Source organism: Anaerobacillus sp. (assembly GCF_046314235.1).
Lineage (GTDB): Bacteria > Bacillota > Bacilli > Bacillales > Anaerobacillaceae > Anaerobacillus.
Genome location: NZ_JBKBWN010000002.1, coordinates 1 through 57,671 on the forward strand (window position 1 = coordinate 1; position 57,671 = coordinate 57,671).

A 57,671-nucleotide genomic window follows, 5' to 3' on the forward strand; every position below is an offset into this window, starting at 1 on the left:
CGTCGTTCGTTTTACCTAGTTATAACATGAGTAATGCGATCCGTATTGTTCGTTTTATTTTAATTTTGCTTGCAGGGTTCCTTGGAATTTATGGAATTATGATTGGGGTGGCCTTTTTTGTAATCCACATTTCGAGCTTAACAAGTTTGAAAGCTCCATACTTAATTCCTGTATCACCTTTTTACTTTAAGGATTGGAAGGATATCTTTATTCGCGCTCCGTATTGGGGTTTGAAAGAAAGGCCAGTACAAACAAAAACTACAAACAAGGTCCATCAAAAAATGAAGCATTAAAGGATTGGATTAACTATGAATGAAAAAATACACTATACCCAGTTAGCTGTTATTGTCTATTTAATTCAATCTGGCATTGTCTTGTTTGCCTTGCCACGATTGGTAGCAGAAGCATTTGGCACAAATGGTTGGATTGGGCTTATTGGTTTATCAGCCATCGTTCTCGTCAACATTTATTTCATTATTCTTTTCTATAAAAGAGGGAATGGCAAATCGATTTTTATGATTTTAGAAGCTAGCTTGCCGAAGCTGATTTTATATCCATTATACGTGTATATGATTGTAACTTTTGGGTTACTAGGAATATTGGTCGCCAAAAATTATACATTGCTGATTCAGTTAACGATGTTTCCCGATATTAATCCGAACCTATTATTGGGCTACTTTGCCATCGTCGCTCTCTACTTCGTTAGTAAAGGGATATACAATATGGCGAAAACTTCCCTTGTCATTTTTTATCTGACGATTTGGACATTATTGCTACTATTACTTGTTGTTGATGAGTTTAGTTTCATCCGGATCACCCCATTTTTACTTCAAGATGCACTCGACCCAGTAACCACTAGCTTAGAGATCTATTCAGCTTTTTTAGGGTTTGAACTAGTGTTGTTTTTAATTCCCTATGTAAAACCAGATGGCAATTTCGGGAAAGCGATAGTCGGTGGACATTTATTTACGACGTTTGTTTATACGGCAGTTTGTTTTATGGGTATGGGTTTTTTTAGTCTCGATCAAATGCGTCAGGTTTTGTATCCTACTTATGAAATCTTAAAATATATGGAAACCCCTGTGATCGAAAGGATCGAGAATTTTGTTTTTGGTGTTTTTCTTCTGAAAATAATGGTCACGGTTGTTTTTTATCATTGGGCTGCACTTGAAGTCAGTAAGCAAATATTTAAGAAAACGAAGGAGAAAAAACTACTTATTTTACTGTTTGCTAGTACGTTTTTAGTCTCACTAATTCCAACAATTCAAAGGGAAGTCAATGAGTGGTTTAGCTTCGTCATCAATCCTTATATAGTCTTTGCTTTTTGTTTTCCTTTGTTACTGATCTTACTACTTTGGATCAATTCGAAGAAAGCAAGGAGGGAGGAAGACATTGCGTAAACTATTATTAGCCTTATTTACTGGTTCATCTCTAATTATCCTAGGAACAGGTTGTGCCCAAGAACGAATTGTTGAGCAACTCGGCTTCATTAACTCAGTCGGATATGAACTAAATGAAGCAAAAAATGCTGAAGAAGAGGGGATCCTCATAATTACGATTTCCCTCCCCCAAGTAACACCCACTGCTGTCACGGATCGTGTGACTTTAACAACTACAGCACATACGAGTAAAGAAGGGCGAACCCAGTTGGCGAGGCAAACTGAACGTGTATTAGTAAGTGGTCAATTAAGATCCGTCTTATTTGGAGACAATTTAGCAGCAAGAGGCTTTAAAGATACGATTGATACGTTAAACCGAGACCACAGCATCGGCTTAAATTTGAAAGTCATTGTTGTTAATGGAAGTCCTAAAGAGCTACTAATGGCTGACTATCAACAACACCCCAGAACGGGTCGCTATATTTACGAAATGATTGAAAAAGAAGCTAAAACTCATGTTACGATTGATACGTCATTATACCAATTCATTCGCGATTATTATGATGATGGTATTGATCCGATTGTGCCCTTAATCAAACAAGGCAAAGAAGAGATTATTTTGGATGGAATTGGGTTATTTAAAGGAGATCAGTTAGTAATAAAAGTTCATCCCAAGGATGGTCGTGTTTTTAAGATGCTCCACGGCGATTATTTAGGTGGTAACATTACCGTTGAAATGGATTTAAAAGATGAACCAAAGGAAGATGATTATTTATACCTTACCTTTAATACGTTAGAATCGACTCGCAAGGTCCATGTCAAGTCTCCCTCTGAAATCGAAATCGATTTACTTGTTAGAGGCGGAGTAGATGAATACACTGGTCATTTAGATTTGTCAGACGATGAAGTGCAAAAAGAAATTGAACAGAAACTAGCAAAGTATATTGAAGAGATTGGTCAAAAAATAATCAAAGAAATGCAAGAAAAACAAACAGACAGCCTAGGACTTGGTCAATTTGTGCGAAATAGTTCCAGTTATCAAAAATGGAAGGGGATGAACTGGAAAGAGGAGATCTATCCAGACGCAAAAATTTCTATCAATGTAAACGTGAAATTAAAAGGCTTTGGTAGTGTGAAATAACCGCAAATGAATTGCGCAGACTACGTTCGGACAGTCTGCTGTCGTGAATGGAAAAACGGTCTCTATATTAGGTTTTGTATATAAACCTCAGTTGTAAGTAGGAATCGTATAACGGAAGGTGGAGGAAACATGGATGTAAAAGAAACAGTACCCAAAAGTTTATTTGAAAAGTTAAGTGACAAAGCTCATTCTATCCTTGAAACATTGAATGACATCATTCATAAAGGAGTAACGGTACAAGAGATTGCAGAAATGGTGAAAACTCATGATAATGTACAGAAAACGAGTAAGACATTGCTCGGAATTACTTATGACTTCTACAAACTGCAAATACAAGATTTAACCTTTATATTGGAAGTCAGAAAAGGGGTTATTGAGCGTATTTTATTTTTTAAAGTATATACTTCTGATCAAGTCGTTATGACCTATCGATCGTATGAAGACGGACTAACATTGGAAGATCAAATAAGTGCAGAACATCTGCCTCAGTTGGTAAAAGATAACAAAAAAATATAAAAGCATTTCCGGTTAATTAACAGAGTTACCAAGAAAAATGATCAATAAACAAAACCGCTAGATAATGGATATCACATTCTAGCGGTTTTCGTTTAATCACTTGCTAGATGAAACTGAATTTGTTTAGCAGCATTATTAGCATATTCAAAGGCTTTTTCTTTCGTATTTGCAGCAGCAATAACATAAGCATAGCGATTGCCCATCGAATAAGGTAGAGAAAGTCTTGAGCCCCTTCGAGGTTTGACATAAACGTCGACGACTCCAGGACTGTTTGTCGCTTTCTTTTTTCCTGTCACTTTTTCTAAAATACCACTCGCGGCGAGTGTCAGGTATTTGGTAAACGTATATTTGTTTTTCGTGCGATTTAAAGAAGGTTTTATCCCTAACCAAATTTTTAGTGTTTCTTCAACATAATTGATTCCGAATGCAGCGTTTAACATTTGGTTCATAGCTCCCCCGGACATTCTCGGGTTGACCTCTATTAATTTCCATTCACCTTTGTTTGTCTGTCTTATTTCGACGTGAAGTGAACCATTTGTAAAACCGAGATCTGTGATGAGAGACTTTAATATATGTTCTAGTTCATATAATTGTTCAGTGGAAACGTCAGCTAGTACTGAATATCCGGTAACGATAAACCTTTTGTTTTTTGTAATTTCTTGTTCAATCATAGCACCAATAGTAACTTCATTATCATAGACTAAAGCTTCTATTAAAAACTGTGTCCCTTCTAAATATTCCTCTATTAAAATTGGTTCATTCGGGCACTTAATTTGTAGTTGTTTAATACGCTTTTCTAGTTCGTTTATCGTAGAAACTAAAAAGACATCCTTTGATCCTGTTGAGCACGGTGATTTAACAATAACAGGGAGATATTGCTCTTGTTGTGCGATGAGTTCAACTAAGGAATCTGTCTCATGAAAGATGACGAATTGTGGATTGTATTGATTATTACTTAAGGAAAGCCGTGTTTTCACCTTATTTTCCATAATATCAACAGCTTTTGCGGGAATTTTACTATTGCAATACTCTTCAGATAATAGAGAAGCTAGATATACATACGAATCAACGAAGCTTACAATCGCTTTAACGCGTTTTCCATCGTTCACTATTCTATCGATTGATGACCTTAAACGATCTAAGTTGGTTAGTTCATCATAGTACATTTCATGGACATCTGGATATTCTTTTCGTTGTTCTATTGTTTTTTTTCGGCTTGTAAAAAGGACAGTGAAATAGCCCATTTCCTCTGCAGCTTTTATCGCATCGCGACTTGAACCTGACTTGTTTGTTTCAATAAATACAATTGTCTGCATATTATCTTACCCACCTTATAAACACATTAGAAATTATCCTTTGTATTGTATGTAAGTTTTCTCCTTTTTGTTTTAGCTATATTGCCTATCTTTTAGCAGTGACCATTCATTATTTAGCGAATACGATAGCAAAGAGGAATTTTTATTCAAAGTTTAAAAAGTGGTTAGTTGGTAATGGGGGGCGTTATGGGAAAAAAACTCAAAGTAAAGTTAGATAAGACACTGGAGCAGCGGCAAGTGATCGTTCATCCTAGCGATATGTCTAGATTACAACTACACTTTTTGCCTAGGGTTATACTACGCTTCGGACTGCAGGTATGTGAAGTAAGTATTATTTTTTCAGAGAGTATAAATGAACAGGAAATGTTCGTTTCTAAAGAAGTCGTTGAGGAATTGATGATCCCGTTATTTGCTATTTATGAACTAAAGTATGAAGACAACGAACTCAACTTAGGACCGAATATCGGTTTAGTGGCGGCAAAAACTTTGGAGGAGTTAGACGAAAAGGTTATGAAATTAGGTCGCTATGTACGAAAATATGATGATATTGGTGGTGTCATTCTAGCGTTTTCCAATGAAGGCATTGATATAGAAAAAAGAACAATCATTGGCTATGTATTTAACCATACAGAAAAAAAGTGGATTAAAGGGGTTTATCCTTATCCGTTAGCAATTTTTCGTAGATCATCACTATCTAATGAGTGGAAGTGGCACTTTCAATCACTTTTGGGAAATAAAATTTTTAATTCAGCGAAATTCGATAAGTGGGAAATGTATAAATGGTTAAATGTTTTCCCGGAATTATCTGATTTTCTACCGGATACGGTATTGTATTCATCACCTGTTGATATTGGAGAATTTCTAGAAAAGTACCAGGCTGCTTATATCAAGCCAATCAAAGGAATGCAAGGGAAAAAAGTAACGAAAATAGAAAAGGAAACTACTATTATTAAGGTACAATCAATCGTCGATGGAGAAAAAGAAGAATATCAATTTCATAGTCAAGAAGAGGCTAATAGTTTTCTAAAAAAATCCTTTATTCCAGAAAAGTTTATTGTCCAACAACCTTTGAACCTGAAGCTAACAAATGATGTTATCGTGGATTTTCGAGTCATTGTCGTAAAGGATCAGACAGGTGAATGGAAGGTTTATGGAGTAGTTGGTAGAAATGGTGTAATCGGAAATATCGTTAGTAATCGTCACCGTGGTGGTAAGGTCGAGATCGCAAAAACTACGTTAACGAGAATTTTTGAGGACGAAAAAGTAGTAAATCACTATCTTTCAAAATTGGGTGAGGTTGCTATAAATGCTGCTGTTGCTATCGAAAGGTGCGGGATGCATTTTGGAAAACTGGGAATTGATTTAGGTATTGATAGCCAAGGAAATGTATGGCTAATAGAAATTAATCATCGAAATCCTAACGACTTTGTGGCCTCATTTGCGGGCAATAAAGGGTTAGTAAATAAAATTAGGTATGCAAACATGTTATATGCAAAAAGGCTAGCTGGTTTTCTGCCTGATTGAGCTGACAGAAAGGGAGAATGACAATGACTATGATTGGAATGCTCCATTATCGTGTGCACCCTAGTAAATTGAAAAAGGCATACGCTTGTGCTGCGATTGCAAAATTAGAAGGGTATGATTTTTTTTATTTTTCACCAGGAAAAGTCAATTTGGAGAATGAAACAATATTAGCATGGGTATACGATAGTGGCGAGTGGAAGCAGAAAGAGATGCCGTTCCCTGATGTAATATATAATGCAGGTGGCCCTAAAACGGCAATGCAAAAAAATGTTTATCGAACATTGAAGGAAAAAATTCCTTTTACTAGCTTTTCGGTAGGGACAAAAATGAATGTCTATAAAAAAATACAAGAAGGTAAAGAGTTTGCCGATTATATCATTCCTTTTAACAAAATAAAAAACTTTTCTACAATCATTCATTTCCTAAATAAATATAACAAAGTTGTCATAAAACCATTTTCAGGTAGTAAAGGAAAAAATGTGTTTTTCCTCGAAAAGCGAGAGCATCTCTATTGTTTATTTAATGGAGAAACTGAACAACTAGTAACATTGAAAAGCTTAAAAAATTTCTATAAAACGAAATTAAAGTCCAAAAAATATTTAATTCAAAAGTTTATTACATGCCAAACAATAACAGGGACTTCCTACGACTTTAGAATGCATGTCCAAAAAGATGGCGACGGTAAGTGGATAATTAATCGAATTTATCCGAGGCTTGCAGGGGGAGTAAAACCGATCAATAATATCAGTGGTGGCGGGTTTCGAGGTGTTCTTGATGCATTTTTAGTTGATGAATTTAAAGAGGAGCACTTTAATATGAAACGATATTTAGAGCAATTTGCCTTAATGTTTTCAAACCATTTTGATAGCTTATATAATAAAAGTTTTGATGAGTTAGGAATTGATATTGCAATCGATAAACAGCGGAAAATTTGGCTCTACGAAGTAAATTGGCGTCCTGGTAGTAAAACACGGGAACTAGATTTTGCCAGATATCTAATCCCTTATGCTGTATATTTAGCGGAAAATGCAAAGATAGGAAGCAGGGCTTGAAAATAAATCTTTTAATGTAGAAACAAAAACATTGATGAGTGTGAGCACTTACGCTTTTCTTAACCAATAGACGCAGAATGTCATGACACTCTGCGTCTTAAACGTATCCTTTATTTTTAATCGGAATTTTCAATTAGAAACCGCGCATAGCCAATCGGATTCCAATGTTTTGCTCGCCATTCTTCGTACCTCTTTCCTTTATATTTAACATTTCCATACCTACCACGAAAATTACTTTCAATAAAATAAAGATGTCCGTCTTCGTCTACTGCTAAATCTAAGGCAATATCGGCAATATGGTCCGTATAATGTTCTAAATGTTTAGCGATCTTTAATGAAACGACTTCGATTTCTTCATAAACTTTTTGATAAGACAAGTAAGGATGAGATTTGAAAACCCGATCAAAGCTTAATGAACGACCTCCTTGACTGATGTTGGTCACAAATCTATCTTTTTGTGTTGCGACCTTACATAAAACCCCGGCTAAAACCCAATCTCCACTGTGGTCACGTTGAACGACAACGCGCATGTCAAATGGCATTTCTTGATGTTTTGCAAGCGATATTTGCTCTTGAATTATATAGGCTTTTGCCTCAATTGTCGTTAACAGCACCTCTGGAAAAACGTTAGTAAAAGTTACTTCTTCCCATTTTCTTCTTGCAACGGGATAATGGAGCATCCAACTTTCGTCAGCCTTTTTGACGAGCTTCATAATGCCGCCACCTAAGCTGCCGTTTGCCGGCTTTAGAATTAGGCGGCTAAAACGTTCCATCATCGATTGTAACGTCGCTTTTGTGGCCTTTTCAGTAACCGGTAAATATGGCTGTAACTCTTTATTATCACTAATGATTTGATTCATCTTATATTTATTTTGACTAATCCCTTTTGTATTATAGATTTGCACATTCATTTTTGATAAATAGTTCATTTGTCGTTTACTTAAAAAGCTTCGACTGTAAATCACTTTTGGAATAGGAAAGGTTTCAAGCTTGTATCCATTTTCTCTTTTTATAAAAGCGTTTATTTCATCTCTACCTGGTTTTAAATTTTTCACGATAAAAAACAGAGGCGTTAAACCAAAGTGATCACCAGCCTCTTGATAGGCTCTAACATTTATTTGGCTTTTTCCTTGTAAAAGCACCTTGTATATCCCATCAGGTAAGATGACACCGACATATTTTTGATCCACATGAACACCACCTTATCGTTTTTTTAGCTTTTTCATAAAATCTCTGAATGATTGACGCATTGAAGTTTTCACTAAAATCATCGAATTTGGATCAGCAAGTTCAGCTACTGCCGATAAGACCTCGGATTCATTTACACAAGGAAAGATATCTTCATTCTTCATCCCCATCTTTATTGCTTCATTTGCAATCATTGAAGCTGTTTCTCCGACAGTTATCAACTTATCAATTTTTTTGGAAAAAACTTCTCGACCAATTAACCTATGTTCGTTCTCCTCTTCTGTGCCAAGTTCACTTATTTGTCCTAATATCGCGACCGTTTTCTTTTCTTTTGAAATATCTTTTAAGACCGTTAAGGCCGCTTTCACAGAGGTAGAGTTTGTATTCCAAGTGTCATCAATAATTGTTGCGCCATTTAACCCTGTAGAAACTTCTAAATGACGTCTCGGATGCTTATAAGATTTTAATCTCTCAATTGAAACTTCAATAGGGATGCCGTGAGCGTTAGTTGTTGTAATAGCCGCAAGAGCATTATAAACATTATGTTTGCCATAGCCTGGAACAAACACTTCGTATATTTTGTTTTCATTCGTCAATGTAAACTTAACCCCGTTTTCGACATAATGAAAGTTAGATGCTTTGTAGTCAGCGTCATCACTAAATCCAAAGGTATATATTTTATTGTTAATAGTTGATAAATTGACTTTTTTTGTATTTTCACAATCGGCATTTAATACGACTACGTTTTTCTCCCCTAAGCCTTTAAAGATTTTCGCTTTCTCTTGAATGTAATCTTCTTTTGACTCATATCTACTAATATGATCAGCGCCAATTGTTGTAATAACTGTAGAAAAGGGACCAAAATATTTACTGCAAAGTGATAAATGTCCTCTGTAGCCTACACCTAATTCAAATACAGCGAAATCAGTTTTTTCATCAAATCTCAACAACACAGCAGCATTTGAGCGAAATAAATTATAATTTAAGATTGTAGATTTGACGTTTCCTTGTTTTTTTAGAATATGAGTGATCATTTCTTTTGTCGTTGTTTTACCTGTAGAGCCAGTAATAGCGATAACCGGAATTTCAAAGATACTTCTGTAGTAGGAAAGAAACCTTCGGAAGGCAGCCTTTGTTCGTTTTACGGTCACTACCGTAACACCTTCTTGATCCAAATGATTGACAAGATCTACATGGTCAATAACGACAATACAAGGAGGTAAGCTTGTTTTTTTTAAGACTTCAGCTTCTTTTTTGTCTATACAAAATAACAATGAATAAGGTTTAACATGCTTTACTCTTGTAACAACTTTATTAAAATATGTTTCTTCATTTCCAGTCATGATCGTCCCTTTAAGAATAGGAAGTATTTCCTTTATGAGATTTGAATTCACGAAGAACGTCCTTTCTTTTTGATTAGTCTTAATCAATATATGTAGAAAGGATTTTGAGGTAACAATACTTTCGTAGTTTGGTTAACTGCCGTGTACATTTCGTCAAATTTGGGTTTATTTTAAGACTTTGTAACGTACCTTTTAAATCACCAAATCATATAGATGGATAAAGCGAACCAGCTTCCGCTTAAGTATTTAGTAAAGGGTGTATTTTCTTGTTTGTTAAAAGAGTCGAGAGCGATCAACATGACCGAATTTACTTTAATAGCGAGACATTAAGAAAATATCAAATGGAAGTCGAAAAGGTAACATTACAGTTAGGGATGTTAACACATGAAGTGACGATTTGTACGAATGATGAACTAGATGCTCATACTGTTGGGATACCGAAAAGGCTCTTCGCTGAGCTAACACTTCCTGAGGACTTAGAGTTTGAGTGGGAATTAAAAGACAAGCGGTTCGTACTAGGACCTTTTATCGGAATGATCCGCTACTATAATTTTGAAAAAATTAAACTGAGAAACTTGAATTTTCTGCTTCGTTGGCTAAATGATTATAAAAATATAAAGGGGTTAATTTATGTCATCCCAATCTGTGAAATCGATATAAAAAACCGTTTTGTAAATGGTTATTACTACAATCCAAATAAGCGAAAGAAAGAGCAGTGGACATATGGTACCTTTCCGTTTCCTTGCGCTGCATTTCATCGCCCTTTTTTACGTTTAGGAAAGAAGTATAAGATCTTAACCGACATCATCGGGGACACTTGTTTTAATAAGAATGAACCTGGAAAATGGGAGTTTTACAGTTGGATGACGGAAAATCCGCTAACGAAAGGTTTCGTACCATACACTGAGAACCTAGAACAAATGAAGCAAATCTACCTTTTGCTAGAAAAGTATCCGATGCTCTATTTAAAGAGAAGGTATGGTGGTCTAGGTAATGGTATTTATCAGGTGCGAAAAACAGATCAAGGATTTGAAGTCATTGATAATAAACAACAAAAACATTCGTTCATCAATCGTGTTAAGATGGAAGAACATTTAGGTAACATCCTAAAAAAACATAAGTATATTGTTCAACAAGGAGTACCTTTCCAATTCGATGGTAAAAACATTGACTTTCGAGCTTACCTACAAAAGGATGGAACAATGGAATGGAAATTTAGAGGCTGTATAGCTAGAGTTGCTAGCTCTGGAAATATTACGACAAATATAAGATTTACTGAAAAATTAATTGCAGGAAAAGAGGCACTAATGCACTTGTATGGCTATCAGGAAAACACTGCTAGCGAAAAAATAAAGAAAATCGAAGAAGCATGTATTCTTTGTGGGCGAAGTATTGATCAATTCGGCGGTCACTATGGTGATATTGCGTTAGATTTTATATTTGATCATAATGACAATATCTATTTTCTAGAAGCAAATAGTGGCTATGGTCACAAAAGTCTCGCTTTGTTAAGGGAACCTCAGTTACGACAAGAAATTATGAATTCTCCGATAAATTATGCGAAGGCTCTAGCTGGCTTTCCGAGCACCAGCAATAAAGCGTATCTCTCGAGGTAGAGGTATGCTTATTTTTGCTGCAGATCTTAACATTTGCTGAACGCTCTTCATATAGTACTGTATATGAGTTTCAGTAGGAGTTGATGAAATGGTAGAAAAATTAATAGGTGTTTTATTAAGTGATAAAATCTTCCAAGGGATTCCTAAGGGGAAAACTCGATTTGAAAATATTGAATTATATGAAGAGGCAGGGAAAATGTATGGGCTAACCCCTTGTTTTTTTCGCTTAAAAGATATTTCAAAGGGGAATACAGAAATAAATGCATTTGTAAAAATAGATGGATCGTATAAAAAAATGGCTGTACCAACACCAAAGGTGATTCATAATCGGGCCCACACTTTTTCAAAAAAAGCTAAAGTTAAACTACAAAGTTTGGTCGATGATGGGATTATTATTTTCAATCAATGCAATCGATATAGTAAGTTAAAAATTCATGAATTATTAGCAGAAAACGAGGAACTTATCCCTTATCTGCCAAGGACGTTGAAAGCGACAGAAGAAAATATCTTTTCGATGTTGGAGAACAATCATAAATTAATCATTAAGCCAAACAGCAGTAGTTTAGGTATAGGTGTAATGATGATTGAACGTCGTAATAGTGAGAATGTTCTTTCATACATTGATAAAAAAGAAAAACGTTTAAAGCAAATTTCATTTTCGAGTGATTTACCAAATGTACTGATTAAGACGATCTCCAAAAAAAATTATCTCGTCCAGGAGCGGATTCAACTAGCGACATTTCAAGGCAATCCATTTGATCTTCGTGTTTCTGTTCAACGAAATCATCAAGGAGCTTGGCAAGTAACCGGTGTTGTTGGTAAAGTTGCGAAATCTGGACATTTCGTAACAAATGTAGCTAGAGGAGGCCGTGTTTCCCAATTAGATCGTTTACTCGAAGGGAGATTAGATTTTGGGGAAACGTTTCAAAAAATTGAACAACTGTCACTTTCGATTGCAAAACAACTTGCTAAAAAATTACCAAACTTAGCTGATTTAGGATTAGATATAGGGTTAACCTCAAACGGGGATCCAATGTTTATAGGGTTTAATGGAAGAGATCTCCGGACAATGTTTAAAAATGCAAGGATGCTAGATACATGGAAAGCAACCTATTCAACTCCTATTGGCTATGGAAACTACTTATTAGATACGTTAGCATAGTTCAATTGAGTTTTTCAATGATCATGCAAAAAATCCCCAATATCGCTTCGTTTGGGGATTTTTCAAACTAATATTTTAGCATTTAGGCTCGATAATAACTTTTTTCTTTGCTAGTAATTTAATATCAAGACACTTAATTGCACAGAATTTACAAAGATCTACTTTTATCTTTATCGCTGTTCGTTCTAACCTATAGAGATCTTCTAAGTCTTCAGCTATTTCATCATCGATAGTCAAAGGCTTTAATAGTGAGATGATCGCTTGACACGATTCTGGTTTAAGTCCTTCTAGGCGAAAAAATGCTGTTGAAAATGGTTCATGATCTTTTTTTTGTTCAGCTTCTACACTAAAAGTCCCTTTAGGAGTAGCGAGCATGAAAGGTATCGTATCTGATTTTACAATCTTCGTTAGTAAGCTACTGCAACAGCATTCACCTTGGCAACCTTCTAATTGAATTTGCTGTAGTTTTATCACTCTTAATGCTTTATACACAGAGCAGCATTTTTTATGTTTTTTATCCACTATATTCCCTCCTTTTCCTTGAAAATCATAGAAACTATCGTACCGATTTTATAAGCTTTAAGAAACTCTATTTTTGTTAATGAACTTTTCGGGCTGGATTTTACAATTTTTAGGATTTGGTGTCCTTATACCGGTGCTTTGTGGACTCGATTTTACAGTTTTTAGAATTTGGTGTCCTTATACCTGCCCTTTGAGGACTGGATTTTACAGTTATTAGGAGTTACTGTCCTTATACCGGTGCTTTGCGGACTGGATTTTACAGTTTTTAGGATTTGGAGTCCTTATACCTGCCCTTTGAGGACTGGATTTTACAGTTATTAGGAGTTGCTGTCCTTATACCGGTGCTTTGCGGACTGGATTTTACAGTTATTAGGAGTTGCTGTCCTTATACCGGTGCTTTGCGGACTCAATTTTACAATTTTTAGGATTTGGTGTCCTAATTCGGGTGCTTTACGGACTGACTTTTACAGTTTTTAGGAAATGATGTCCTTAATCACTACTTTACGGTTACAGCGGCTCTAAATAAAACCGAATTTCTTTTGCGGCTAATTTAGCCATCTCTTTTGCTTGATTAGGAACTTCTGAGCTTGCTAGAACAAAGGCGTACCGATTTCCCATTGATAGAGGGGGAGTGAGAATACTACCTTTATGTGGTTTTATATAAACTTCCTTTATACAATCAAATTTACTCGCTTTCGTCTTACCAGTTACTTTCAATAATCTACCAGTGGCATCAACAGTTACAAACTGCGCAAAAACATGTTTGTTATAGGTGGGGAGTAGTGAAGGTTCTTTGCCAAGGTATAGCTTGATTGTTTCTTTAACTAGGTTAATTCCAGTCGCCTCAAGGATGAGCTGATTCATCGCGCCACCGGCCATTCGAGGATTAATCTCAATAAGCTTCCACTGACCATTTACTAGACGTAATTCTAAATGACATGTTCCGTGTTGTAAGCCGAGATCACAAACGATACTTTTTACGGCATCAATTAGTTTAGCTTGTGATTGGAACGAAAGTTGGGTTGGATATTCATATCCGGTAATAATAAATCGGTTAAAGGATGAGACTTCCTGGTCGATGATAGCGACGACTGAAATTTCGGAATGATTGACAACAACCTCGACTAAATATTGAGGTCCCTTAAGATATTCCTCGATAATGACGTGCGAATTAAGTTTTCGTCGTTGAAAATATCTTATCGCCTTGTTGAGGTCTTGTTCTGTTTCGACATGTAAAACATCTTTTGAACCACTTGATTTTGGTGATTTAATGACTAGTGGCAGTAGTTTGTGATATTTAATCATATCTACTTGGGCTTCTTCAAGGGAGCATACTGAAAAAAACGGGGTTGCTTCATTCCCTTTAAGTTTTTCACGAAAGCGCCATTTATCTTCCATAGTATATAATGCCTCAACAGAAAGAGTAACAAGTCCGAAAAAACCGGTAAGCTCTGCTGCAAGACTAACAAAAGGATCGATAAAGCTTACAACTGCTTTAACGTCTTTTCCTTTCGTATTAAGGATATTAAGTTCCTTAACAATAGTGTCTTTATCTAACAATTCCTCAATATAAATCATTTCGTGAACTTCGCTAAAAGCTTCTCTTTCGCGGAGATGCTTCTTTTTATTGGTAAAGAGGACATTGAAATATCCCATTTCTGCTGCAGTTCGGATTGCATCTCGACTTGTCCCTGACTTTTGACTTCCGAGAAAGACAATAGTTTCCATAAAGTAACATTCAGCTCCTAATAGCTATAGCCTAGCTGTACTTCTAAATTCCATCTAAGATTATATTTTATGCCGTAATCAAGAATTCTTTAATTCGGTAAAATTAGAGTGGTTTCACGAGATATCATATTCAAATGACTAGGGAAAAGTGTTGTTGTTATAGATTTTTGGGTTAGCAATAGAAAAAAGTAAAAAAATAATTGCTGACTATCGGTATTTCGCACATTTTAATTTGACTGGACCTGCAATGGTTAGTAGCTTATACTGCTAGACCTTCTTTCACATATTCTACTGTAAAGGAGGGATAGAGATGGGCTTTAAGAAATGCCGTGATTACGAAAAACGCGATAGAAAACGCTGGAAAAAGCGTCGAAATAAGCGCCGCATTAGAGGAATTGATGGTGCATTTAGCTGGCGCTGTTGTTTTGCAAGTAAGAGGTACCAACTAGATTTTTCGAATGTAAATGATCCTTGTATACCAAAGATGGTTATCCCATTTCGCCATTGTGGCTGTTAATTGATTAAGAGGGAGTTGTCACTTATGTGACAGCTTTTTCTTAATTTGAATTTAGAAAACAGCTGCTTTTTTAATCGGAGTTTTACAGTGAGAAGAGAATGGTGCAGTGATTAATAATTGGAGTTGGTGACGTGCAAAGAGAATAGAGGGACCTACAGTTTTATCTAGGTATCAGCTGCTAGCAGATAGATAGCACTTTGATATCACTTTTCTTAAAGGGTCATTTGCGTAGGATTAAGGCAGATATCACATCTATACTAATCTAAACAACTTCCCCCTTTACAAACCAAACGTACATTCTCTATAATTCACTATAGAGAGGTGTGATTTAGTTGCTAAAAAAATTATCGCTTCAGCAATTTATTGCAGAATTAAAGGACGATGAAAATGTCGTCCACTGGCATGAGTTACAAGGTCAGAAGGCGAAAACGGTTCCTTTTTCGGCAAGTTTAGATAAACGAATTATTGATGCCCTTAAAACGAGGGGCATTAATGAATTATATATCCATCAGGGCTCAGCGTATGAACTCGCGCGAGAAGGGAAAAGCTTTACGGCGATTACTCCAACGGCTTCTGGAAAGACACTATGTTATAACTTACCGGTTTTACAACAGATTTGCGAAGATCCATCGAGTAGGGCGCTTTACATTTTCCCAACAAAAGCACTTGCTCAAGATCAGCGTAGCGAATTAAATGAAATTATTGAAGCAATTGGCGCCGATATAAAAGGATTTACATATGATGGTGACACAGCACCTAACATTCGCCAAGTTGTTCGTAAGGCTGGACATATTGTCATCACAAATCCGGATATGCTTCATTCGGCGATTTTACCCCATCATACGAAGTGGGTATCGTTATTTGAAAACTTGAAATATGTTGTGATAGATGAGCTCCACATTTATCGCGGCGTTTTTGGTAGCCATGTCGCAAATGTGATTCGGCGTTTGAAGCGGATTTGTGCCTATTACGGAAGTAATCCGATTTTTATTTGTACATCAGCGACAATCGCAAACCCAAAAGAATTAAGCGAAACTTTAACTGGAACGAAAATGACAGTGATTGATAATAACGGTGCACCTCGTGGGAAAAAGCATTTTGTTTTTTACAATCCGCCAATTGTTAATCAACCATTGCAAATTAGAAAGAGTACAACAGTCGAAGTAAAAAGACTGGCGACAAAGCTACTAGCTAACAATATTAAAACGATTGTTTTTGCGAGAAGTCGTGTTCGGGTGGAAATTATTCTTAGTCACTTGCAAGACTTAGTTGCTAGAGAGCTAGGGAGAAAATCGATTAGGGGTTACCGGGGTGGCTATTTACCAAAGCAACGTCGCGAGATTGAACAAGGCTTAAGGAACGGCGATATTAAAGGTGTTGTTAGTACAAATGCTCTTGAACTAGGCGTTGATATTGGTCAGCTTCAAGCATGTGTGATGACTGGATACCCAGGTTCTATCGCTAGTGTTTGGCAGCAAGCGGGGCGAGCTGGTCGTAGACATGATGAGGCACTGATTATTATGGTCGCCAACTCTACGCCGATTGATCAATTTTTAGTGCAGCAACCTGAATACTTCTTTGAGGCAACACCGGAACATGCCCGAATTAATCCAGATAACTTAATCATTTTAGTTGACCATCTTAAATGTGCGGCTTATGAGCTACCCTTTAAGCAAGGTGACCTCTTTGACGGTGTTGAAATCGAAGATGTGCTCCATTTCTTGACGGAAGAAGCAGTGCTACATTATCAACAAAATAAATGGTTTTGGATGAACGATTCGTTTCCAGCACATAACATTAGTTTGCGATCAGCTGCCCAGGAAAACGTCATTATCATTGACCAAACGGATATTGCAAATGCCCAAGTGATTGGGGAGATGGATACGTTTAGTGCGATGACGTTACTTCACGATGAGGCTCTTTATTTACATGAAGGAACGCAATTTCAAGTTGAGAAATTAGATTGGGAAGAGAAAAAAGCGTTTGTCCGTGAAGTTGATGTCGATTATTTTACGGATGCTAATTTAGCTGTTCAATTAAAAGTGTTAGAGGTTGATAAACATAAGAAACATTCAAGCTGCTCGGTGGAATTTGGTGATGTCACTGTAAATGCAATGGCGACGATTTTTAAGAAAATAAAACTGTCGACGTTTGAAACAATTGGCTCAGGTCCAATACATTTGCCAGAACAAGAGTTGCATACAAACGCAACGTGGATTCAATTTGAAGAAAGTGTACAAGCAGAAATCGGCAAAGAAGCGCTAGAAAATGCCCTTATTGGTCTATCTCATGTGTTACAAGCGGTTTCTAGCGTCTACTGTATGTGTGACCGAAATGATCTTCGTGTCGTTCCACAAATGAAAGCAGTCCATTCGGGCAAGCCTACGATCTTTTTATATGATCGTTATCCAGGCGGTGTCGGCTTAAGTGATGATGTCTATAAACATATAAACGTCATACTAGAGCGGACAAAACAATTTATCGAAACCTGTTCTTGTGAAGCCGGTTGCCCATCTTGTGTTGGTGTTGGATCGAAGGAAAATACAAAACAGTTGTCGCTTTTGCTACTGGGACGCCTTTTAGAAGTGGGAGGTGGATAATGTCTCTTAAAAATAAGCTATCGCGGCTGAAAGGCCATATGCAATTACCTGATCGACCATTGCCAGAAACAAAAACAATAGAGTTAAAAGAAGATTGGTCTCACTTGCAAGGACAGCCCCGCTTTTTAGAGGAGCAATGGACGATTTTTCGGGAGATCGAATACCCGCTTGATTATAAGCTCGGTGCTCACCGCTTTTCTGAACTTAAAGCAGTCGTAGAGCTGTGGAATAAAGCAGGAGTAAATCATCCATTAGCAACGAACGGAGTCAGTGAGGAACAGTTAATTTTTTTTGATACAGAAACAACAGGTCTTGGAACAGGCACAGGAAATACTATTTTTTTACTTGGGTACTGTCATCTTGAAGGCGATGCTGTTAAGGTAAAGCAATTCTTTCTACCGGGCCCAGCCCATGAAGCGGCGATGTACTATCATTTTTTGGAAGATGTTAAGGATTTATCAAATCTTGTTACCTATAACGGCAAGGCGTTTGATTGGCCACAAGTTCGGACAAGGCATACATTAGTTAGGGATCAAGTACCAAAACTACCGAAGTTTGGCCACTATGACTTGCTTCATGCCTCAAGGAGACTTTGGAAAGATACGCTTCCATCGTGCCGGCTTTCGATCGTAGAAAAAGAGATTTTAAATATTAATAGAGATGGTGATACACCTGGTAGTTTAGCCCCTTTATTGTATTTTGATTATTTACGAGAAAAAGATCCGAAAATTATTGAGGGTGTCTTAAAGCACAATGAAATGGACGTTTTATCTTTAATCGTCCTTTATATTCAACTTTCGAAAAAACTATTAAGTAGAGTTCCTACTACGATAAATGAAACCTATGAGATTGCTCGTTGGTTTGAAAAAGAAAAACAAATTCAAAGAGCTACGGACCTTTATCAACAAGTTGCTAAAAGTAGTTCGAGCCGCCAAAACGATGCACTGTTAGCTTTAGGGCTACTTTTAAAAAAAGAAAAAAAACTAGAAGATGCAATGGATTGCTTTTTATTAATTGCTGAAAAAAATGGGAGTACAGCAGTTGTAGCATGTATTGAATTAGCAAAACTTTACGAGCACCAATTAAAAGATCTTGAGAGAGCACTCTACTACTCTAAAATGGCTTATCATAAACAAAAACAAATGGCGAGGCTTTTAAAAGAAAAAAAACTTCTCGATGATCTAAAGCTAAGAATGGAACGATTAACTAAAAAGCGGTAAAATCACGCATTTCATATCTCCTAATGAGGTTGGAGATGATAATGATGATTTTACCGCTTCTTCTTTCTTCTCATTTTTTCGAAAATTCGCTATAGTAGAAGAGGTAAGGATGGTGTAAACAGTGATAAAAGAAAAACAACAATTAACCCAAGAGGGGATCATCCCCTTTACAAAAGAAGAACAACAGCGGATAGCTAAGCTTGACGAGAAAAAACGAAGTGGGATGTTTGAAGTAGCTTTTTGTGGGCATTTCTCAGCGGGTAAATCAACAATTTTAAACACATTGTTAGGAGCAGATGTCCTACCAACGAGCCCAATTCCAACAAGTGCCAATATTATTGAGATAAAAAATGGGGAACAAGGCTTAACGGTTCATTCTAAAAGCGAAGCACCAAAGTTTTGGTATGGGGAAATTCCTTGGAATAAAGTACGAGAGTGGGGGATGAACGGAGGCGACATTGCCAAAATGACGATAACGGCGCCACTTGAATTCCTTGGCGATCATAGTTGTATTCTCGATACGCCAGGTGTTGATTCTACTGACGAAACCCATGAAGCAGTTACGGTAGAACAGCTTTATACGACAGATGCGATTGTCTATGTGATGGACTACAATCATGTTCAATCAGAAACGAATCTCTATTTTTTAAAGCAACTATCATTAGAAAAAAAGTTGATTTATATTGTCATTAATCAAGTAGACAAACATAACGAAGCGGAAATTCCTTTTTCAATGTTTAAAAAGTCTGTCGAAGATGTTTTTCGAAATTGGGGCATTCATTATATGGCGATGTACTTCACTTCGATGAAAAATCAACAGCATCCACTAAATCAGTTCTCGCTTCTAGAGAAACAGCTAAAAGGCTTGCTATATCAAAGTAAGCAGTTGACTGGAGGCTCTTTACTAAGATTAGAAAACGGGTTTTATCATTCTGTTAAGAATCGCCTCGAGGAGGAAAAACAAGAATCAATCCTTGAGTTGATTTCTGAGATGAAAGAGCAAGGCTATGATCTAGAACAATTAAGCGAGGAAAAACAGCTTACACAACAAGTAGCGTCATTAAAAAAATACGATGAGGAGCTTTGGGCAAAGTTTGACAATGAACTAGGGAAACTGTTTAAAAACGTCACCTTATTTCCGGCAACGACGACCGATAAAGCTCGCGATTGGATTGAGAGTTTGCAACCTGGCTTTAAGGTCGGCCTCTTTTTTACAAAAAAGAAAACGATAGAAGAACAAGAGAGACGTTTAGAAAAGCTACTAAACGAGCTACAAGACAAAGTGAAATCACAATTAGAATTTCATGTTCAAACCTTCTTTCAAAAAGTCGATCGAACCAGTCTTTCTAATGTCGAAGCTTTTGAGAAAGTTTATAGTGACTTACCTTTTTTCGTTACGAAACAATTACTATCTTCTCGTGTCTTGACAGAACATTCTAACCGGGAATATGTCTATACTTTTACTGGGGAAATCACGAGTGTCATTGTGAAAGAGTTACGTGATAAAGCAAAAACTCTTTTGCAAATGCAAATTGAAGGATTAAAACCATATATTAGTGAGCAATTAATTTTACTAAACCAAAAGCTCGCTAAATTTAAAGAAATCCGTCAATATAGTCTGAAAATGGAGCGAGTGACTGAAAATTATCTTGAACTTCAAGAAAAGGTTACGGAAAAACTGGAGCAGTTTCCTGATGATCGTCATCATAATGAGAAAATCATCGCAGCGATGCAAGGGTATTACCCTAAAGAACAAAAAGCTACGTTTACTAACGTTAGCTTTGAAAATGATAGTGTCATTGAAACGGATATTTTTATCGACAATGAAGCGAAAACGATCAGTTTCTCTGAAGAGGATACGGCTAAGTGGTTAAAAAACGTCAAAAAAACGTTATTAACCTATGAAAAGACTTCTATCTTAGCTGGAGAGCGAACGCACCTCCTCGAGAGGATCGAGCGTTATGAGAAGCAAGCATTTATTGTCTCATTATTTGGTGCCTTTAGTGCTGGAAAGTCAAGCTTTGCCAATGCGCTCTTAGGAGACGATGTGTTACCAGTATCACCGAACCCAACAACTGCTACTGTCAGTACTGTACAAAGCTCTACAGCAAAGTACCCACATGGTACGGTTGTCGTTAGCTTAAAATCAAAAGAAAGCTTAAATGAGGAAATTCAAGCTGTAGCCGAGCAATTAGATGCTAAGCTATCTGTAGATAATATTTCTTCTTGGCAGCCGGCAATGAAAGACTATATCTCTAGTTGGCAAAAAACATATGCTGAGTATTTATTAACGATCAAAGCAAGCCTAGCTTCTACTACTTGGAAAACAGGAACTGACCTAATCGTTTCGATTGGGGACCTGCAACAATTTGTTGCGGATGAAAGTAAAGCTTGTTTAATTGAGAAAGTCCATATTTATTACGACTCAGAGTTAACAAAAAAAGGGATCGTTCTCGTTGATACTCCAGGTGTAAATTCGATTCATGGTCGTCATACAAATGTCGCCTTCCAACAAATGCGTTCTTCTGATGCGATTTTTTACTTAACTTATTATAATCATGCGTTCTCAAAGGCTGATCAATATTTTTTACAACAAATGGCCAAAGTGAATGAAAGCTTTCAGCATGACAAGTTATACTTTGTCATTAACGCTGCTGACTTAGCAAGCAGTGCAGGTGAGTTAAACGGTGTTAAAAAGCACGTCTATGATCAACTTGTTAGAAATGGTCTAAGTACGCCAAGACTTTATCATCTATCAAGTAAAGAAGGATTATTAAGTAAAAAACAAGCCATAAACAAAGAAACGAGCTTTTCTCTGTTTGAGCAGGCATTTTATGATTATACCGTGCTAGAATTAAAGCAACTTAGCCTAAATATGATTACTACGGAGTTAAAGCAGTTACTAAATAAAGTAAACGACAGTATTGCGTTTATGAAGGAAGAAACGTCAACAAAGCAGAAAAAGCATGAGGAGTTAAAGCTCATTGTAAATAAGCAAATAGAAAAAATAGACGAAGCTTCATTTTCTTATGCAACCCGAGATGTTGTTGCTGAATTTGATCAATTAGTTTTATATTTACGAGAAAGAATGCGCTTTGTTCTAAATGATTACTTTGGCTCGGCAATCAATGTTTCTGTTATTACTGGTTCAAGTAAAAAGGAACTGCAAGAGCAATTGACTGCTCAAATTAAAGAATGGCGTGGCCTAGGAGAATTTTTTTTAAAACAAGAATTAGAAGCGACTGTTATTCGGATGGAAGAAGCGATTAAAGAGCGTGCTAAGAAATGGCTCTCTGATGAAAGTACGCTGCTACAAAAACAGCTTCCGTTTTTGTACATCGATGATGAAATTGAAGTAGAACCACTAAATGTTGACCTTATAGATCTACACATAAAAATAGAAACAGATCAATATTTATCTTTTATTAAATCGAAAAAAGACTTCTTTGAAAATGGTTTGGTTAAAAGCCTAAAAGAGGTACTAGTTGCTGATGGTGTCGAAGAGGCAAGCGCCGTCATTGAAGAAAGTGCCCGTCGTTATCAAACTGAGTTTAACGAGCATTTTAAATTATTAGAGAAGGTATTAAAAGGCCGTCTTAAGGAGGCGATTTATCGTGAACTGAAACGGTTTGAAGCATTATTTGATCAAAGAGAACAAGCTTCGTTGCAAGAAGAGTTTGAGAATTTACGCAAGTATTTGCTTTAAAATCTTTGGCAGTGAGGATGAGTTGTTTTGAATACAATTGACCATAAAAAGCTTCGCGATACTCCACCTTTTGATATTCTAACAAAAGAAGAATTTGATGAGATTACGAAAGAAGCAGAGTTACGACTCTTTAAGAAAAATGAGTTTTTGTTTCATGAAGACGAAGACGAAATCGAACTTTATTTTTTAGTGGCAGGTTCCGCTAAAAATATCCTTCACAAAACAAGTGGAGAGCAGTTCTCTGTGCGTTATTATTATCCTGGTGATTTAATTGGGTTAATGATTATGTTAGCTGGTGGACAAATGACGTTTTCGGTTCAAGCTCTACAAAATTGTGAAGTTATTCTCTTGAAGAAAACGGCGATGCTGCAGGCAATGACTGATAATAAAGTTTTTTCTGAGATTGTCTTAGAAGGTATTGGCGATCGAATGAAGACATTGTACGATGAAATTAAACATGAACGGAATCGGGAGGACACGGAAAATATTGCGCTTTTACGAACAAGGATCGAGACGATTATGAGTAAAGCGACATTTATCTCCCCTACGGATACGGTTATTCAAGCTGCAAGACGTCTACGATCACAAACGAGTACGGGATTAGTCGTCGTAGATGATCAAGATCAGATCCTCGGAACTGTCACACAGAGAGATTTGTTAAATGTCATCGTCGCAAATGAAACAAGTAAGCTTGTCATGGATATTATGAACAGGAAGCCTTATTTGGCTCCTGTTGATTCTTTTTCTTATGACGTCTTATCTTATTTTAAAGACGATCACGTCGATTTTATTCCAGTGATGAGACAAGAAAAGGTGGTTGGTGCTTTAACAACAGATTCGTTTTTACAGCTTCAGGAATCTAATTACGTTAGTTTATCACACGCAATCCATCATGCCACCTCTTTAGATCGATTAGCGCAGTATGCAGCAGTAAATAACCGCTTATTTATTGACTTCGTAGAAGAATTACTTGGTGGAAATACGTATGCTTACGATGTTTGTGAATTAATTTCAAACTACAACGACAAAATACATCGTCAAGTCATTAAAATTGCTTTAAAAGAAATGAAAGAAGAGGGCTATGGTACTCCACCGATTAACTATTGCTTTATCGTTATGGGAAGTCAAGGTCGCAAGGAGCAAGCGTTTAGTACAGATCAGGATAATGGCTTAATCCTTGATAACTATGAGCATTTACCTAATAAACAGGAAATTGAGCTTTTTTTTCAGACCTTGGCTGAAAAAATCAATCATGGTCTCCAAGTTTGTGGCTTTCCTCTTTGTACAGGGGGAGTTATGGCGAAAGAAGCAAAATGGCGCCGCTCTCTTCAAGGTTGGATTAACGAAGTGGAACGGTGGGTAAAGGAAGCAGATTCCGAAGAGATTAGAGATTTTACCATTTTTATTGATTATCGTCCGATCTTTGGTGATTTTACTTTGGCTAGACAGCTTCGGGAATCTACAACAGATACTGTTAAAAAGGGGAAAATCCTGCACTTGTTATTGATGAAATATACGATTAGATTTAGGGTCCCATTAAACCCATTTGGAATGATTACAACCTCGGGAAAAGATCACTTACTAAATTTTAAAAAAGCAGCGGTTATGCAAATTATTAATGGTGTCAGGATTTTTACGATTAAGAACGGAATTGCCGAAGAGAATACGATTAAAAGGCTGAATTTACTGAGAGAGATGGAGGTCTTTCATCCTCGTGATGTAAAGAACGCCAAAACATCGCTTCACATCCTGATGACAATGAGGCTACTAAACAATATTAATCAAATAAGAAGCAATAAAGCTCTTTCTAATGAACTTTCTTTGGATTGCTTGGATAAAGAGGAGAAAAAGAAACTGAAGGAAGCCTTGAGTGTCGCTAAACGTCTTCAACAAATGAGTGAGCTTAGTTTTGGTAGGAAGCGGGGAATATAATGGAACCAATCCCGTCATTACAAATTATTAAATATTTCCTTTACGATTACTTTCACATAAAAAGAGGACAACGAAAAAAATATAGTAAAGACCTGCAAGACAAGATAACGAAGGAGTTATTGACAATTCATCCAACGGTTTCTCCAAAACAGAGCTTTCAAGAAACGACCTATACTGTGTTTGATTTAGAAACGACGGGCTTTTTCCCTAGATTAGGTGATGAAATTGTATCGATTGGGGCAATAAAAATAAATGTAAATGAGATGCGGTTTCCTGAGCATTTTTATGAGGTCATTTCACCAATCGGCGAAGTACCTAATGCTATTTATTCACTTACTGGACTTGCAAAAGAACAGGTTGAAAAGGGGATATCGTTTCAAGAGGCATTTTTAAAGTTTTTGCAGTTTAGTAAAGGTACGATTCTTGTAGCGCACCCAGCTTCCTTTGATGTTCATTTTTTACAAGTGATGGCTAAACAATGGGGCTTCCCTAATTTTAAACCGTTGTTTATAGACGCATACTTTCTAGCTAATTTCCTGCAACCAAAAGTAAATAATAAACTTGATGGTTTAATTACGTATTTTAAAATTGACCAAAAAGAACGACACCATGCTCTTAATGATGCGCAAATGACAGCGGAAATTTTTATGAAGCTACTAGTAATGTTAGAAGAAAAAGGTGTTCATACTTTCGAAGATTATATAAAAATTAGAGGGAAGAAGAAGGGGAAGCTTGTTTTCGATGATTAAAGCTTTGAGGTATATCTTTTCAAAATAAAAATGGCGAAAAAAACGATGCCGCCACCAACTCCATTTTAATAGTTGTTGGATTTCCTTTCTCTTCGCTGTAAAATTCTAACGAATTTTAGAGGCTCGTTCAAGGAAATTCAGCGACATTTCTAGAAATATGGTTAGATTAAACTCAAAAATAGTTTTTAATTTTAAAAAACCATTTGTCTCCCTAAAACGTTTGGCTAGAGAGGGGACAAATGGCTAATTCCTTATTCTTCTGGTCTTGGACCAGGCTCTAGATTAGAGTTGGCTTTTGTCATCACTGGTTTTACAGTGCAATCACCAGTTACGACAACTTGACAGGATAAGCGGACATTAGCTTCGTTAAATCCTTTTGCGGCTAACGTTTGTTGCTCTTGTTCTGATTTAGGGGCAAAATCACCTTCGATAACTTCAACTCTACATGTTGTACATTTTGATTTTCCACCACAGCGGTGCAAAATATCGACACCGTTATCTTCTAAAACATTTACGAGTTTTTTTCCTTCTTCAGCTTCAAAAGATTGATAGTCAAGTACATTAATCGTTGCCAACTGTCATTCCACCTTTCAGTTTTGTCAATATAACAACCACTTTGCCCATTTTTGCAAATGTTTAAACGAGGAAATATATTTCCTGGGTAAGCGCAAAAACGGCGTTTTTTCGGGCTTTTCTGCCCTTTTTTCGTACTCTACTTGTCGGTAATTTGTAGAATTTTGTTAAAATAGCGCATTGAGAGAAATTTTTATGAAAAATACACAAAAATTTCCTATTGTCATTGTATCATTTTCTAAATAAAATATAAAAGTTAGAAGATTGAAGGATGATTTTATTTTATTGGAGAGATAAGAATGGCTGTCTATATTTTAATTATGTTTTTTGTGATGATTGGCGTTACATTTTTTGTTATGAGCGGAATTTCATGACTTATTACTATAAAATAGGTGAATACACTAGTACACATGAGTCCCCTTTTTCATAGGTTGATATTGAACCTACAAAAAAAGGAGGAAATAAAACATGTTCTTTCCAGGACGAAGACCAGCTGTACAATCACAAGTTTTACCACCGCGTATTCACCCAACTCAACAAAATGTAGTTTATAATTGCTGCGAGTATATCGTGCCAGAGGTGCACCCTGCTCATACGACAGTGGTGAACAAACACCTTTACAAACACTATCATAACTTCCCGCAAACTGTATCACAAGTTGATCAGGTTGCTAACCAGCAATTCATGTGCCCTCCAGGGCCACCGACATTTGTACCAGGACCAGGCGTTGCCCCAGGTTTTGGACCAGGTGTTGCAGGAGCAGCTGCTCCACGTCGTCGTTTCTTTTAATGACAAATAGTTAGCAATACTTTGAGAGGGTATGGCATAATGATATGCATACCCTTTCTCCATTAGAGAAATTGTTTCGTTGTTGAATTTGACTATCAGCAATGCACCTTTGAAAAGGATATTAACCAACATTATTAATCGTAGTATAGATAGAGGGTGTTTAGATGGTAAAAATAATGGCTGTAACAGGTTATAAAACGCATGAGTTAGGCATTTTTGATGAAAAGCATCAAGGGATTAAATACATAAAAAAAGTATTGGAGAAACGGCTTATTTCTTTTATCGAGGATGGATTAGAATGGGTTTTAATCTCGGGGCAATTAGGTGTTGAGTTATGGTGTGGTGAAGTTGTAATTCAATTAAAGAAGCAATATCCTCAACTTAGGCTTGCTGTATTAACGCCTTTTTATAATCAAGAAAGTAACTGGAATGAGTTAAAAAAAGAACAATACAACCAAGTTTTACTACAAGCAGATTATGTCGATAGTATTACAAAGAGAGAATATGAAAATCCGAGCCAGTTGAAATTAAAAAATCAATACATTATTGAAAAGAGCGATGGCCTTTTAGTTATATATGACGACGATAAGCCAGGATCACCAAGTTATTATTTAACGAATGCTAAACTTAAGTCCGAGAGTTCTAATTATCAAATATTTTACATATACCCAGATGAAATCGAACTTGCCTATCAAGATGATATGTTAGAGTGGTAATTATTTAATTGACAATTTAACAATGTTTTGAAAAAATATATAAAATGATGGTGTATATTAATATCGGGGATATTTTCTAATAATCATATATACATAGGCTATAAATAGGCCGAGCTATTTTTTAAAAGGAAAAATATATAAATTATAGAGGTGAAAGAACATGGTTGAAAAAAAGATTTCACAACTAACGCCAAAGGAAATTTTAGAAAAAGAATTTAAAACTAGCTTAAAAGGCTATAATCAAGATGAAGTTGATAAATTTTTAGATATTGTCATAAAAGATTATGAATTATTCCAAAAGCGAATTGATCTACTTGAAAGTGAAAATGCAAAACTTAAGTTGGAAACCGATAAGCTTTCGCAACAACAACCTCGCCAAGTGGCACCTACTGTTGGAAATACTAATTATGATATTCTTAAACGGTTATCTAACTTAGAAAAGCACGTGTTTGGTAATAAACTTTTTGATTAAGGAGTAGTTTTAGTTGATCGAAGTATATATTGATGGGGCTAGTACTGGTAATCCTGGGCTAGCTGGTGCGGGGATCTTCATTAAAGCAAATGGAGCGGTCGACCATTTTTCCTTTCCTTTAGGAGAGATGACAAGTCATGAAGCTGAGTTTGCGGCTTTAATTAAAGCACTAATCATCTGTTCTGAAAAAGGGTACAAAACGGTTTCTTTTCGAACAGATTCAAAGATCGTTGAAGATACATTGGAAAAGCGATACGCAAAACGTGAGCCATTCAAGACTCTGCTGAACGAAGCCTTAGGACATATAGACAACTTCGATCTATTTTTTATCAAATGGATTCCAAGCAAAAATAACGCGGTTGCTGATCAGCTTGCAAGAAAAGCAATTCAAATGAATCGGAAATAATTACAAGTTGGAATTATTCTGTATTAATGATATACTAATTCTTGTCGTTACTTTCGACAGCCAGTAAGCGTTCAGGTAATTGCTGCATCTTCGGATGTTGAGGAAAGTCCATGCTCGCACGGTCTGCGATGACCGTAGTGTTCGTGCCTAGCGAAGTCATAAGCTAGGGTAGTTCGGTTTCGACTGAGCTAACGGCAGGGAAAGCACCTAAGTCTGCATAGATATGGTGTTAATACCTTGAAAGTGCCACAGTGACGGAGTCTCTTCGGAAACGAAGAGAGTGGAACGAGGTAAACCCCACGAGCGAGAAACCCAAATTTGGTAGGGGAACCTTCTTAAGGGAATTGAACCGAGAGAAGGACGAGGAGCTTTGCTTCTTGTAGATAGATGATTACCACCGGAGTACGAGGTTAATAGCCGCTTGCAGTGCGAAGGAACAAAACATGGCTTATCGAACGCTTATAGGTAAACTAATTCTTTAAACTAAGGACTCCACACATCATGTGTGGAGTTTTTTGCATTTAAAATAGACAAGGTGTTTGTGAGAATTATTCTACATTTTACATTCTCAATTCTACATTCTATAATAGTAGAAGCAAATTTAACCGAGAGAGGAAATATTATGGGAACTATTAAATTAATTGCAACTGCGTCTATGGGTCTTGAAGCTGTAGTCGCTCGTGAAGTGAAGGATTTAGGATATGAAAAAGTTCAAGTTGAAAATGGAAAAGTCATTATAGAAGCTGATGAAAAGGCAATTTGCCGAACAAACTTATGGCTTAGAACGGCTGACAGAGTAAAGCTAGTTGTTGGCGAATTTAAGGCAACAACGTTTGATGAACTTTTTGAAAAAACGAAGGCACTTCCATGGGCGCAGTGGATCCCTGAAAATGGTGAGTTTCCTGTCATTGGGAAATCCGTTAAGTCAACATTGTTCAGTGTTTCTGACTGCCAAGCGATTGTAAAAAAAGCGGTTGTTGAAAGCATGAAAAAAACATATAAGCGTGCTTGGTTTGATGAAGATGGCCCGTTTTTTCGAATTGAAGTAGCCTTATTAAAAGACATTGTCACATTAACCATTGATACGAGTGGACAAGGGTTACATAAGCGTGGATATCGCTACCTACATAGTGAGGCACCACTAAAAGAAACGATGGCAGCTGCGATGCTAAAGCTTACAAATTGGCATCCGGATCGTCCGTTTTGGGATCCTTTTTGTGGGTCAGGTACTTTATCAATTGAAGCAGCAATGATTGGACAAAATATTGCCCCAGGCTTTAATCGTGATTTCGCTTCACAAGACTGGGAGTGGATCGGTAAGAATAATTGGGAAGCTGCGATGGAGGAAGCCGAGGATTTGGCGAATTATGATCAGCCGTTACAAATTATCGGAACAGATATCGATCATAAAATGGTCGAACTATCGATTAATAATGCTAAGGAAGCAGGCTTTGGTGATATGCTTCAATTCAAACAGATGCATGTAAAAGATATCTCGACAAAATTGGAATATGGCTGTATTGTTGGAAATCCACCATACGGTGAGCGGATCGGAGAAGTAGCAGAAGTTGAGCAAATGTATCGCGATATGGGTAAAGCATTTGCTAAGCTAGATACATGGTCCGTTTATATGCTAACTTCACATGAAGGCTTCGAAGAATTCTACGGGAAAAAGGCAACAAAAAAACGGAAGCTTTATAACGGTAATATTAAGACAGACTTTTACCAGTTTTTCGGTCCAAGACCACCTAGAAATTAATCGTTTAGACTAATGTAGAATGTAAACTATGAAAGTATTGCGATATAGCAAAGCGGTCATGGTTTTACATTCTACTTTTTTTATAAAATTTTTTTAGTATTACTAAATGTCTCTGGATTTCCTTGAACGAGCCTCTAAAATTCGTTAGAGTTTTACAGCGAAGAGAAAGGGAAGCCAGCGACTTTTCATTGAAGGTCGTGGCGGCATAGTTTTCGCCGCCATATTTGGTACCCGCGAAAAAATACGGTCGATTTCTTGAATGAGCCTCTTATACAGGAACTGGATAACAGCGAAGCGAAAGAAGTCGACCGAGATTTTCATAATTAGAGCGTGTAATCATGAGTGCATTATTGTTAAAAAAGTCTTACCTTTCTTGTTTTCTAAATGTTTGTTAAAATAAAAATTATACTTTAATGAATTTCATAATTCTATATTACCGCCACTTAGATACGATATTTAGTTGCGTAAAACCACTCGCAACTAAATATCGTTTGATATGGCTCATTTTGGTAATTATGAAATTCACTTACATAAGAAATAAAAAATAGGGGTGGTACTTTTGATAGAAAAACTTAGTCAAGTATGGGATTTAGATTCAATTTTTCCAGGTGGCAGTGAGTCACCAGAATTACAAGTGTTTTTAGAAACGCTAGAAACTGATCTTAAACAGCTACATAATCATATCCACGGAAATGTTGCTACGGTAAAGGAAGTCACGACATGGATACTAGAAGTTCAAGAACTTGCCAAAAGAATTAGGCAAGCAGGAGCATTCTTAGGTTGCTTAAATGCTCAAAATGTAGCAGATGTTAAGGCGAAACAGCTTCTTGGAACGATAAATCAAACAGCGACGATTTTAGAAGCAATCTTAACAAATATAGATGATCAATTACTAAAAATGTCTGAAGAAAATTGGCAAACGTTTATTAAGCAAGATGTCTTTACTGAAGTCACATATCCACTCGTAGAAAGACGCGTACGTGCAAAAGAAAAGCTTTCGCCAAGAGAAGAAACACTCATTCAAAAGTTATCTGTTGATGGCTACCATGCTTGGGGACAACTCTATGATACAATTGTTGGCCGGATGAAAATTTCTATTGAAGAAGACGGAAAGACAGAAGAATTATCGATTGGTCAAGCAGATAATAAAATGAGCAGTGGTGACCGTCAGTTGCGTGAACAAGTTTCAAAAAAATGGGAGGCCGCTTGGGCTAACGAAGCCGAGTTATGTGCCGATGCTCTAAATCATTTAGCCGGATATAGGTTGCAAGTATATGGTGAAAGAGGCTGGGACCAAGTACTGCGGGAGCCGCTAGATATTAATCGAATGTCCCAAGAGACGTTAGACGTAATGTGGAATACGATTAGTGAGAACAAACCGAAATTTGTTGAATTTCTACAACGAAAAGCTGAGATCTTAGGGATTGAGAAGTTAAGTTGGCATGATGTGTTCGCACCTTTATCAAAGGATGTTCCCCAAGTTAGCTATGATGAGGCTGCTGAAATCATCATTAATCAATTTCAACAGCTAACACCGGAAATGGCGGAATTTACGAAAGAAGCCTTCGCTAAAAATTGGATTGAAGCTGAAAGCCGTGCTGGAAAAAGACCTGGTGGTTTTTGTACGAGTTTCCCATTAAGCAATGAGTCGCGTATTTTTATGACGTATGCTGGTACAGCTTCAAATGTTTCGACATTGGCTCATGAATTAGGGCATGCCTTCCATCAACATGTGATGAATGATTTACCTTACTTGGCGCAACGTTATGCGATGAATGTTGCTGAAACTGCATCGACATTTGCAGAAATGGTTGTTGCCGATGCCACGGTGAAAAATGCGACAACGAAGGAAGAACATTTAACATTATTAGAAGATAAAGTGAGTCGTAGCATCGCTTTCTTTATGAATATACACGCCCGCTTCTTGTTTGAAACGAGATTTTACGAGGAGCGTAAGCAAGGTCTTGTTAGCGTTGCTCGCTTAAATGAACTGATGGAACAGGCACAAAAAGATGCGTTTGATGATTCATTAGGAGAGTATCATCCACACTTCTGGGCATCTAAACTACACTTTTACATTACTGGAGTACCTTTTTATAATTTTCCATACACATTTGGTTACCTATTTAGTATGGGGATCTATGCACTTGCCCAAAAAGAAGGGGATGCCTTCGAGAAAAAGTACATTAATTTACTTCGCGATACTGGAAGAATGCCTGTTGAAGAATTAGCGATGAAGCATTTAAATGTAGACTTAACGAAGCCAGATTTCTGGCAAGGCGCAATTGATTTAGCGGCAGCTGATGTTGATGAATTTTTAAATTTAACCCAAAAGTAATCGTTAAGAATAAAAAACATCAAAATTGTATAACCTAGCTAGGAATAATCTAAAGGTGGGTTGTACGATGTCTGAACCGTTTAATGATATTAGACAAGTTGAAATGGCAATTAAAGCCGCGCAAAGAATGGTTGGTCAAGCAACGATGAGTATGGATGAAGATCAGCTAAAAGCTGCTACGGATTGCCTTAACCAAGCAAAGCAGCAATACGCTGATGCTCTCTCTCATGCAACAGGAATTAGTGACGAATTTTTTGAATTTTCTTCCGAGCTGATTGAGCGACTTGATCATCAATTAACAGAGGCAAAAGAATAACAGGATAAAAAAAAAACAAGGGTGTGTCTGTTATCTAGGCACACCCTTCTTCATACTACTGAAAGTCTCAACATATTTTATATTGACAAATCATAAAAACTATACATATTATTGAATGTTAGAAAGATAAGGCTCGATGAGCTTTTCTTTCAATTTATATACTACAATGACCATTTTAGCGGGGGATATTATGCAATCGTTTGAGAAGTTACCTTTTACATATGATCGTAAAAAATCTTTTATCGACCAACTGGGAGATTGGGTTGGCGATGTTTTTTACGATATTTTACCAGAAGCAGGATTCGAAATTCGTGATGAACAAATTTTTATGGCGTTTCAACTTGAACGCGCTTTTGCTGACAAAAAAGTTATTTTTGCTGAGGCCGGGGTTGGAACTGGAAAGACGATTGCTTATTTACTTTATGCGATAAGTTATGCTAGGTATATTGGTAAGCCTGCCATTATTGCTTGCGCCGATGAAGCGTTAATTGAGCAGCTTGTAAAGCCAGAAGGAGACATCGCGAAACTATCAAAGCTGCTAAACTTAAATATTGATGTTCGCTTAGCAAAAGCCCAAGAACAGTATTTATGTGTAAGTAAGCTAGAGAGACTTCGAGAAGATGAAGAACATGCTTCTGTGTATGAGGATGTTTCGATGACGATTCCTTCATTTGTCTATAGCAATGCGCCAATGCAACAATTTCATTATTATGGGGATCGTAAAACCTATGCTGATCTTAACAACGAAACATGGAAAAAATTAAATTGGGATGCTTTTCAAGATTGTTCAGTTTGTGAGAAACGCCACCGGTGCGGAATGACATTAACGAGAGAGCATTATCGAAAAGCAAGTGACTTAATTATTTGTTCGCAAGACTTTTACATGGAGCATATTTGGACTGAGGAATCGCGAAAACGTAAAGGGCAACTACCGTTCTTACCTGAAGCGAGTAGTATCGTCTTTGACGAAGGTCATTTATTAGAATTTGCCGCACAGAAAGCATTGGCTTATCATGTCCGACATGATCTGTTAGAAGAGATTTTAGAAAGACTGCTTTCAAATGATATTCGTGAAGAAGTAGCAGTCCTTGTGGATGAAATCATCTCTCATAGTTTATCGATGTTTCAAACAATCGATAAAGAGTCAAGTTATGTAAAAGGTTCGGATCGAAATGAACTGCAAATTACCCCTCAATTAATCTTAGAGATAAAAGAATTTAAAAAACTTTTAGCAGCGTTAGAAGATGCCCTTGTTTTTGAAAGTGAGCTTTATACGATTGAAGATTACCAATTAAAAATTGTTGAAGAGCATATCGATATGCTTCAGTACTCATTGTCACTTTTAGCTGAGAAAAAGAATGTCATTACTTGGGTTACAAAGGTAGAAGAAGTAACTACGTTAGTGATCATGCCTAATCTTGTTGAAGATGTTTTGCAAGAAAAAGTATTTTCAAAAAAACTTCCGATTGTGTTTTCATCTGCTACACTATCAACGAATGGTGATTTTGGGTATATTTCAGGAAGCCTAGGTATTAAAGAGTTTCTTTCATTTACCGTTGAATCTCCATTTAATTATAAGGAACATATGCAAGTGGTCATTCCAAAAACAAGAGAAGATCGTAAGCTTAGTGCCGTCCTTGACGTTTTAAAAGAATCAGATGGTAGATCACTTCTATTATTTAATAATGATGAGGAGCTTAAAACCTTTAAGCAAGTAACACAAACAGCTCAAGAATTTTCAGCTTTCAAATTTTTATTTGAAGGTGATCAAGAGTTAAGTAGCATCGTTCATTCTTTTCAAAATGAAGAAAAAACGTCTTTATGTGCGATTCATTTATGGGAAGGATTGGACATTCCTGGTCCATCCTTATCAAGTGTAATTATTTGGTCGTTACCGTTTCCGCCAAGCGATCCAGTCTTTAACGGTAAACGTAGAAACGCTCATGAACCGTTTTTAGACGTTGACCTCCCATATATGTTGCTAAGATTACGACAAGGGATTGGTAGACTAATTAGAACAAGTTCTGATAAAGGTATAATCGCGATTGTAGATGAGCGTTTAACAACTGATGAAGCTCTGTTAAAACAAGTAACAGCGATATTGCCAGATGAGGTTGTCGTCACTAGCAGCATATAGAAAAACGACGGTGCGATAGTTACAATCATGCCATCCTATGCTATAATATAAGCTATACATTATTATGCTACTACTCTCTAGTAAAAGAGTAGTGGCATTTCTTTCAATTAGACATGTAGCACTTTTGTATGTGGCCAGCCTTCTAAATATAAAACTTTATGAAGGAATAGGGGGAATAAGAAATGGAAAAAAAGCGTTTACATGACAAATTAGGACGCCCACTTCGTGACTTAAGAATATCGGTTACAGATCGTTGTAATTTTCGGTGCAGCTATTGTATGCCTGCGGAAATTTTTGATAAAGAATTTATGTTTTTACCGAAAAACGATGTTTTATCTTTCGAAGAAATTACACGGCTAGCAACTTTATTTGTTGAAGCTGCTGGAATAGAGAAATTACGAATTACTGGCGGGGAACCATTAGTCCGTAAAGATCTCACTCAGTTAGTTGGAATGTTGTCAAAAATAAAAGGGATTAAAGATATAGCAATGACCACAAATGGTTCACTTTTGGCCAAGCAGGCTAAAGAGCTTAAAGCAGCTGGCTTACACCGAGTGACGATTAGTTTAGATAGCTTAGACGATGAGCGTTTTCGGAAAATTAACGGACGTAATATTGGCGTTGCTCAAGTTTTTGCTGGGATTGAAGCAGCCGAGGCAGCTGGTCTTGGTGTTAAGTTGAATATGGTTGTCCAACGTGGCTTGAATGAAGAAGATATCTTACCGATGGTGCGCCATTTTAAGGATACTGGCATTATTCTTCGCTTTATTGAGTTTATGGATGTAGGAAACTCAAATGGCTGGAATCTCGAACAAGTGGTTTCAAAAAAGGAAATCTTTGATCGTATTAATAAAGAAATACCAATTGAGCCAATTAAGCCTAACTATGAGGGTGAAGTTGCCACAAGGTTCCGTTTTAAAGATAACGATAACGAAATTGGAATTATCTCTTCAGTAACTGATGCTTTCTGTTCGAGTTGTTCAAGAGCAAGACTAAGTGCTGATGGAAAGTTAGTTACTTGTTTGTTTGCATCAGTTGGCCATGATTTAAGAGACCTTATGCGCTCGGGAGCTAGTGATGAGGAAGTAATCGAACGTATGGCTGAAATTTGGGGTGGTAGACATGATCGCTACTCAGAGGAACGCTTAAACAATACCGATAAAAAGCAAATACGGAAAATAGAGATGTCCCATATTGGCGGTTAAATCAATTGCATGATTTTTAAAGCATGAGGCTGTTCCATATGTGTCAGCTCACTTCGACAGACTACTTTAAATGTATGTTTTTAAGCATTTTATAAAGTAGATGAAGTGACTGACATGACATATGGAAAACCTCATGTTTTTAAAAAGATAATAAATGCTTGTCGAAGCACAGCGGGCGCTCTGCGCTTTTCTTATTATGAATTGGGGTTCTCGGTATCTTGGATATTCGGGTTTTTAAAGGTAAGGTAGTTGAGGTCTTCATCAAAATCAATTGTCATCCCGTTCAAATACCAAAAATCTTCTTCTACAACAAAAAAATTGATATCATTCACCTTTGTAACATAGGAAGTAGATGATGGTTGATCTTTCGTCACCCCAACAGAAAATCCTCCTGAGCCACAACCACCGACGCGTACATATAATCGTAATGAGTCTCCTGCTTGTAAACCCATTTCAGTTTTATATAAATCTACTGCTTTTTCACTAATTGAAAGTTTCATGGTGTCATACTCCTTTATTTCTTAATAGTAAATTTATATCACATTAACTGTCTTTTTCAAAACAATACGGGTTCATGAAATAATGTATAGTTGTAAAAAATAGTAACGTTAGGAAGGAATGAAGGTGTTTGGAGGAGAATAAGTATGTTTGGGAAAAGAAAGGAGTGTTATTTATGGACACGAACATTAAAGATATAGAGCAATCGTTTATAAACTTAGTCAAAAAGATGTCTAGCTATGGTGAAGCGATTTCCCTGATGTTTTGGGATTTACGTACAGGCGCACCGAAAAAAGGTGTTGAGCAGCGTTCAGAAACGATTGGAACACTATCCTCAGAAGTGTTTAATATGAGTGTATCTGAAGAAATGGGAGGATATTTACAAGCCTTATCAGCACCCGAAGTGCAAGATGAGCTGTCTGAGATCACAAGAAAAATGGTCGAAGTAAGCAAAAAGGAATATGACAAAAATAAAAAAATTCCCGCGGATGAATACAAGGAATTTGTTATCTTAACATCTAAAGCAGAATCTGCATGGGAAGAAGCAAAAGAAAAAGCCGACTTTGCAAATTTTGCGCCGTACTTAGAGAAAATTGTCGCTTACTTACGCAAATATGTAGAACGTATTGGGTACGAAGGTCACCCATATAATGCGCTATTAGATGATTATGAGCCTGGTGTGACTGTAGATGTCCTTGACCGTGTTTTTGGTGAACTTCGAGAAAAGCTAGTACCTCTTGTGAAGGCAGTCACTGAATCACCTGCACAGCCTAAAACAGATTTTCTATTTACGTATTTTTCAAAAGAAAAGCAAAAAGACTTTTCGGTTGATATTTTAAAGCAGTTGCAATACGATTTTCAAGCAGGCCGTTTAGATACGACTGTTCATCCTTTTGCAGCAACGATTAACCGAAATGATGTTCGGATTACAACGAAATACGATGAGAAAGACTTTCGAACGGCTATTTTTGGAACCATTCATGAGTGTGGTCATGCCCTTTATGAGCAAAATATTGCAGAAGAACTAATTGGTACCCCTCTATGTGATGGTACTTCAATGGGGATCCACGAGTCGCAATCGCTATTTTGTGAGAACTTTGTTGGCCGCAACTTTTCATTCTGGAAAAAGAATTATAGCCTATTAAGAGAATATTCGGATGGGCAATTTGATGATGTATCTTTAGAACAGTTTTACAAAGCAATCAATGTTGCCGGTCCTTCGTTAATTCGCATCGAAGCAGATGAGATGACGTATTCACTACATATTATTTTACGTTATGAAATCGAGAAAGCGCTCATTAACGGCGATATCGAAGTAAAAGATTTACCGCAAATCTGGAATGATAAAATGGAAGAATATTTAGGTGTTCGTCCTACTCATGATGGCGAAGGAGTTCTTCAAGATGTCCATTGGTCTGGTGGGGCACTAGGATATTTTCCGTCGTATGCTTTAGGTTACATTTACGCTTCACAGCTTAAAAACAAAATGAATGAAGATATTCCTAACTATGATGAGCTATTAGAAGCTGGGGACTTTACTCCAATTAAAGAATGGCTGACAAAGAATGTTCATCAGTACGGAAAAATGAAAAAGCCATTAGAAATTATTCAAGATATTACTGGCGAAGGCTTAAACCCTAGCTATTTAGTTGAGTATTTAGAGAAAAAGTACAAAGCAGTATATGAGTTATAAGACCGCGAAGGAAGTGACTATTGTTGCTTCCTTTTTCTTTTGGTTTAAATCGTTGTCACAATTTTCGCCATTCTTGATAAGCTATAGTAAGAATAAAATAATTTTTAAGTAGTGTTCAAAAAAACTCATGTTAAAGGAGTAGATTATGAATAACGACTTATTGTTTTATAATACGACAGCTGACCAAATGACATTTGAGAATGTTTTTGATCATTTAGTCGAGTTTATTGAAAGAGAGCCGACAAATTTATATCGCTTGGCGATTGGAACTGATTCGCAAGTCCATCCGACTGGAACGAAGTTTATTTCTTCAATTCATCTTCACCGTGTCGGGAAAGGCGCCTGGGGATGTTTAAAAAAGGAACTAGTTCCAAGAAGAATTACTTCACTAAAAGAGAAAATTTCCCTAGAGACCATGTATAGTCAAGAGGTGGCAGCTAAGTTCACCGAAGAGCATATTTCGAAAATGATTGAAATATTAATTCCTCATGTTGATAGTGGTGCTGATCTCGCTTTTGAAGTTCATCTAGATATCGGTAAGAAAGGGAAGACAAAGTATCTAATTGACGAAATGGCGGAAAGAATTTTGGCAATTGGTCTCAAGCCGCAAATTAAACCAAATTCATACGCAGCCTCCTCCTATGCAAACAAATTTACCAAATAACCCATTCACCAATCAATCTCCATAATAATAAAAACTGGTTAAAGCTTCATAACACGGTGAAATATATTTGATAATATGCTTATTTAAACCTGTTTATTTTTTGTCAAATCGTGTCAAAATTATGGTATATTGGTATCAATTAAAAGACTAACGTACAAAAGTATTTTTAACGGTTTAAGCAATTTTTTACTCGCCATCTATTAAAATTAAAGGGGATAGATTATGAAGAGGTTTATTATTGTCACTACATTTTTAGTTGTTAGTATTTCTTTTGTCATTGGTGTTGTTTTGATGAACCAATTTAGCAAACAAGAAGAATTTAACATTAGTTGAAGAAGAAAGCAATGAGGAGAAAGTGGTAGAAGAAGTGGAAATTATTGTCGAACCGGTCCCAGAAATTTTTCAGGCAACGATTGTCGGAGTTGGTGATATTTTAATTCATGATTCATTACATAAAGATGCGAAAAATGCGGATGGAACATATGATTTTACACCGATGTTTGAATTAGTTAAGCCTTACATCCAACAGGCAGATGTGGCATTTGCAAACCAAGAAACGATGCTAGGTGGCATTGAATTGGGGTTATCTGGCTATCCAATGTTTAACAGTCCAATCGAGGTTGGCGACGCATTAATTGATGCAGGTTTTCATGTCGTGAGCATCGCCAATAACCATACGTTAGATGCTGGTGAGAAAGGAATTTTAAACGCAATCGAGTATTATGATGCAAATCATTTACTGTACACTGGAGCCTACAAATCAGAGGAAGACCGTGCTCAAATTCGCGTTTTGGAAAAAAACGGAATTTCATTTGCTTTTTTGGCATACTCTTATGGAACGAATGGCATTCCGGTCCCAAGTGGCAAAGACTATTTGATTAATTTAATTGATGTCGATCGGATAAATGATGAAATTATTAGGGCGAAAAAAGTTTCAGATGTAGTAGTGCTAAGCCTCCATTTTGGTAACGAATATGAACCGTTACCTAATGAACTACAAAAAATGCTTGTAACTGAATTTGCAAGTACAGGCGCAGATATCATTTTCGGGCATCATCCTCATGTTCTCCAACCGCTTGAATGGATTGAGCAAGAAAATGGGAGGCGAACGTATGTTGCTTATTCGTTAGGGAATTTTCTATCTGGACAAGAAGGAATTGAAAGAGAAATTGGTGGCATTGCTCAGCTAGAGGTCATTAAAACGGTCATAGGGGAGGATGTTGCTATTGAGTTACGTGATCCGCGATTTTTACCTGTTTTTACGTATAAGAATAATTGGCGAAAATACAAGCTTTATCCGCTTCATCAAATCGATGATGTTAGCATTTTACCAGATGCACAAGGGCATCTAGAAAAAACAAAAAAACATATTTCACAATGGATGCCTGAATTAAAGTTTGATTTTGAGTAAAGAAGGTAGAGGTAAACATTAAATTTTACCTCTTTTATCGTAAACGTGTTAAAATTTTTGTTGGATTCGATCATGGGTCATTTCGATTTTTGAAGGTAGAATATATAAATACTCAATTAAACCTTCTAATAATTCAATCATTAACCGAGACATGTCCTCATCGAGGTCGCGTTCAAGATCTAAAATTCTTTGGAATTGGTTATCAGGGTGGAAGAGTTGACTAAGTGAGACGATTGGCCTCGCTAAGTCTAAACTTTTTGGCAAACTTTCTATTTGTGCAGCTAGCGGTTGTCCAATCATTTTGTCCCCTAGAAAACTTTTGACGACACTTTCTAATACACGTTTTGATAGGACTGCAGTTGCGGAATGATCCTTCAATTGTTGGACATTGACGGCAGAACGATAGACGCGGACTAAATCATTGGGTATTTTATCAACGTTTTCTATTTGAGAAAACGGAGTTTTTTTGTCATATACATAAACCTTAACTTCGTCAATCGTTTGTTCAAGTGTGTCAGGAAGCATGATCACAAATGAAGTCATAGCTTTGCATTCTGAGCAATTCCCTTTTGAAAATAAACCAATTTTATTGGCATGGGAATCAGTTTTCAATGTGAAGCGTGCATTTTTACCACATGTTGGACATTTGCATTTAACTTCTTTCGGAATTTTAAGATGCCCATACTGATTATAAGATATTATAGAACCGGGCGATATACTTCTCATTAGTTAATCCTCCTAAATAAAACAGAACGAACACGGCATAAATTTGAGGGGATATGGCTGCCTTTACTCTTATCATACCTAAAGACAAATTTCCCAATTCTAAAAAGTAAAGGTAAGTTATTCCATACGAAGTATATGTGATTTAAGAGTAAGAAAAAAGCTTGAAAACAATCTACTTGTCTTCAAGCTTTTTTTATAAGTTTACATATAGTTATTGCTGTAAAGCATTTATACTCCAGTATAATCTGAAATTGTTTCAGAAAGCGTAGTTGCGGTACTTGCAACTTCTTCACTTGCTAAGGAGATATCTGAAAGCATGTTGACTAAACTAGAGATCTCGATCTCAATCAGGTTGTTTTGTGAATTACTTTCTTTAGCTTGAGCTAAGATTTTATTTAATATTTCGTGGACAGTTTCTGTCGTTTTCACACTGTCTTTAACAATTTCGTTGATCGTTTGAATTGACGCTTCAATGGTTTGAATTTGTTCATTTGTTCTTCCACTAATTTGTGCAACTTTTGCTGATGAGCTTTTCGTTTGATCAGCAAGCTTTCGAACTTCTTCAGCCACGACTGAAAACCCTTTTCCAGCCTCACCAGCTCTTGCCGCTTCAATTGCCGCATTTAGCGCTAACAGGTTCGTTTGTTCAGCGATATCTAGAATAATTCTGACAATGCCTTGAATTTCTTTGGCATTGCTATCTAAAGTTTCCGCATTTTCAACAATTGCCTCGACACGGTCTTTAATTTCTTCAATTTGATTGCTTAATTGGTTCATTTTTTCCGTGCCATGCTGTGACTTTTCTTGTACTTCTGCTGATAGTTCCTTGCCTGTTGAAGAGGCTTCTTTAATTATTCTCGACTGATTAGACATTTCAGCAGTACTCGCATGAGTTTCTTGGGCAGTAGAAGCCAACCGTTCTGAACTTTCTCCGACACTAGTAGCTAAAGCTATTTTTGCGTTTTTGTCTGCTTCTTCGCGCAATTGTTTCTCGCGTGCTTCGTAAGCAGTTAACACTAGCTGTTGTTCGAAGTTTAAAATTTTCGTCACAGCATTTATTGCGAGCATTCTATCATCGATGTTTTCATAGTTTTCGATAATGATATTTTGCGAAACTTCGAATAACACGTTAAAAGCAGCCATATACCATTTAGGTTCTAACCCAATTCTGACATGAACGTGGGCAATCCGATCTCTTTTACTAATAAATTCTTCATTAATGACACCGTCAAACATTTCCATTAAATGAGTCCGTAATGTTTTTTGCAAGCGTTCGACACTACTACTATTGTTAATGATGGCAGTCAAATGGGGTACTTTTGTTACTCGATCATAGAAGCCAGTTGTCATTCGATCAACATTTTCTTGAATATGAGGTTGAATAAGTTTTAGGATTTTTAAATCCTTCACAGTTAAATCGATCATATTTAACTGTAAGTGAATATCCGGTGATAAAGACCGGTGAATTTCAGCATCAATATAATTAAGGTCTTGATTAAAGATAGATTGGGTTTGTTTTTTTGATTTAAATAAAAACATTTTGACCTCCAAGAAATAGATTGAATAATACCGCTATTGCGTCAATACACTTATAGGTTTATCTTACTACAGAAAAACGTTTGTGCAACATTTTTTTACATGAATCGACAATATTTACGATGATCTTTATCTTACTTCTAACACGCCTATTAAATCAATTATTAAGCTTTGGTGATTGTAATAATTCTATCAGCACCAGTAAATTAATAGTTCTCGAACCGAGTTTTCACGTTATTTTTCCAATTATGTTTTCTAGTTATTTACCGGATAATGGTAAACGGTTTAAATTCGGAAATTTCAGGTAGATTATTAGTCCACTTGATGGAATTGTGCTAAAATTATAATAATTGTATATATTTTATATTGATGCTTCAATAAGGAATTAAACGAGACTTACGAGATTGAAAGTCGAGTTAAGTTTCATGCGAAATTTTGTTAAGGGGGCGTAAGTAATGAGGGATGTAGTGATTGTAGGAGCTGCTAGAACACCGATAGGTAGTTTTGGTGGGGCATTATCTTCATTATCTGCAGTAGATCTCGGGGTAATTGCAGCTAAAGAAGCTATAAACAGAGCAGGGGTTAGTCCCAAGCTCGTTGATGACGTTTTGATTGGGAATATTCTATCAACAGGATTAGGGCAAAATCCGGCAAGACAAGTTGCTATTGGTGCTGGAATTCCAGCGACAACTACAGCAACAACGATTAATAAGCTTTGTGGTTCTGGTTTACGCACAGTTAGTATGGGTGCGCAATTTATTATGCTTGGTGATGCGGATGTTATTTTAGCGGGTGGAATTGAAAGTATGAGCAATGCACCGTACATATTAAACAATGCTCGCTTTGGCCTGCGCATGGGTGATAACCAAGTAGTGGATACAATGGTTCATGATGGCTTAACTGATGCTTTTAACAACTACCACATGGGAATTACTGCAGAAAATATTGCAGAGAAGTGGGAGATATCAAGGGAAGCTCAAGATGAATTTGCACTAAACAGTCAACTGAAAGCAGAAAAGGCACAAAATGAAGGTAGATTTGATGCTGAAATTGTTCCTGTTTCGGTTCCACAACGTAAAGGTGATGCCCTTGTTGTAAAAAAAGATGAGTATCCAAAAAGTGGTTTAACGATCGATAAATTAGCGAAGTTAAGACCTGCCTTTAAAAAAGAAGGCACAGTTACAGCAGGGAATGCATCTGGAATTAATGATGGGGCAGCAATGCTTGTCTTAATGGCAAAGGAAAAGGCAGAGGAACTCGGTTTAAGGTGGCTTGCAACAATTAAAGCTTATGGAAATGCTGCTCTTGACCCAAGCATTATGGGCTATGGTCCAGTTCCAGCGACAAAACAAGCGCTCCAAAAAGCAAGTTTAACAATCGCCGACATTGATCTAATTGAAGCAAACGAAGCTTTTGCCGCGCAAGCGCTAGCTGTTGCAAAAGATCTTGAGCTTGACGAGGAGAAGGTTAATGTCAATGGTGGTGCAATTGCTTTAGGTCATCCAATTGGAGCATCTGGGGCAAGAATTTTGGTGACACTTTTATATGAAATGGAACGCCGGAACGCAAAAACAGGTCTTGCCACACTTTGTATTGGTGGTGGCCAAGGAACAGCGTTAATAGTTGAACGATAAAAAGTAAGCGTTTACTTTATACTGTGGGTGAGTGGTCGATTTGACTGCTCTTTTTTTCGTTTTAAGAACATATGGCTAGTCAGAACTAACTGGGGATCATTTATTTCACGTACCGTACTTAATTACTTGTTTTTTTACTAAAAGATTACAATTACGGAATCTGACTTTTAAATACTCAACCTTTCCCGTATGATGTAGAAGGGAGGCGAAAACATGTCGAATTCATCTAAAGAAAAAAACAAAAAAAGGAAGATCTCGCTTTTTTTCTTTGTTGTAGTATTTAAGTTTGTAGCATTGTTTGCAATTGGAGGTATATACTATTATTTTTCTGAACAACAAAAACAAGTTTCATATTTTCATATAGAATATCCGATCGTTTTTCAAGGAGACGTTTATGAAAAGGGTGCAATTATTCAAAATGATCAATTGTACTTACCGTTTCAATTTATCTCAGCTCATTTAGATGAGGGTATTACGTATGATGAACAAACTCAATCAGTCATTATTATTTCTAATGAAAATATTCTCCGATTTCCAAAACAAAAATTAGAGAAATTTGTGAATGAACAACCGTTTGAAATTGAAGTAGAAACATTTATAAGCGAAAATCAAGAGCTTTATGTTGAAATTGAGCAATTAGAAAATGTTTATCCAATTGGATATAGATTTTTTGAAGAAACAGGTAGTGTTGTTATACGAAAAGATGGAGAAGAGCAACAAATCGGCTTTGTCATAGAGGCAGCAAAGCAAAAAGATCTTCGTATCAAAACAACGAATTCGTACTTTTCAGATTACTACGCTGCAGTTTCGCCTGGAGAAAAACTATATATAGAATTTGAAGAAGAACGATTTTATTTTGTTCGTAATGAAAAAGGGATCTCGGGCTTTATGAAAAAAAACTTAATTGAAAATATCGGGATAGAAGAAATTGTAATTTATCGTGACAAAACCTTTCGTCAATTAGAATATCCAGAAGGACCAATAAATTTAACGTGGGAAGCGGTATATTCAAAAAATCCTGATGTCGCAACTTTACCGGCGCTTCCAGGGATTAATGTAGTTTCTCCAACGTGGTTCAAGCTAAAAAACGAAGATGGTGACATCCATAGCCTTGCTTCAATGACCTATGTGCATTGGGCAAAAGACCGAGGCTATCATATTTGGGGGCTATTCTCCAATGACTTTGATCCAGAAAGAACACATATCGCTTTGCAAAACTATGAAACAAGGCAAAAAATGATCCGACAACTACTACAATATAGTGAGATGTATGACTTAGATGGGATTAATGTTGATTTTGAAAATGTATATTTAAAAGATAAGGATTTGGTCACCCAATTTGTTCGTGAGTTGACCGCCCTAGCTCATCAAGCGGGATTAATTATTTCGATGGATATTACATTCATTTCTACTAGTGAAATGTGGTCGATGTTTTATGATCGGAAAGCATTAGCAGACATCGTTGATTACATGGTTGTTATGGCTTATGACGAACATTGGGGTTCATCACCATTGGCTGGTAGTGTCGCCTCTTTCCCATGGGTTGAAAAGAATTTAACGAAGCTGTTAGAGATCATTCCTAGTGAACGACTAATTCTTGGAATACCAACGTATACAAGAATTTGGAAAGAACAAGAAACGGAAGGTGGAAACATCGAAGTTTCTTCAAAAGCGTTAAGTATGCGTGCTGTCGAAGATTGGATAGAGGAACGGGATTTGACACCTGAATTTGATGATGCGAGCGGGCAAGATTATGTTGAGTTTTATGACGAAGAAGAAAAAGCAACGTTTAAAATTTGGATTGAAAACGCTGATTCGATCGCGAGAAGAGGGGAAATGGTTCATGACTATAACCTCGCTGGAGTTGCTTCATGGAATCGCTTCTTTGCCAATGATGAAAGCTGGGATGCCTTAAATTCAGTGCTAAGTCGAGAAGTTGAGTAAAAACATTTGATTGCTTTATTTTTATCCAACAAATAGGTAAAATGAAATCAATGGAAATTGTTGTTTATTCTAGTAATAAGGGGCGAGTGCATTGACAATTAAAAATCCTGATCGAAGTGAAATTAAAGAAATATTAGCAAACAATAAACGCATTGCTGTTGTGGGGTTATCGAATAACCCGGAACGAACTTCATACATGGTGTCCGAAGCTATGCTAAATGCGGGCTTTGAAATCATTCCGGTAAACCCTGTCGTTGATGAGGTTCTTGGTGTAAAAGCGGTGGCTTCACTAAAGGATATTGAAGGACAGGTGGATATCGTTAACGTCTTTAGAAGAAGTGAATTTCTTCCTGAAATTGCAAAGGAAGCTGTAGAAATTGGTGCAAATGTTTTTTGGGCTCAATTAGGTGTTGAAAATGAAGAAGCTTATCATTATTTAAAAGAACACGGCATGACGGTGATTATGGATCGTTGCATTAAAGTTGAGCACGCGTTAACTAAGTAGTTCTAGGTATGTTTATAAAAGGCTAAAGTTATATAAAAATAGGAAAATCCTCTTACTTTTTTTAAGTAATTAAGAGGATTTTTCTTTTTAATTGGAAAACAAGCTTGAAAAATAAGGATTTAAGCAGTATTGTAAATAAGGACAGTGTCGAGCGAATAGCAATTATATTTTTTATATTGATAGAAACAATTGTTCGTATTATATTTATATTTAGTAGAAACTGTTATTATATGAAAACGTTGTAATTAGAGTAAGTTTAGGAAGGGAGTCTATCTATTTGGCGACAAAAGCGAAATTCGACTATAACGATGATGCCATTCAAGTATTAGAAGGACTTGAAGCAGTAAGGAAACGCCCGGGGATGTATATTGGTAGTACTGACTCAAGAGGTTTACATCATCTCGTATATGAAATTGTAGATAATTCTGTAGATGAGGCGTTAGCTGGCTTCGGAAATGAAATTAAAGTAACTATTCATAAAGATAATAGTATTAGTGTGCAGGATGATGGGCGCGGAATGCCTACAGGAATGCACAAAATGGGGAAACCAACTCCTGAAGTAATTTTAACAGTTCTTCATGCAGGTGGTAAATTTGGACAAGGTGGATACTCTACGAGTGGAGGACTTCACGGTGTAGGTGCATCTGTAGTAAATGCACTATCAGAGTGGCTTGAAGTAACGATTAATCGAGATGGCTTTATTTTTAAACAGCGTTTTGAACAAGGTGGAAAGCCTGTTTCGACTCTAGAAAAAGTAGGGACAACAAAGAAAACGGGAACAACGATCCATTTTAAACCTGATAAAACAATTTTTAGTACGACAACCTATAATTTTGAAACGTTAACTGAACGCCTAAGAGAAGCAGCCTTTCTTTTAAAGGGCTTAAAAATAACGTTAAAAGATACAAGGGCCGGAAAAGAAGATCAGCAAGAAGTGTTTCACTATGAAAATGGTATTGAAGCATTTGTTGAGTATTTAAACGAGGATAAAGAAACATTACATCCTGTTGCCTTCTTCCAAGGGAAAAATCAAGGGATTGAAGTTGAGTTTTCATTCCAATTTAATGATGCCTACACAGAGAACGTTCTTTCATTCGTAAATAACGTCCGCACAAAAGATGGTGGGACACATGAATTAGGCGCTAAAACAGCAATGACGCGAATTTTTAATGAATATGCTCGTAAAATGGCATTGTTAAAGGAAAAAGAAAAAAATCTTGATGGCTCAGATATTCGTGAAGGTTTTACAGCGATTGTATCTGTTCGTGTCCCGGAAGAAAAGTTGCAGTTTGAAGGTCAAACGAAAGGTAAACTTGGAACTGCGGAAGCGCGCTCTGCTGTAGATGCTGTTGTCAGCGAACAACTGTCTTTTTTCTTAGAAGAAAACCCTGACATTAGCACGTTATTAGTAAAAAAAGCAATTAAAGCTTCACAAGCTCGTGAAGCTGCTAGAAAAGCTCGTGAAGATGCACGTAGTGGAAAAAAATCAAAGCGTAAAGATGCGCTTTTAAGTGGCAAACTTACACCAGCCCAGTCCAAAAATCCGAGCCGCAATGAACTTTATCTTGTAGAGGGCGACTCTGCAGGTGGTTCAGCTAAGCAAGGACGCGACCGTAAATTTCAGGCAGTGTTACCGCTTCGAGGTAAAGTAATTAATACCGAAAAAGCAAAGCTTGCAGATATTATGAAAAATGAAGAGATTAGAACGATCATTTATGCGATTGGCGCAGATGTTGGTGCTGACTTTAATGTAGAGGACATTAATTATGACAAAGTCATCATTATGACGGATGCTGATACTGATGGAGCCCATATTCAAGTATTATTACTAACATTTTTCTATCGCTATATGAGGCCGCTTATTGAAGCAGGAAAAGTGTATATTGCGCTTCCACCTTTGTATAAAGTAAGCAAAGGAACAGGGAAAAAAGAGGTAATAGAATATGCTTGGGATGAAAATGGTTTAAAAGACGCTATGAAGAAAGTTGGTAAGGGCTACACGATCCAACGTTATAAAGGACTTGGGGAAATGGATGCGGTGCAGCTTTGGGAAACGACAATGGATCCTGAAACAAGAACACTTATTCGAGTTAAGATAGAAGATGTAGCTCGTGCCGAGCGTCGTGTCTCGACATTAATGGGTGACAAAGTTGAACCACGTCGTAAGTGGATTGAAACAAACGTCGCCTTTGGATTAGACGAGGAAACGAACATCTTAGAAAATGAAAATTTGACCTTAATTGAGGAGGAATAAGTTTGTTGTTTGCCGATAAATATTTAGACCTTCCCTTAGAAGATGTAATTGGGGATCGATTTGGTCGCTATAGTAAATACATTATACAAGAACGTGCCTTACCGGATGCTCGTGATGGATTGAAGCCCGTTCAGCGCAGAATTTTATATGCGATGCATAAAGAAGGAAATACGGCAGATAAAGCGTTCCGTAAATCAGCGAAAACAGTCGGTAACGTAATTGGTAACTATCATCCTCATGGTGATACATCTGTTTACGAGGCTATGGTTCGAATGAGTCAAGATTGGAAAGTTCGTTACGGACTTATTCAAATGCACGGAAACAATGGGTCGATTGACGGTGATCCACCAGCAGCGATGCGTTATACTGAAGCACGTCTATCGGCAATTGCCCAAGAGATGCTTCGTGATATTGAAAAAGAAACGGTTGACTTTATACCGAACTTTGATGATTCGGAAACAGAGCCAGTTGTGTTACCAGCGATGTATCCGAACTTACTTGTTAATGGTTCGACTGGAATTTCAGCAGGATATGCTACCGACATTCCGCCTCATCAATTAGGTGAAGTGATTGACGCAGCGATTATGCAAATGGAAAATCCAAATGTGACCCTTGATGAATTAATGCAAGTCATTAAAGGACCTGATTTTCCAACAGGAGGCATTATTCAAGGGGCCCAGGGGATCCGAAGCGCCTATGAAACTGGTAAAGGAAAAGTCGTTGTTCGCTGTAAAGCAGAAATTGAAGCGATTCGTGGTGGGAAACAACAAATCGTGATCACCGAAATTCCTTATGAAATCGTCAAAGCAAATCTCGTTAAAAAAATCGACGAAATTCGCTTTGATAAAAAAGTCGATGGTATTGCGGAAGTTCGTGATGATACCGATCGAACTGGATTACGCATTATAATTGAATTGAAAAAAGATGCTGATGCTGCAGGGATCTTGAACTATTTATATAAAAATACAGATCTACAAATTACCTATAACTTTAATATGGTAGCGATCTTTAATAAGCGCCCAATGCTTCTTGGTTTAAAACAGCTTTTACAAGCGTATATTAACCACCAAAAAGAAGTAATTACTAGACGTTCAACGTATGAGCTTCGAAAAGCTGAGGAACGTCAGCATGTTGTTGAAGGATTAATTCGGGCGATCTCTATTTTAGACGAAGTGATTGAAACAATCCGTGCTTCAAAAGATAAGCGAAACGCTAAAGATAATTTAATAAGCAAGTTTCAGTTTACAGAAGCACAAGCAGAAGCAATTGTAACGTTACAACTTTATCGTTTAACAAATACAGATGTGACGATTCTTCAAAAGGAAAGTGACGAGTTAGCTAAGAAGATTACCCTTTTAATGGAAATTTTAAATAGTGAGAAGAAACTTGTTGCTGTTATTAAAAAAGATCTGTTAACAATTAAGAAAACATTTAATGACGAACGTCGTACTGTGATTGAAGCTGAAATTGAAGAGCTTAAGATTAATCTTGAAGTTTTAGTGCCAGCAGAAGATGTACTCGTGACTGTTACAAAAGAAGGCTATGTAAAAAGGACAAGCGTCCGTTCCTACACAGCTTCCAATGGTGAACCACCAGGGATGAAAGAGGGAGACCGTGTCATTGGGCAATTTGAAACAAATACAACAGATACGTTATTAATTTTCTCAGCAAAAGGAAATTACTTATTTGTTCCAGTTCACCAGCTACCTGACATCCGCTGGAAGGATCTTGGCCAACATGTAGCCAACATTGTCCCGCTAGAGCGTGGCGATGAGATTATTAAAGCAATGCCGATTAAAGAGTTTTCCGAAGAGCAATTCCTCGTTTTCTTTACGAAGCAAGGAATGGCAAAACGAACACCATTGTCCGAATATCAAGCACAACGTTATTCTAAACCGTTAATGGCATTAAAGTTAAAACAGGATGACACAGTCGTTGATATCCACTTAACAGATGGGACCCAAGATGTGTTTATTGGTACGGCATTTGGTTATGGGCTGTTTTTCGAAGAAGCTGAGATTAGTGTTGTTGGTCAAAGGGCAGCAGGGGTAAAAGGAATTAACTTAAAGCCTGGCGACGAAGTTATTAGTGGCTTCTTGTTAGCAAAAGAAGAAAAAACGTATTTATTTGCGGTTACTCAGCGTGGTGCCTTTAAAAAAATGAATATTACGGAGTTTGATAAAACTACGCGAGCTAAGCGTGGCTTAATTATGTTACGAGAGTTAAAGAGCAATCCGCATCGCTTAATCGCTTTAAAGAAAGCAGATAATAAATCGATTTTCTACTTGAAAACGGATAAAGGGATTGAAGATGCACTCGAAATGGCGCAAATTAGACCTAGTGACCGTTATAGCAATGGTTCATTTATTATCGATACGACCAAAGATGGCTCTATCGTTGATTTGTGGGAAGAACGAAAAGGAATAGATGGTGAACAAAAACCTGAGTAGCTAATCTGCTCAGGTTTTTCCTGAAATTGGGTGGGAGATGTGCATGGTGAAGTCGATCATATTTATTAGCGTAGGCGCTTTTTTGCAAGGATTCGCGATGTCGATATTTTTGTTTCCTCATGACATCCCTTCTGGTGGAGCTGCAGGTGTTGCCATTTTAATGAATTATTTTTTCTCGTTACCAAATGGAGTTTCGCTCTGGCTATTTAACTTCGTTCTCTTGTTAATTGCTCTTAAATGGCTAGGGAAAAGTAAAGCTTTGGCAACGATTTATGCGATCACAATTACATCGGTAACGATCACAGCCATTGAATCTATGAATGTCACTATAGGGTACCTGTTTGTAGATTTAGTGATTGGTGCTATCATTTTTGGATGTGGTGTAGGGATATTATTTAAAAATGGATTATCATCGGGAGGCATGGCGATCGTCGCTTTATTAATCGAAAAATATCGCGGGAAACGTCCAGGAAGATCGATGTTTTTCACTAACACAGCGATCTTTTTATTAATTTCATTAGTAAAGGATTGGAAAATTATATTATTAGCGATACTATGTCAGTGGATTTCGACGAAGGTGATTGATTTTGTCTATCAAAATAAAGTTGTAAAGCCCGAAGTTCAGAAGGCAAGTTAACAAAAAGCATTCAACTCTCTTAAAGAGCTGAATGCTTTTTAAAATTTGTCTAGCTTTAGTACTAGAGCCCTGTCGGTAGTAGCCTGGCTTACAAGGTGCTTCCGAATTGCTTATCTTAGTGCATCTTTTTCGATATTGACTTCCTCTATGAGTTCTTCCATATCGTCTTTACTCGTATTATGTACTCTATTCTCTAAATCGTTGAACTTTTGATCAACATTGCGTGGGTTAGCGTCAGCGCTTATCCCCATTTCCTTGCCAATGCTATCATTAATAATACTTTCTTTCTTTCCATCTGGATGGGTGCTTCGGGGTTGGTATCCTTTTTGGCCAGCCATGTCAATTTACCTCCTCAGTCAGTTTCTCTATTACCTTTTACTAAGTTCTAAAAAATATTAGTCACCTTATTAAAATACTTCTAAATTTTATCGAAATATTCAAAAAACAAAAGATTAAAGTAGAATATTACAGCAAGTCTAACCATATAGTTTACTAATTCTACTATGAAAGGAGTGTTTTAATTGAATGGTATCGCTTTAGCTCTTATTGGTATGCTTGTATTTTTCTTCGGGTATCGCTATTATTCAAAATTCATTGCAGAACGAATTTACCGACTTGATCCAAACTATGTTACACCTGCTCATCAGTTTAATGATGGCAAAGACTTTGTCCCAACGAATAAGTTTGTTTTATGGGGGCACCACTTCACATCTGTTGCAGGCGCTGCACCAATTGTTGGTCCAGCCATTGCCGTATATTGGGGTTGGGGACCAGCGTTTTTATGGGTTATTTTAGGGACCGTATTTGCTGCAGGTGTCCATGACTTTGGGGCGTTAGTATTATCAGTGCGAAATAAAGGTCAATCAGTAGGAACATTAGCACATCGCTTAATTGGAAAGCGAGCAAAACTATTATTCTTATTCATTATCTTAATTTTAGTGTTAATGGTAAATGCTGTATTTGCTTGGGTAATTTCAAATTTATTTATCCGTTTTCCAGGATCGGTACTACCAGTATTTATTCAAATTCCACTAGCTATTTGGATAGGTCACGCAGTTTATAAGAAAAAAGGAAACATGTTAATTCCTTCCTTAGTTGCGTTAGCAGTTATGTACATTACTGCTGTGATTGCCAGTCGTGTACCTGCTCTACAAATTGATTTAGTGAGCTACTTTGGAGGAGCAGAAAATACAGTAGCCTTTGGTCTAAACGGAGTGGCAATGTCGTTCTTTGTATGGATCATTATATTAATGGCATATGTCTATATTGCTTCAACACTGCCAGTTTGGAAACTACTGCAACCGCGGGATTATATTAATTCCCATCAATTAGTTGTAGGGTTACTCATTCTTTATTTAGGATTATTTTTCTCAAACCCATCCTTGACAGCGCCAATGACAACAGGTGCTTCAGATGTCCCGTGGTTCCCACTGTTATTTATTACGATTGCTTGTGGAGCGATTTCAGGCTTCCACGGTTTAGTATCATCTGGAACATCGTCAAAGCAATTAAATAAAGAGACAGACGCTCGTTTCGTCGGATATTTAGGAGCGGTAGGTGAAGGATTTCTAGCATTAATTGCGATTATTGCCGTTTCCACTTATTTTGCGACTTCAGGGGAATTTTTAGCGAAATATGAAAGCTTTGCGGCAGCTAGTGCCGGTGGATTAGGTACCTTTATCAATGGAGCAGGGCAATTAGCAACAGGTATTTTCATTCCTGCGGATATTGCTTCAACAATAGTTGCTGTTATTGTTGTCTCATTTGCAGCGACGACTTTAGATACGTCAGTTCGTTTAATGCGTTACATTATCGCAGAACTTGGAAGCGAATACAAAGTTCCAGCGCTAACAAAAACACATGTAGCGACAACGATCGCTGTTGTTTCAAGTGCTGCATTAGTGCTATTGCCTGAAGGTCCTAATGGATTTGGTTCTGGTGGGTATGTATTATGGCCGTTATTTGGTACATCAAATCAATTATTAGCAGGGATTACGTTGCTATTAATTACGATTTGGTTAAAACGTCAGGGACGAAACTTCCTTCCAACGTTAATACCGATGCTATTCCTGTTATTCATGACACTTTGGGCGATGATTCAACAAGTCGTCTTCGATTGGTCAGGTTATAGTGGAGGAAATGCCAATCTCCTTCTATTTATCTTAGGTTCAATTATTCTCGTGTTTACATTCTGGATTTTCGTAGAAGCTATTGCAGCTTTAACAGGTAAAAATAAACTAGATCATCTTGAGGATTAAAGAAAAAAAGGGATTGGACGTAAATCCGATCCCTTGTTCTTCATTTTCACTTTTAGATAGTTAGGATTAAAGTCTATGGAAAACTGTGTAACGAACCAGTTTTTCAAAAATTGGTGGGAAAAGTTATGGAAAAACTTTCATTGAAACGAATTTTTGAACTTTATGATGAAATGCTACGGGTCCCACATCGGGCTGAAATTTACCGAGAATTACAAGCTGAAGATGATTTATTCTTACTTCTTGTTTATTCGGACATGCTCGGTATTCCTAATCCTGCATTTTATTACACGCTGGAGCTTTATCCTTATATTTTAGAAAAATTCCATGATTGGCATTTACGAATGGGTATTGAAAAGTCACCTTTAGACGGGATTCGGTGCTGCTAATCTAGTTAAAGGATGTCGAAATAATGCGAGACTTATTTACGAAAAAAATCATTTTTATCGGAGGCAAAGGTGGAGTTGGGAAGTCAACAACAGCGGCATCTTTTTCACTCCTTTGTGCAAAAAAAGGTGAGAAAACATTACTTGTTTCAACCGATCCAGCCCACAACATCGGAGATATATTTCATATGAAGGTTGGTGGGAAAATTAAGAAAGTATCAACCAATTTATTCGCTTACGAAATTGACCCAGAACGAGAAACGAAAAAATATATCACAGGTGTTAAAGAAAATTTACGTGGGATGATCAAGACGAGCTTAATGGATGAGGTCCATCGTCAAATTGATACGGCGGCAGCTACACCTGGTGCTGATGAAGCCGCAATTTTTGATTGTATATCCTCGATAATTCTTGAGGAAGAAGCAAATTTTGATAAAATTATCTTTGATACAGCACCAACGGGTCACACAATTCGTTTATTATCATTACCAGAGCTTATGGGAGTTTGGATTGATGGAATGATTGAGCGTCGCAAAAAGATCAACACAAACTATAGTCAGTTACTAAATGACGGCGAACCTGTGGAGGATCCTTTATATGAAACTTTACAAAAACGAAGACAAAAGTTTGCTGACGTTCGCGAAGTATTACTAAATAGCGAGAAAACGGGCTTTGCATTTGTTCTTATCCCTGAGAGATTGCCAATCTTAGAAACTGAAAAAGCGATCGAATTGTTGTCTAAATACAATTTGAGTATTGAGACTCTGTTTTTAAATAAAGTATTGCCAACAAGTGCCTATGGAACGTTTCTATAAAAACGACGCCAAATTGAAAGCCAGTATTTAGCGTTGATAAAAAAAACATTTAAAAAACAGACAATTATTGAAATTCCTTTGTTCGAAGAAGACATAGCAAGTATTAATTCATTGCATGTTTTTGCAGATTTAATTAGTGAGGGAGTTAGAAAGTAAATAAGTTTCCTAATGTTAAGCAGTCATCCCTAGCAAAAAGGGGTGGCTTTTTTGCTAGGGATGACCACAATTGGAAGTGCAATTCAGAGTCAGTAATTAGTATTTCTGATAAATTTTAGTTGTACAATTGCGTGGTTACTGTCAAAATAAGACAATAGGGGAATTTATATTAAGGGAGAGAAATGCTAGTGAACGTAACTGACATTCAAGAAGTTGCAGAGAAAGTAAAAGCTAATATTCAAAAAGTTATCATTGGAAAAGACGAGGCGATCGACCACCTTCTTGTCGCCTTAATTTCTTCTGGACATGTTCTTTTAGAGGATGTACCCGGTACAGGAAAGACGTTATTGGCCAAATCTTTAGCTAAGTCGTTAGATTGTTCTTTTAAACGAATTCAATTTACACCGGATTTACTACCGACAGATGTGACTGGGATCAATTTTTACAATACTAAGCAAGGAGATTTTGAATTCCGCCCAGGACCTATCTTTTCAAACATCGTTTTAGCTGATGAAATAAACAGAGCCACTCCGAGAACGCAATCTAGTTTATTAGAATGTATGGAGGAAAGACAGACAACGATCGACGGTGAGACACATTCTTTAGAACGGCCCTTTATGGTCATTGCTACTCAAAATCCCGTTGAAAGTCAAGGGACCTTTCCATTACCTGAAGCTCAGCTTGATCGCTTTTTAGTAAAAGTAAATTTAGGTTACCCAAGTAAGGAAGAAGGCGTGAATATATTAAAGAGATTTAAAGAAAATAACCCACTAGAAGAAATTGAACCTGTCGCTAGTAAGCATGAGCTTATTGGTGTGCAACAGCTTTACTCAAAAGTACACGTAAGTGAAGACATGCTTCATTACATCATCGACATTATTGAGAAAACAAGGGTTTCTCCAAAAATTCAGTTAGGAATTAGCCCAAGGGGGAGTCAAGCCTTACTAAAAGCAGTCCAAGTGTATGCGATTCTTAAGGGGCGGGACTATGTCAGTCCTGATGATGTAAAAGCAATGGTAAAACCTGTATTAGGTCATCGGCTTATCATCAAACCAATGTTGATATCCAAGGGTAATGAAATTGGATCAATCCTAGACGAAATTTTAGAAGCAACCCCAGTTCCTACCGAAGCAGAGTTTATCAAGGAGTTCCAATCGTAAATGAGTATCGTTTGGTTTATTCTTACTACTTTACTGGTGATCAGCTTCCAATATTTTATTTTTAGCAAATGGGGATTAACCCGGATTGAGTATACTCGATCTTTTAATAAAGATGCTGTATTTCCGGGAGAAGATTTTGAAATGATTGATGAAATCTCAAATAATAAATTGTTACCAATCCCATGGGTACGGTTAGAAACAAGGATTGATGAGAATTTACAATTCTCCAGAAAACATAAAGAGTCAATGGATGAAAATAGCGAAGAGTATCACCGAACGTTATTCAGCTTTGGTCCTTATCAAAAAATTACGAGAAGACATAAAGTTAGCTGCAAAAAAAGAGGTTACTACCGACTGAAAACAGTTTCAATAACACTAGGGGATGTCATGGGTTTGAATAATCGATTTGAAAGTGTACAGGCAGAAGTAGCCGTGACAGTTTATCCTGAACTCATTTCCATAGAGGAAATACCACTCCCATCTCATAGCTGGCTCGGGGAAGTCTTAGTTAAAAGATGGATCATCGAAGATCCTTTTCTGAACGCTGGTGTGCGTCAATATTGCTATGGTGATCCTTTAAATTCAATAAATTGGAAAGCGACAGCTCGAACTAGTAGTCTCCAAGTTAGTAAGAAAGACTATACAGCTGACCACCATCTCATGATTTACCTTAATTTTGATGAAACTGATGATATTTGGTTGCCGATACTCAACCAAGAGTTAATTGAAAAGGGGATTTCGTGTGCAGCTTCGATAGCACAAATGGCGATCTCTAAGGGGGTAAGCACTGGCTTTGGTTGTAACTCTTACCTTAATGATCCAGACGGTTCGACGCCAACTATTAAAAAATCGGTTCGGATAAAGCCGCAAACTGGTGATTACCAACTCGCTTTTATTTATGAAACAATGGCTAGGCTAGAGATGGATCGAAGTATGAATTTCAATCGTTTTTTACAAGAAGATATTAATAAACTCATAAAAACAGATGTACTTATTATTACGTTAATTTTAACTCCAGCAATAAA

General features: G+C 36.9%; 46 protein-coding genes, 1 other RNA gene and 1 pseudogene (1 of these 48 running past the window's edge). 38 read left to right on the top strand and 10 right to left on the bottom strand.

The genetic code is table 11. The features are described from left to right. The 4 genes from ACK4M9_RS02110 to ACK4M9_RS02125 all read left to right on the top strand — a co-directional run. A partial coding sequence (locus ACK4M9_RS02110; RefSeq protein WP_409847389.1) for a spore germination protein occupies positions 1-293 on the top strand: 293 nt, incomplete at its 5' end. Positions 294-308: 15 nt separating this feature from the next. Beyond that, complete coding sequence (locus ACK4M9_RS02115; protein ID WP_409847392.1) at positions 309-1,400, top strand: GerAB/ArcD/ProY family transporter; 1,092 nt, start codon at positions 309-311, stop codon at positions 1,398-1,400. After that, positions 1,393-2,520 carry a Ger(x)C family spore germination protein gene (locus ACK4M9_RS02120; RefSeq protein ID WP_409847395.1) on the top strand — a complete coding sequence of 376 codons (1,128 nt, stop codon included), beginning with the start codon at positions 1,393-1,395 and terminating at the stop codon, positions 2,518-2,520. Before ACK4M9_RS02115 ends, ACK4M9_RS02120 begins: the two co-directional genes overlap by 8 nt. A gap of 129 nt (positions 2,521-2,649) precedes the next feature. Then, on the top strand, positions 2,650-3,036 hold the full coding sequence (locus ACK4M9_RS02125; protein WP_409847398.1) for a hypothetical protein: 387 nt from the start codon (positions 2,650-2,652) through the stop codon (positions 3,034-3,036). 92 nt (positions 3,037-3,128) lie between these two features. Here ACK4M9_RS02125 and ACK4M9_RS02130 read toward each other — a convergent pair whose 3' ends face one another. Then, positions 3,129-4,352, bottom strand: coding sequence for an ATP-grasp domain-containing protein (locus ACK4M9_RS02130; RefSeq protein ID WP_409847401.1), 1,224 nt, complete (start codon positions 4,350-4,352; stop codon positions 3,129-3,131). Positions 4,353-4,538: 186 nt separating this feature from the next. Between ACK4M9_RS02130 and ACK4M9_RS02135 the strand changes: the two genes are divergently transcribed. Then, a complete protein-coding gene (locus ACK4M9_RS02135; protein ID WP_409847404.1) occupies positions 4,539-5,876 on the top strand; it encodes a YheC/YheD family endospore coat-associated protein in 1,338 nt (445 codons plus the stop codon). 23 nt (positions 5,877-5,899) lie between these two features. After that, the gene (locus ACK4M9_RS02140) at positions 5,900-6,928 is read left to right on the top strand and encodes a YheC/YheD family endospore coat-associated protein (RefSeq protein WP_409847407.1); all 1,029 of its coding nucleotides are present in this window, start codon (positions 5,900-5,902) and stop codon (positions 6,926-6,928) included. A 116-nt stretch (positions 6,929-7,044) separates the two neighbouring features. On the opposite strand, the gene ACK4M9_RS02145 is transcribed toward ACK4M9_RS02140, so the two are convergent. After that, on the bottom strand, positions 7,045-8,118 hold the full coding sequence (locus ACK4M9_RS02145) for a YheC/YheD family protein (protein WP_409847409.1): 1,074 nt from the start codon (positions 8,116-8,118) through the stop codon (positions 7,045-7,047). A 12-nt stretch (positions 8,119-8,130) separates the two neighbouring features. Next, positions 8,131-9,510, bottom strand: coding sequence for a UDP-N-acetylmuramoyl-tripeptide--D-alanyl-D-alanine ligase (locus tag ACK4M9_RS02150; RefSeq protein ID WP_409847413.1), 1,380 nt, complete (start codon positions 9,508-9,510; stop codon positions 8,131-8,133). A gap of 215 nt (positions 9,511-9,725) precedes the next feature. On the opposite strand from ACK4M9_RS02150, the gene ACK4M9_RS02155 reads away from it, so the two are divergent. Both ACK4M9_RS02155 and ACK4M9_RS02160 read left to right on the top strand, forming a co-directional pair. Beyond that, positions 9,726-11,075: a YheC/YheD family endospore coat-associated protein gene (locus ACK4M9_RS02155; RefSeq protein ID WP_409847415.1), complete on the top strand. Its 1,350-nt coding sequence runs from the start codon at positions 9,726-9,728 to the stop codon at positions 11,073-11,075. A gap of 88 nt (positions 11,076-11,163) precedes the next feature. Continuing rightward, on the top strand, positions 11,164-12,237 hold the full coding sequence (locus ACK4M9_RS02160) for a YheC/YheD family endospore coat-associated protein (RefSeq protein ID WP_409847418.1): 1,074 nt from the start codon (positions 11,164-11,166) through the stop codon (positions 12,235-12,237). Between the two features lie 75 nt (positions 12,238-12,312). On the opposite strand, the gene ACK4M9_RS02165 is transcribed toward ACK4M9_RS02160, so the two are convergent. Together ACK4M9_RS02165 and ACK4M9_RS02170 are read right to left on the bottom strand one after the other, a co-directional pair. Next, complete coding sequence (locus ACK4M9_RS02165) at positions 12,313-12,759, bottom strand: CotY/CotZ family spore coat protein (RefSeq protein WP_409847421.1); 447 nt, start codon at positions 12,757-12,759, stop codon at positions 12,313-12,315. 507 nt (positions 12,760-13,266) lie between these two features. Then, positions 13,267-14,487 (bottom strand): ATP-grasp domain-containing protein, encoded by a 1,221-nt coding sequence (locus ACK4M9_RS02170; protein ID WP_409847424.1) that lies wholly within the window; start codon positions 14,485-14,487, stop codon positions 13,267-13,269. Positions 14,488-14,797: 310 nt separating this feature from the next. On the opposite strand from ACK4M9_RS02170, the gene ACK4M9_RS02175 reads away from it, so the two are divergent. The 6 genes from ACK4M9_RS02175 (at position 14,798) to ACK4M9_RS02200 (ending at position 25,211) form a co-directional block, all read left to right on the top strand. Next, on the top strand, positions 14,798-15,004 hold the full coding sequence (locus ACK4M9_RS02175) for a hypothetical protein (protein ID WP_409847427.1): 207 nt from the start codon (positions 14,798-14,800) through the stop codon (positions 15,002-15,004). 332 nt (positions 15,005-15,336) lie between these two features. Beyond that, on the top strand, positions 15,337-17,604 hold the full coding sequence (locus ACK4M9_RS02180; protein WP_409847430.1) for a DEAD/DEAH box helicase: 2,268 nt from the start codon (positions 15,337-15,339) through the stop codon (positions 17,602-17,604). Continuing rightward, positions 17,604-18,824 (top strand): ribonuclease H-like domain-containing protein, encoded by a 1,221-nt coding sequence (locus tag ACK4M9_RS02185; RefSeq protein WP_409847433.1) that lies wholly within the window; start codon positions 17,604-17,606, stop codon positions 18,822-18,824. The genes ACK4M9_RS02180 and ACK4M9_RS02185 overlap by 1 nt, the downstream gene beginning before the upstream one ends. A gap of 121 nt (positions 18,825-18,945) precedes the next feature. Then, positions 18,946-22,530, top strand: coding sequence for a dynamin family protein (locus ACK4M9_RS02190; RefSeq protein ID WP_409847436.1), 3,585 nt, complete (start codon positions 18,946-18,948; stop codon positions 22,528-22,530). A gap of 27 nt (positions 22,531-22,557) precedes the next feature. Continuing rightward, entirely contained in the window at positions 22,558-24,462 is a 1,905-nt protein-coding gene (locus ACK4M9_RS02195) for a DUF294 nucleotidyltransferase-like domain-containing protein (protein ID WP_409847439.1), read from the top strand. Then, positions 24,462-25,211 carry a 3'-5' exonuclease gene (locus ACK4M9_RS02200; protein WP_409847442.1) on the top strand — a complete coding sequence of 250 codons (750 nt, stop codon included), beginning with the start codon at positions 24,462-24,464 and terminating at the stop codon, positions 25,209-25,211. The genes ACK4M9_RS02195 and ACK4M9_RS02200 overlap by 1 nt, the downstream gene beginning before the upstream one ends. 251 nt (positions 25,212-25,462) lie before the next feature. On the opposite strand, the gene ACK4M9_RS02205 is transcribed toward ACK4M9_RS02200, so the two are convergent. Continuing rightward, positions 25,463-25,786, bottom strand: a complete 324-nt coding sequence (locus tag ACK4M9_RS02205) for a 2Fe-2S iron-sulfur cluster-binding protein (RefSeq protein ID WP_409847445.1) — start codon at positions 25,784-25,786, stop codon at positions 25,463-25,465. A gap of 466 nt (positions 25,787-26,252) precedes the next feature. On the opposite strand from ACK4M9_RS02205, the gene ACK4M9_RS02210 reads away from it, so the two are divergent. From ACK4M9_RS02210 to moaA, 10 genes are all read left to right on the top strand, one after another. Further along, positions 26,253-26,573, top strand: coding sequence for a spore coat protein (locus ACK4M9_RS02210; RefSeq protein ID WP_409847447.1), 321 nt, complete (start codon positions 26,253-26,255; stop codon positions 26,571-26,573). A gap of 164 nt (positions 26,574-26,737) precedes the next feature. Further along, positions 26,738-27,289, top strand: coding sequence for an SLOG family protein (locus ACK4M9_RS02215; RefSeq protein ID WP_409847449.1), 552 nt, complete (start codon positions 26,738-26,740; stop codon positions 27,287-27,289). A gap of 160 nt (positions 27,290-27,449) precedes the next feature. Further along, the gene (gene gpsB / locus ACK4M9_RS02220; protein ID WP_409847452.1) at positions 27,450-27,761 is read left to right on the top strand and encodes a cell division regulator GpsB; all 312 of its coding nucleotides are present in this window, start codon (positions 27,450-27,452) and stop codon (positions 27,759-27,761) included. A 13-nt stretch (positions 27,762-27,774) separates the two neighbouring features. Beyond that, positions 27,775-28,167 (top strand): reverse transcriptase-like protein, encoded by a 393-nt coding sequence (locus ACK4M9_RS02225; protein ID WP_409847455.1) that lies wholly within the window; start codon positions 27,775-27,777, stop codon positions 28,165-28,167. A gap of 67 nt (positions 28,168-28,234) precedes the next feature. Continuing rightward, positions 28,235-28,623, top strand: an RNA gene (gene rnpB / locus ACK4M9_RS02230) — RNase P RNA component class B. Between the two features lie 166 nt (positions 28,624-28,789). Next, complete coding sequence (locus ACK4M9_RS02235; RefSeq protein WP_409847458.1) at positions 28,790-29,926, top strand: THUMP domain-containing class I SAM-dependent RNA methyltransferase; 1,137 nt, start codon at positions 28,790-28,792, stop codon at positions 29,924-29,926. A 550-nt stretch (positions 29,927-30,476) separates the two neighbouring features. Continuing rightward, entirely contained in the window at positions 30,477-32,264 is a 1,788-nt protein-coding gene (locus tag ACK4M9_RS02240) for a M3 family oligoendopeptidase (protein ID WP_409847461.1), read from the top strand. Between the two features lie 67 nt (positions 32,265-32,331). Further along, positions 32,332-32,580, top strand: a complete 249-nt coding sequence (locus ACK4M9_RS02245; protein WP_409847464.1) for a DUF2564 family protein — start codon at positions 32,332-32,334, stop codon at positions 32,578-32,580. 190 nt (positions 32,581-32,770) lie between these two features. Continuing rightward, positions 32,771-34,717 carry an ATP-dependent DNA helicase gene (locus tag ACK4M9_RS02250; protein WP_409847467.1) on the top strand — a complete coding sequence of 649 codons (1,947 nt, stop codon included), beginning with the start codon at positions 32,771-32,773 and terminating at the stop codon, positions 34,715-34,717. A gap of 182 nt (positions 34,718-34,899) precedes the next feature. Continuing rightward, positions 34,900-35,922 carry a GTP 3',8-cyclase MoaA gene (moaA, locus tag ACK4M9_RS02255; RefSeq protein WP_409847470.1) on the top strand — a complete coding sequence of 341 codons (1,023 nt, stop codon included), beginning with the start codon at positions 34,900-34,902 and terminating at the stop codon, positions 35,920-35,922. A gap of 194 nt (positions 35,923-36,116) precedes the next feature. Here moaA and ACK4M9_RS02260 read toward each other — a convergent pair whose 3' ends face one another. Further along, complete coding sequence (locus tag ACK4M9_RS02260; RefSeq protein ID WP_409847471.1) at positions 36,117-36,422, bottom strand: HesB/YadR/YfhF family protein; 306 nt, start codon at positions 36,420-36,422, stop codon at positions 36,117-36,119. A gap of 173 nt (positions 36,423-36,595) precedes the next feature. Between ACK4M9_RS02260 and ACK4M9_RS02265 the strand changes: the two genes are divergently transcribed. The 3 genes from ACK4M9_RS02265 to ACK4M9_RS02275 all read left to right on the top strand — a co-directional run bounded on the left by ACK4M9_RS02265 (position 36,596) and on the right by ACK4M9_RS02275 (position 40,188). Then, positions 36,596-38,113, top strand: a complete 1,518-nt coding sequence (locus ACK4M9_RS02265; RefSeq protein WP_409847473.1) for a carboxypeptidase M32 — start codon at positions 36,596-36,598, stop codon at positions 38,111-38,113. Positions 38,114-38,258: 145 nt separating this feature from the next. Continuing rightward, the gene (locus ACK4M9_RS02270; protein WP_409847475.1) at positions 38,259-38,777 is read left to right on the top strand and encodes a ribonuclease H-like YkuK family protein; all 519 of its coding nucleotides are present in this window, start codon (positions 38,259-38,261) and stop codon (positions 38,775-38,777) included. 355 nt (positions 38,778-39,132) lie between these two features. Continuing rightward, positions 39,133-40,188 (top strand): CapA family protein, encoded by a 1,056-nt coding sequence (locus ACK4M9_RS02275; protein WP_409847477.1) that lies wholly within the window; start codon positions 39,133-39,135, stop codon positions 40,186-40,188. A gap of 48 nt (positions 40,189-40,236) precedes the next feature. On the opposite strand, the gene ACK4M9_RS02280 is transcribed toward ACK4M9_RS02275, so the two are convergent. Both ACK4M9_RS02280 and ACK4M9_RS02285 read right to left on the bottom strand, forming a co-directional pair. Next, positions 40,237-40,914, bottom strand: a complete 678-nt coding sequence (locus ACK4M9_RS02280; protein WP_409847479.1) for a hypothetical protein — start codon at positions 40,912-40,914, stop codon at positions 40,237-40,239. Positions 40,915-41,142: 228 nt separating this feature from the next. Next, entirely contained in the window at positions 41,143-42,453 is a 1,311-nt protein-coding gene (locus tag ACK4M9_RS02285; protein ID WP_409847481.1) for a protoglobin domain-containing protein, read from the bottom strand. Positions 42,454-42,905: 452 nt separating this feature from the next. On the opposite strand from ACK4M9_RS02285, the gene ACK4M9_RS02290 reads away from it, so the two are divergent. From ACK4M9_RS02290 to ACK4M9_RS02315, 6 genes are all read left to right on the top strand, one after another. Next, a complete protein-coding gene (locus ACK4M9_RS02290; RefSeq protein ID WP_409847484.1) occupies positions 42,906-44,084 on the top strand; it encodes an acetyl-CoA C-acetyltransferase in 1,179 nt (392 codons plus the stop codon). A gap of 213 nt (positions 44,085-44,297) precedes the next feature. Beyond that, a complete protein-coding gene (locus ACK4M9_RS02295) occupies positions 44,298-46,028 on the top strand; it encodes a glycosyl hydrolase family 18 protein (protein ID WP_409847486.1) in 1,731 nt (576 codons plus the stop codon). 91 nt (positions 46,029-46,119) lie between these two features. Continuing rightward, entirely contained in the window at positions 46,120-46,533 is a 414-nt protein-coding gene (locus tag ACK4M9_RS02300; protein ID WP_409847488.1) for a CoA-binding protein, read from the top strand. A gap of 277 nt (positions 46,534-46,810) precedes the next feature. Beyond that, entirely contained in the window at positions 46,811-48,787 is a 1,977-nt protein-coding gene (gene parE / locus ACK4M9_RS02305; RefSeq protein WP_409847490.1) for a DNA topoisomerase IV subunit B, read from the top strand. A gap of 2 nt (positions 48,788-48,789) precedes the next feature. Further along, complete coding sequence (parC, locus tag ACK4M9_RS02310; protein WP_409847492.1) at positions 48,790-51,237, top strand: DNA topoisomerase IV subunit A; 2,448 nt, start codon at positions 48,790-48,792, stop codon at positions 51,235-51,237. Between the two features lie 43 nt (positions 51,238-51,280). Beyond that, entirely contained in the window at positions 51,281-51,874 is a 594-nt protein-coding gene (locus tag ACK4M9_RS02315) for a YitT family protein (RefSeq protein WP_409847494.1), read from the top strand. A gap of 110 nt (positions 51,875-51,984) precedes the next feature. Here the strand turns inward: ACK4M9_RS02315 and ACK4M9_RS02320 are convergent, their stop codons facing one another. Next, positions 51,985-52,212, bottom strand: a complete 228-nt coding sequence (locus ACK4M9_RS02320) for a hypothetical protein (protein ID WP_409847496.1) — start codon at positions 52,210-52,212, stop codon at positions 51,985-51,987. Between the two features lie 183 nt (positions 52,213-52,395). Here ACK4M9_RS02320 and ACK4M9_RS02325 point away from each other — a divergent pair, with 183 nt between their 5' ends. The 5 genes and pseudogenes from ACK4M9_RS02325 to ACK4M9_RS02345 all read left to right on the top strand — a co-directional run. Next, positions 52,396-54,132 (top strand): carbon starvation CstA family protein, encoded by a 1,737-nt coding sequence (locus ACK4M9_RS02325; protein WP_409847498.1) that lies wholly within the window; start codon positions 52,396-52,398, stop codon positions 54,130-54,132. A gap of 125 nt (positions 54,133-54,257) precedes the next feature. Next, a complete protein-coding gene (locus tag ACK4M9_RS02330; protein ID WP_261178107.1) occupies positions 54,258-54,518 on the top strand; it encodes a cory-CC-star protein in 261 nt (86 codons plus the stop codon). Positions 54,519-54,541: 23 nt separating this feature from the next. Further along, positions 54,542-55,486, top strand: a pseudogene (locus ACK4M9_RS02335) (ArsA family ATPase). A gap of 188 nt (positions 55,487-55,674) precedes the next feature. Next, entirely contained in the window at positions 55,675-56,646 is a 972-nt protein-coding gene (locus ACK4M9_RS02340; protein ID WP_409847501.1) for an AAA family ATPase, read from the top strand. Beyond that, positions 56,647-57,671: the 5' portion of a DUF58 domain-containing protein gene (locus ACK4M9_RS02345; RefSeq protein ID WP_409847504.1), read on the top strand. 79 nt of this gene lie beyond the right edge of the window; only the first 1,025 of its 1,104 coding nucleotides appear in the window; it begins with the start codon at positions 56,647-56,649; its stop codon lies beyond the right edge, outside the window.

Excerpts from the sequence above, each read along its gene's own strand:
- ACK4M9_RS02185 (WP_409847433.1), top strand. The coding sequence starts at position 17,604 with ATGTCTCTTAAAAATAAGCTATCGCGGCTGAAAGGCCATATGCAATTA.
- ACK4M9_RS02285 (WP_409847481.1), bottom strand. The coding sequence starts at position 42,453 with ATGTTTTTATTTAAATCAAAAAAACAAACCCAATCTATCTTTAATCAA.
- ACK4M9_RS02250 (WP_409847467.1), top strand. The coding sequence starts at position 32,771 with ATGCAATCGTTTGAGAAGTTACCTTTTACATATGATCGTAAAAAATCT.
- ACK4M9_RS02115 (WP_409847392.1), top strand. The coding sequence starts at position 309 with ATGAATGAAAAAATACACTATACCCAGTTAGCTGTTATTGTCTATTTA.
- ACK4M9_RS02210 (WP_409847447.1), top strand. The coding sequence starts at position 26,253 with ATGTTCTTTCCAGGACGAAGACCAGCTGTACAATCACAAGTTTTACCA.
- ACK4M9_RS02130 (WP_409847401.1), bottom strand. The coding sequence starts at position 4,352 with ATGCAGACAATTGTATTTATTGAAACAAACAAGTCAGGTTCAAGTCGC.
- ACK4M9_RS02315 (WP_409847494.1), top strand. The coding sequence starts at position 51,281 with ATGGTGAAGTCGATCATATTTATTAGCGTAGGCGCTTTTTTGCAAGGA.
- ACK4M9_RS02320 (WP_409847496.1), bottom strand. The coding sequence starts at position 52,212 with ATGGCTGGCCAAAAAGGATACCAACCCCGAAGCACCCATCCAGATGGA.
- gpsB (WP_409847452.1), top strand. The coding sequence starts at position 27,450 with ATGGTTGAAAAAAAGATTTCACAACTAACGCCAAAGGAAATTTTAGAA.
- ACK4M9_RS02295 (WP_409847486.1), top strand. The coding sequence starts at position 44,298 with ATGTCGAATTCATCTAAAGAAAAAAACAAAAAAAGGAAGATCTCGCTT.
- ACK4M9_RS02245 (WP_409847464.1), top strand. The coding sequence starts at position 32,332 with ATGTCTGAACCGTTTAATGATATTAGACAAGTTGAAATGGCAATTAAA.
- moaA (WP_409847470.1), top strand. The coding sequence starts at position 34,900 with ATGGAAAAAAAGCGTTTACATGACAAATTAGGACGCCCACTTCGTGAC.
- ACK4M9_RS02290 (WP_409847484.1), top strand. The coding sequence starts at position 42,906 with ATGAGGGATGTAGTGATTGTAGGAGCTGCTAGAACACCGATAGGTAGT.
- ACK4M9_RS02200 (WP_409847442.1), top strand. The coding sequence starts at position 24,462 with ATGGAACCAATCCCGTCATTACAAATTATTAAATATTTCCTTTACGAT.
- ACK4M9_RS02160 (WP_409847418.1), top strand. The coding sequence starts at position 11,164 with ATGGTAGAAAAATTAATAGGTGTTTTATTAAGTGATAAAATCTTCCAA.
- ACK4M9_RS02175 (WP_409847427.1), top strand. The coding sequence starts at position 14,798 with ATGGGCTTTAAGAAATGCCGTGATTACGAAAAACGCGATAGAAAACGC.
- ACK4M9_RS02215 (WP_409847449.1), top strand. The coding sequence starts at position 26,738 with ATGGTAAAAATAATGGCTGTAACAGGTTATAAAACGCATGAGTTAGGC.
- ACK4M9_RS02235 (WP_409847458.1), top strand. The coding sequence starts at position 28,790 with ATGGGAACTATTAAATTAATTGCAACTGCGTCTATGGGTCTTGAAGCT.
- ACK4M9_RS02260 (WP_409847471.1), bottom strand. The coding sequence starts at position 36,422 with ATGAAACTTTCAATTAGTGAAAAAGCAGTAGATTTATATAAAACTGAA.
- ACK4M9_RS02125 (WP_409847398.1), top strand. The coding sequence starts at position 2,650 with ATGGATGTAAAAGAAACAGTACCCAAAAGTTTATTTGAAAAGTTAAGT.
- ACK4M9_RS02170 (WP_409847424.1), bottom strand. The coding sequence starts at position 14,487 with ATGGAAACTATTGTCTTTCTCGGAAGTCAAAAGTCAGGGACAAGTCGA.
- ACK4M9_RS02135 (WP_409847404.1), top strand. The coding sequence starts at position 4,539 with ATGGGAAAAAAACTCAAAGTAAAGTTAGATAAGACACTGGAGCAGCGG.
- ACK4M9_RS02265 (WP_409847473.1), top strand. The coding sequence starts at position 36,596 with ATGGACACGAACATTAAAGATATAGAGCAATCGTTTATAAACTTAGTC.
- ACK4M9_RS02280 (WP_409847479.1), bottom strand. The coding sequence starts at position 40,914 with ATGAGAAGTATATCGCCCGGTTCTATAATATCTTATAATCAGTATGGG.
- ACK4M9_RS02270 (WP_409847475.1), top strand. The coding sequence starts at position 38,259 with ATGAATAACGACTTATTGTTTTATAATACGACAGCTGACCAAATGACA.
- ACK4M9_RS02330 (WP_261178107.1), top strand. The coding sequence starts at position 54,258 with ATGGAAAAACTTTCATTGAAACGAATTTTTGAACTTTATGATGAAATG.
- ACK4M9_RS02140 (WP_409847407.1), top strand. The coding sequence starts at position 5,900 with ATGACTATGATTGGAATGCTCCATTATCGTGTGCACCCTAGTAAATTG.